This window comes from Arthrobacter sp. NPDC057009, from assembly GCF_042673905.1.
In the GTDB taxonomy this organism is placed as follows: Bacteria; Actinomycetota; Actinomycetes; order Actinomycetales; family Micrococcaceae; genus Arthrobacter.
On the sequence record NZ_JBHUSB010000004.1, the window covers coordinates 113,455 to 170,115 of the forward strand.

Below are 56,661 nucleotides of genomic sequence, written 5' to 3' on the forward strand. Positions count from 1 at the left end.
TCCACCTGCTCACCGACGGTGCCGGTGTATGGGTCACGGACCGCCACTCGACCAACGGCAGCGCCGTCACCACACCCGACGGCATGCGCACGGCGCTGCAGCCGGGTGTGCCCGCATTTGTCAGCCCCGGAACCACAGTTCATTTCGGGGACCGCACCTTCAACGTAGGACACGCATGAATTCACAGCAGGTGGCCGGAACCCCGGGGACCGGCAACGAGCCCGGCCTGAGGCTGAGCTTTGGCTACGGAACGGACCGTGGCCTTCGCCGCGAACTCAATGAGGACTCCTACATCGCTTCGGATCCCGTGTTCGCCGTCGCGGACGGCATGGGCGGCCACGAAGCCGGCGAGGTGGCCAGCGGCATGTGCGTGCGGGCGCTGGCACAGCTGCCGCAGCTGGCGACGGGGGAGCGGACGGCCACCGCGGGAGTGGTGCAGCAGTACCTGGCCAGCGCGGACGAATCCATCCGCGCAGCCACCGGTTCCCGGGCCGGAACCACACTCAGCGGCGTGGTGGTGGTGGAGCAGATGGGCGTTCCCTACTGGCTGGTCATGAACATCGGGGATTCCCGGACCTATCGCCTGAGCCAGGGCCGGCTTTCGCAGGTCAGTGTGGATCACTCCGAGGTCCAGGAGCTTGTGGAGAGCGGCGAGATCACGGCCGAGGAGGCCGCGGTGCACCCCCGCCGGCACGTCGTGACGCGTGCGCTGGGCGCGGGTGAGGAGACCGAAGCCGATTACTGGCTGCTGCCCATCGAAGAAGGCGACCGGGTGATGGTCTGCTCGGACGGCCTCAACGGGGAACTGACGGATAGCGAGATGCACGAAATCCTCAGCACCGTTGAGAACCCGCAGGAAGCAGTGGACACCCTGATCCAGGCGGCACTGCGGCGCGGCGGCCGGGACAACATCACGGTCATCGTGATCGACGCCAGGAACGTCCTCAACGATGCCGGCATGGCGACGACGGCGCCCCGGAGCGCCGCGGACGCGGAAGAGCAGGATACGCTGCCGCGTGCCGGAAGCGAGGACGCTGCCAATGGCCGCAGCTAGCTATGTCCCCGGCGGATGGCTGGGCCTGGTCAGGTCGGGAACTGCGGTGATCCTGGACCCTGCCACTCCGGCCCCGCTGGTCAGCAGCGTGTGGGACTTGCTCGCGGGCGCCCCGGATCCAGCCGACGTGCTGCACGCCGTGACGGGCGGGTTCGGTGCACCGCTGTCAGCCACCCCGTGTTTCGGCATCATCGGATACAGCGACTCGCTGCGGGTCTTCCTGCGCGGCGACATTGACCTGACGGTCCAGCTTCCGTCGGGTCCTGTGACACTCGACGGCCGGAACGTCACCACCTGGGCCGAGCGGTGGCTGGAGGCGCCCGAATGGTTCAGCGTGGCCGTTCCCGGCGCCGCCGCGGTGCACCAGGGTGTGCCTGAACTGCTCCGTGTACCTGAACTGCCGGTGGTTGAAGGGGCCGTGCTCCTGCAGTCGCTGCGCGTCAGCGTCACCCAACCCGGCGCCGCCCTGCAGAAAGTGCCGGAGACGGCTGTGCCGCCGCTGGAGGCGTCGGCCGAGACCCTGGTTGTACCTGGGGAGGAAACCGTGACGGGATTTACTGGGACCGGTGCTGCCACTGCCGGGACGTGGTTGGAGGAAACCCCGCCCGAGGAAGCACTGCCGCCGGAAGCACCGGCACCGGAAGTCCTGCCGCCGGAAGCACCCGTGCAGCAGGACCGGGAGCAGGACGAAGGCCCGGCCACCGAGTTCACCAGCTCCTACGACCACCTGTGGGACAAGACGGTGGTCCGCAGCATCGAGGACGCAGCTATCCGGACCGGGGACGACGACGGTGCTGCCGCAGCCGCCGAGGCACCAGCCCCGGAGGTCCCGGGCCAGGAAACTGAAGGCCGGGAACCTGAAGGCCAGGAATCCCCTGGCCAGGAATCTGCGGCCGAACGGGCAGCTGCGCCGCAACCGCCGGTGCCGGCCCAGACGGGACTGATCGAGTCAGTGCCGTGGGCCACCGGGGGAGACGGCGCCCCGGAACCCCGGATTCCGGCGTCGGTCCCCGGGCTCCAGGTCCCGGCGTCGGTCCCGGGACCCCAGATACCGCCCTCCTTCCCGGCCCCCGGCGGTCCGCCGTCGTTCACCGGACTGCAGGTCCCGCCGTCGTTCATCCCCGCAGCCGGGCCGGGCGCGCCGGCGGAAGGGGACCACGACGGGCAGACCATCTTCAGGAGCGACCTCCCCACCAGCGGAGCGCAGGCGGGGCAGGGGCACGAACCCGGCCAGGGTGCTGGAACACCCGGCGGGGAAAATGTGCCCGGCAACGGCCCTTTGGTCCTGGCCCGGGTATGCCCCGGCGGCCACGCCAACCCACCCACCAGTAGCCAGTGCTTCACCTGCGGGGCTCAGCTGCCTGACGTCGCCGTCCAGGTGCCGCGCCCCCGGCTTGGCCGGCTGCGGCTGTCCACCGGGGAGCTGATCGACCTCGACGACTCGCTGGTGATCGGGCGGCAGCCGTCCGTGTCCCGGGTCCAGGGCGGCACCATGCCGCGGCTGGTCCAGGTGCCGAGCCCCGGCGGCGACATTTCGAGGTCGCACATCGAGGTCCGGCTGGAAGGCTGGCACGTGATGCTGTGCGACCTGAAGGCCACCAACGGCACCGTGCTGGTCCGCGAGGGCCAACCGCCGCGGCGCCTTGCCCAGAATGAAATGGCCATTGTCCTGGACGGCGACATTGCAGAACTCGGCGATGACGTATCCCTGCGCTTTGAGGAGATCCTGTGAGTTCCAAGCGGCCGGCGGCGCCACCGCCCCGCATTCCCGGTTTCAGCTACGTCAGCCTGCTCGGATCGGGCGGCTTCTCCGACGTCTACCTCTACGAGCAGGACCGGCCGCGCCGCAAGGTCGCCGTCAAGGTGCTGCTGTCCGGCCTCAAGACGGAGGGCGCGCGGCGCCGCTTCGAGTCCGAGGCCAACCTCATGGCCCAGCTGTCGTCGCACCCCTTCATCGTCACCATCTTTGAAGCCGAGGTGACCGAGGACGGGCATTCCTACCTGGCCATGGAGTACTGCTCGCGGCCGAGCCTCGATGTCCGGTACCGCCGGCAGCGCTTCAGCGTGGACGAGGTCCTGGCGATCGGCATCCAGGTGACTTCCGCCGTCGAAACGGCGCACCGGGCGGGCATCGCCCATAGGGACATCAAGCCTGCCAACATCCTGGTCACCGACTACAACCGTCCCGCCCTCACCGACTTCGGCATCTCCGGCACCCTGGCCGGCGATGCGGACGAGGACGCCGGGATGTCCATCCCCTGGTCCCCGCCGGAACAGTTCCGCGACGGCAATGTCGACGGCGTGCTGGTGGATGTGTGGGCGCTGGGCGCCACCCTGTACACGCTGCTCGCCGGACGCTCACCCTTCGTCCTGCCGGGTGCCGACAACTCCCAGCGCGAGCTCATCTCACGCATCACCAGCATGCCCGTCCCGCGGCTGGGACGCGCCGACGTGCCGGAATCCCTCGAGCTGGCGCTGGCCACCGCGATGGCCAAGCAACCCGCCTCCCGCTATTCCTCGGCCCACGCCTTCGCCCTGGCACTGCAGCGGATCCAGGCCGAGCTCAACCTGTCCGTCACGCCGTTCGAGGTGCTGGAGGAGCGCCAGGAGGACGTGCACCTGGACGACGGCGTGGAGGAGACGCGCGTCCGCAACGTCGCGTCCATTGATCCGGACCGGACCGGAAGCGCCCCCACCTTCCCGGCGCGGACCAAGCCGCTGCCCCCTGCCGCCGCTGACGTGCCACCTGCGCCCGCCTTCCACGCGGCCGACACCGGCTACACCGCTGCCGCCGACACGACGGTCCACCGCGCGGCGCAGCCGCCGCAGGAAGGGGCCGAGCCCGCGGGTGGCCACGCGCAGGACCGCTCCAAGCGAAACCTGTGGCTCGCCATCTCCGGAGCCACCGTGCTGGCCCTCGCCGCCGCCGTGGGCCTGGTGGTGGCCAACGCCGCCCCCCAGACGCCGAGCGCGCCCGAAACCGCGGAGGTGAAGAAGCCGCCGGCGGACGCCCTGGACAACGGGACGGTGCCGGACGTGGAAGGCCTCGCTGCCGCACCAAAGGCAGAGGACCCAAACATCATTGTCTTCTCCTGGACGAATCCGCAGCCCAAAGAGGGTGACACGTTCAAGTACCGGGCCAAGTCCGTAAAGGAGGACGGCCCCTTTGAAACCACAACGACCAACCAGGCCTTCATTTCCGGTTTTATTGACCCGCCCATATGCCTCCAGGTGATCCTTGTCAGGGCGGACGGCAGCGCCTCGCCGGGCGGCCCGGATTCCATCGCATGCCTGCAGGAGTAGCCGGCCCATGACAACAAGGACACTACCCATCGAGGAGGCACGGAATATGGGAGACCTGGCCATAGATTTCTGCGGCGAGTGGTACGAGCCCAACGATGAGGACATCTTCAGCATCGGCCGCGAGGGCGACCTCGAAGTGGACGACAACCCCTACCTGCACCGGCGCTTCCTGCAGATTGCCAGGTACGACGGGATCTGGTGGCTCAGCAACGTGGGCAGCCGGCTCTCCGCCACGGTGGCCGACGGATCCGGCGGCATGCAGGCGTGGCTGTCGCCCGGCGCCCGGCTGCCGCTCGTCTTCAGCCACACCAGCGTCATCTTCACCGCCGGACCCACCACCTACGAGTTCGCGGTCCACGTGAAGACGCCCTCGTTCCGGCAGGAGACCAGCAGCCACACCAGCGGCGGCGACACCACCATCGGCCCCGTGGTCTTCACGGACTCCCAGAAGGCCCTCATCGTGGCGCTCGCCGAGCCGATGCTGCGGCGTGAGGGCACCGGATTCAGCGCCATTCCCTCCTCTGCGGAGGCGGCCCGGACCCTGGGCTGGGCGCTTACCCGGTTCAACCGGAAGCTGGACAACGTCTGCGACAAGCTGGACCGTGCCGGAGTGGCCGGCCTCAGGGGAGGCGGCGGCAAACTGGCCACCAACCGCCGGGCACGCCTCGTGGAGCACGCTGTCACCTCGCACCTGGTCACCGCCGGCGACCTCCACCTGCTGGAAAAGATGCGCGGGGAGGTCGAAGCATGAGGATCCGACTCACCCTGCGCCGCGACCCCGCCGAAGCCAAGGACCTGGCCGTCACCGTGGACGGCCGCGCCACGGTCGCGGACATCGCCACCGAACTGTGGACCGCCGACCCCGTCCGGCGGCACGAACCCGCTCCGGCCAATCTCTCACTCCGGATTGACGAGGCCTTCGTCGCGGGCGGCATGCGCGGCATCGTCCTCGACCGGGCGGACAACCTGCTGGAGTCCGGGCTGCGGCCCGGCTCGGTCGTGTCGCTGACCCAGGTGAGCGACACGTTCGGCGACCCGAACGGCGCCGGCCCTGCCGCGGACCGCGGCCCGGCTGCGGCCACGCTGCGCATCGTTTCCGGCCCCGACGTCGGACGGGAGTTCTCACTGCCCTCCGGCACCAGCTACATCGGGCGCGGCCGGGACGTCGATGTCCGGCTCACCGACCCCCTGACATCCAAGCGGCACGCCCGCATCACCGTGGGGGAGAGCATCGAGATCGTCGATACGAACTCCGCCAACGGCCTGCAGATGGACGGACTCCCGGTCACCCGGGCCACGCTGAATTCCTCCGACACCGTCACGCTGGGCGACACCGTGCTGACAGTTGTGCCGCTGGCGCGCAGCGGTGCGGCAGTTCCGACGTCGCCCCTTGTGGACTTCAACCGGTCCCCGCGGGTGGTGCCGCGGTTTGCGCCCGGGAAGAGGGTGCCCCCGGCTGGACCGCGGCGGCAGGACCACCACCCATTCCCCTTCATCATGCTGATCGCCCCGCTGATGATGGGCGCGGTGCTGTTCTCGGTGACCCAAAACCTAATGTCCATGGTGTTCATGCTGATGATGCCGCTGTTCATTGTTGGCCATTACGTGGACCAGAAATTCCAGAGCCGGCGTGAGCGCAAGGAGCAGCTGAAGCAGTTCCGGGCGGCCATGGCGGCTTTCCGGCAGGACGCCACCGAGCTGCAGCGCGTGGAGCGGGCCGTCCGGCTCCAGGAAGCGCCGTCGGTCAGCGACACCGTCGACTCCATCTACAAGCTTGGCCCGCTGCTGTGGACGCACCGGCCGGAGCACTCCGGGTTCCTGGCGCTCCGGTTCGGGCTCGGCACCGTGCCCTCGCGGATCCCCTTCGAGGAGCCGAACACCTCCGAAACGGAGACGGAATACCGGCGCGAGATCGAGGACTGCCTGGACCAGTTCCGGCAGATCGAGGGGGTGCCGGTGGTCTCCCAGCTGCGGTCCGCCGGCTCCTTCGGCCTGGCCGGGCCGCGCGGACTCGTCGATGACGTGGCCAGGGGAGTGGTGCTGCAGCTCGTGGGCCTGCACTCCCCGGCGGAGGTGGCCGTGGCCGCCATCACCTCGGCCCGGTCCCGGGAACGGTGGAACTGGCTGCAGTGGCTGCCTCACGTCGGCTCGAGCCACAGCCCGCTCAGCGGCGACCACCTGGCGGCCGGTTCGGCAGGCGGCACCAGCCTGCTGGCCCGGATCGAGGACCTCGTGGAACTCCGCGAGGCCGCCATGCGCCTGCAGGGACCCGTGCAGCGGCCCGGCATCGTCGAGGAAACAGCTGACGTCCCGCCGCCGGTGCTGCCCTCGGTGCTGGTGATCGTCGAGGATGACGCGCCGGTGGACCGCGGACGGCTGACCCGGCTTGTGGAACGCGGCCCGGACGCAGGCGTCCACGTCCTGTGGGTCGCGGCCGGCGTCGAATCCCTTCCGGCCGCCTGCCGTGACTTCATGGCCGTGGACGGCGAACACGGCACCACCACCGGCCAGGTCCGGCTGGGCCGCCACACCTACCCCGTGAGCTGCGAAAGCCTCGACGCCGAACTGGCCGGCCAGCTGGCGCGCATGCTCTCGCCCGTGGTCGACGCCGGCAAACCGCTGGAGGACGACTCCAACCTGCCCCGGGCCGTGTCCTATGCGGCGCTGGTGGGCAAGGACTTCCTGGACAACCCCCAGGCCGTGGCAGAGCGCTGGCAGGAGAACAACTCCGTTGGCTCCACCGCTGTGGCCAACCGCAAGGACAACGGCTCGCTCCGTGCCCTGGTGGGCTCCAAGGGCGTGGAGCCCCTCTACCTGGACCTGAAGAACGAAGGCCCGCACGCGCTCGTGGGCGGAACCACCGGTGCCGGCAAGTCCGAGTTCCTGCAGTCGTGGGTCATGGGCATGGCCACTGCCTACAGCCCGGACCGTGTCAGCTTCCTGTTCGTGGACTACAAGGGCGGCGCCGCGTTTGCCGACTGCGTGAAGCTGCCGCACACCGTAGGCCTGGTCACCGACCTCTCGCCGCACCTGGTGCGGCGCGCCCTCACCTCGCTCCGGGCTGAACTCCACTACCGGGAGCACCTGCTCAACAGGAAAAAGGCCAAGGACCTGCTCGCGCTCCAGCGCGAGGCGGATCCCGAGGCCCCGCCCTACCTGGTGATCGTGGTGGACGAGTTTGCTGCCCTGGCCACCGAAGTGCCCGAGTTCGTGGACGGCGTGGTTGACGTGGCCGCCCGCGGCCGGTCCCTTGGCCTGCACCTGATCCTCGCCACGCAGCGCCCGGCCGGTGTGATCAAGGAAAGCCTGCGCGCCAACACGAACCTGCGGGTGGCGCTGCGGATGGCCGACGAGGATGACGCCACCGACATCCTCGGTGTGCCGGACGCCGCATACTTCGACCCCTCCATCCCGGGCCGCGGTGCTGCCAAGACCGGTCCCGGCCGGATCCAGGGTTTCCAGACGGGCTACGCCGGCGGCTGGACCACCGAACGGCCGCAGCGCCCGCAGGTCGACATCGTGGAGATGGCCTTCGGGTCCGGTCCCGCCTGGGAAGCGCCGGCCCCCGACACCGCCGTGCAGGAAGAACCGGCCGGCCCCAACGACATCGCCAGGATGACCGCCAACGTCATCGACGCCGCTGACCTGCTGGCCATAGAACCGCCGCGGAAGCCGTGGCTGAACGAACTGGCCACCACCTACGACTTCTCGCTGCTGCCCAACCCGCGCACCGACGAACGGCTCCTGCTGGGCGTGGCGGACGACCCCGCCCGCCAGGACCAGCCCACCGTCTTCTACGAACCGGACAACGACGGCAACATGGCCATCTACGGCACCGGTGGCTCAGGCAAGTCCGCGGCCCTGCGCGGCATCGCGATCGCCGCCGCCGTCACGCCCCGCGGCGGGCCGGTCCACGTCTATGGGATTGACTGCGGCTCTGCGGGACTCAGGATGCTCGAAGAGCTCCCGCACGTGGGTGGGATCATCGACGGCGACGACGTGGAGCGCGTGGGCAGGCTCCTGCGCTGGCTCAGCGATCTCGCCGAGGACCGGGCCAAACGCTTCGCCGAGGTCCGTGCCGCCACCGTCGGGGAGTACCGCAGGCTCGCCGGCATGCCGGATGAAAAGCGCATCTTCGTGCTGGTGGATGGCATGTCGGCCTTCCGCGAGGCCTACGAGTACAGCAAGCTCTCCGGCCTGTGGGACCTTTTCCTGCAGCTTGCCACCGACGGCCGTCCCCTGGGCATCCACCTCGTCGTCAGCGCTGACCGGCCCAACTCCGTCCCGGCGTCGTTGCTTGCCTCCATCCAGCGGCGGCTGGTGCTACGGCTGTCCGCCGAGGACGACTACCTGACCATGGACGTGCCCAGGGACGTCCTGGGCAAGGGGTCGCCTCCCGGGCGCGGGCTGCTGGGCGGCCTCGAGGTGCAGCTCTCCGTCCTGGGCGGCAACTCCAACCTCGCCCTGCAGGCGCGCGAGGTGCACAAACTCAGCGAGGCCATGCTGCGCCAGGGCGTGGAGCGGGCTCCGCGGATCGAGCGGCTGCCCGAGCAGATCGACCTGGACATCCTGCCTGCCGGCCTGCCGGACCTGCCCGTGATCGGCGTGGACGACGAGACGCTGCAGCCGGCGACGCTGATGGCGAAGGGCCCGCTGCTGCTCGCGGGCCCGCCAGGCGCCGGACGGACAGTTGCCCTCGTGACCATGGCCTACGCGCTGCGCCGGTCCAATCCGGACACTGAACTGGTTTACCTCGGTGCCCGCAAGTCCGCCGTGGCGTCGCTGCCGGTCTGGGACCGCTCGCTGGTTGGGGCCGACGACGTCGACGAGGCTGTGGAAGCGCTGACGGACCATGCCTCGGCCAATCCCGGCAAAGTGGCCATCTTCATCGAGGGGCTCACGGAGTTCACCAACACCCTGGCCGAATCCGGGATCGAACGGCTCGTCGCCGCGTCCATCAAGGCTGACCAGTGGGTGGTGGGCGAATCTGAAACGTCCACCTGGTCTTCGGCATGGTCTCTGGCGCAGCCGTTCAAGTCGGGCAGGAGGGGACTGCTGATCAATCCGGGCGATATCGACGGCGACAGCCTCCTCAGCACGTCACTCGGACGGGTCGGCACGGACTTCATTCCGGGCCGTGGCTACCTTGTGGGCAGGGGCAAGGTGCGCAAGCTCCAGATAGCGCTACCTCCTGAAAGCCGGAAGTAGCCAACCGGCAGCAGCCAGCCGGCGGCAGCCAATTTGGTGCCCCGCGCGGAACTGTAGGAAAATACCCGGGATAAAACTTGGTGCGGGCGCGTGTCCTGCGTGGATGCAAAGGTACTTCATGATAGGAATCACCCGTCTGCGGGGCGCGCTGCTGCCCGGAATCGCCGCCGCCATGCTGGCTTTCACGGCAGTGTCCGGCGCCGCCGGAGCGGCCCAGGCCGCCTGCCTGCCGGAGCAACAGTGCTCTGAGTCGCCTGTGCCCATCGCCCCGCCGTCGTCCGTTTCCCCTGCCCCGACGACGGCGGCCCCCGCGCCGACTTCCTCCGCCCCGGCGCCGGCGCCGGCGCCGAAGGCTCCGGCGCCTGCCCCCGCTCCTGTGCAGTCCGTGGCGCCGGCTGCTCCGCGCGTTGCGCCGGTACCGGCGCGGCCCGCCCCCACCCGCACACCCTTGGTGGCCCCGACATTCGAAGGCGCCGTCGCGGCCGAAGCGGTCCAGGTGGCAACACCCCCTGCCGTCCCGGCAGCCTCTGCCTCCTCCAGCCCCGGTCCGTCGTCGTCCACGACCATGGCCGAGTCCAGTTGGACCAAACCGATCGCCACAGCGGCGGCCAGCCGGGCCGCCGTCGTATCCGTGGAAAAGACCTCCGGCATCGGAATCTTTGGGCTGTTCGCCATCATGGGGGTTGTCCTCCTGGTGGGTCTGGGCGGCCTGGCCTTCGCGCTGTGGAGCCGGAACCGCCTGTCCGGTCACTGGTAGGAGCCTGCCTCCCGGAAAAATGTCGGGGCTGTAAGGCAAGATAGGTCTGTGAGCACACCATCAGGCCCCACAGACAACGCAGCCACGGGAACCGGCGCAGCCACAGACGAGCTTGAGCCGGAAGCCGTTCCCTCTGAGTCCGTACGGGATGAGTACGAGAACCTGGCGGACCTTGTCCGGAAGTACCGGTTCGCGTACTACCAGGAGGACGAGCCCCTCGTCTCCGACGCCGAGTTCGACGCCCTCTTTCGCCGGCTGGAGGAACTCGAGGCGCTGCATCCGGAGCTCGTGTCCAACGATTCGCCCACCCAGGAGGTTGGCGGGGAAGTGTCCGCGGCGTTTGCCGCCGTCGAACACCTCCAGCGGATGTACAGCCTGGAGGACGTCTTCTCCATCGAGGAACTGCAGGCCTGGATCGCTAAGGCGGAGGCCGGGGTTGCCAAGTCCGGAAATCCGCAGGCTGCCTGGCTAACCGAGCTGAAAATTGACGGCCTCGCCGTGAACCTGCTGTACCGGGACGGAAAGCTGGTCCGGGCCGCCACGCGCGGTGACGGCACCACCGGCGAGGACATCACACACAATGTGCTCACCATCAAGGAGATCCCGCAGCAGCTCAGCGGCAGCGGCTTCCCCGCTGAGATGGAAATCCGCGGCGAGGTGTTTATCCCGTCCAAGGCATTCGCCGAATTCAACGAGGCGTTGATTGAGGCAGGCAAGGCGCCGCTGGCCAACCCCCGGAACGCCGCCGCCGGCTCGATCCGCCAGAAGGACCCGGCCGAAACCGCCAAGCGCCCGCTGCAGATGTTCGTTCACGGCATCGGCGCCCGCGAAGGCCTGCAGGCCGCCAGCCAGTCCGAGACCTACCGGCTCCTGGCCGAGTGGGGGCTGCCCGTCAGCCCCTACTTCGAAGTGCTCGGCAGCCCGGCCGAGGTGCTGAAATTCATCGAAAAGTACGGGGACAAGCGGCACAGCCTGCTCCACGAGATCGACGGCATCGTGGTGAAGATCGACGACTTCGCCACCCAGCGTGCCCTGGGCTACACCACGCGTGTGCCGCGCTGGGCCGTCGCCTACAAGTACCCGCCCGAGGAAGTGCACACCAAGCTCCTGGACATCGCCGTGAACGTCGGGCGCACCGGCAGGGTCACGCCGTTCGGGATCATGGAGCCCGTCAAGGTCGCGGGCTCCACCGTGGGAATGGCCACTCTGCACAACCAGGACGTGGTCAAGGCCAAGGGCGTCAAGATCGGCGACATCGTGGTGCTGCGCAAGGCCGGGGACGTCATCCCCGAGATCGTTGGCCCGGTGCTGGCGCTCCGGGACCAGCAGGACCCGCCCGTGCGGGATTTCGTGATGCCCACGGAATGCCCGTCCTGCGGAACTCCGCTTGCTCCCGGGAAGGAAGGGGACGTGGACATCCGCTGTCCCAACGCCAAGTCCTGCCCGTCGCAGCTGCGTGAGCGGGTGTTCCACGTTGCCAGCCGCGGAGCGTTCGACATTGAGGCCCTCGGCTGGGAGGCCGCGATCGCGCTGACCCAGCCGACGGAACCCGAGGTCCCGCCTCTGGTCAGTGAGGCGGCCCTGTTCGACCTGACGCCGGAGGACCTTGAACCGGTGAAGATCCGGCGCGAGAAGCGGTCCAAGGGTGTGCCCACCGGCGAGTTCGAGCTGGTGCCCTACTTCTACAGCAAGGGCACGGCCAAGACGCCGTCCAAGCCGACGGCCACCACCGGGAAGCTGTTCAACGAGCTCGAAAAAGCCAAAACGCAGCCGCTGTGGCGCGTGCTGGTGGCGCTGTCCATCCGGCACGTCGGCCCCCGCGCATCACGCGCCCTGGCCAACCACTTCGGCAGCATGGACGCCATCCGGCAGGCGTCCGAGGAGGAACTGGCGGGCGTGGACGGGGTGGGCCCCACCATCGCCGCGGCGCTCAAGGAGTGGTTCGCCGAAGACTGGCACGTGGAGATCATCGACCGCTGGGCCGCCGCGGGGGTCCGGATGAAGGATGAACGGGACGAGTCCACGCCGCGCACCCTGGAAGGGCTGACCGTGGTGGTCACGGGAACCCTGGAGGGCTTCAGCCGGGACGAGGCCAAGGAAGCGATCCTGGTCCGGGGCGGCAAGGCAGCAGGCTCAGTGTCAAAGAAAACCGACTACCTCGTGGCCGGCGACAACGCCGGCACCAAGCTGGACAAAGCCGAGCAGCTCGGTGTTCCTGTCCTGGACGAGGACGGATTCCGCGAGCTGCTGGCCAACGGGCCGGCACCCGCCGCTGAAGATGAACCTGACGATCCCGAGGCAACCCCCACTCCGCAAGACCAGGAGGACTCCGAATGACGCAAGCAGTAACCGACGCCGTGGACCTCAACCAGCTTCTCGATGTGGCCAAGGCCGCGGCGGCAGCCGGTGCCAATGTTCTCGCCGAACGCAGCCACGGTGCCCTGGACACCGGGACGGTCACCAACAAGGGCGAAGCCGGCGACTGGGTCACCGCCTTCGACGTGGCCGCAGAGGAAGCCGTGCGCACGGCCATCCACAGCGCACGCCCTGGCGACGCGATCACAGGCGAGGAACACGGAACCACCCGTCCGGAAAAGCCCACCGGGCTGCGCTGGTCCATTGACCCGCTCGACGGCACCACCAACTTCATCCGCAACATCGTCTACTACGCCACCTCGGTGGCTGTTGCCGATTCCGACGGCGTCTGGCTGGCCGGCGTCGTGCACGCCCCCGCGCTGGGCCGCGTGTACTACGCCTCAAGGGGCCAGGGCGCCTGGCTGGAACAGGACGGAAAGCGGGTCCGGCTCAACGGTCCGGTTCCCGGCCGCACCGGACAGATCCTCTCCACCGGATTCAGCTACGACCCCGGGGTGCGCGCGGAGCAGTTCGCGGCGCTAGGCAGTTTTGTGGACGGCTTCGCCGATGTGCGGCGGCTCGGCTCGGCCGCCCTGGATCTCTGCATGGTCGCCGACGGAACAGTCGATGCCTTCGGCGAGCGGGGCCTGAACGAGCACGACTTCGCCGCAGGTGCCCTGGTGGCCGAGGAAGCCGGATGCTGGGTCCGCCGTCCGCGGCTCACCAGCCCGCTCGACGGCGGTCCCTCCGCCGAGGAACGGCTGTCCGCCTGGACCTGCGCGGGTGCGCTGGAGATGTCCGGCAAGTTCCCGCTTTAGGCTCTTGCTCCGCCAGGGGCTCTTGCTCTGCCGGCGTTCCCGGGCCAGCCCACGCAGGGCCCGGCCCGGCGGGGCGTTACATCCGCGGGGGCGTCAGGTTGTAGCGCGCAATGATGTCCGGCAGCCAGGGCGCCTCAGCAAAGCGCAGGCCGAAGTGCGCCGCGAGTTTCTGGACCGTCTCGGGGTCCGGGAGCCCGGCCTCGAGCTGGTTGGCCATGCCCCAGAAGAAGTGTTCAAAGCCCGCCGGGCTGATCACCTCGATCATGCGGGCCGGCACCTTGCCCGCGTTCCACATGGTGTGGAGTTCGTTCCGCGGCTTGGTGATGTATCCGCCTGCACCAAGACCGCCTCCCGGTCACCGGACCGGAACCCTATTTCGCCTTCGAGGACGATCGAGTACTCGTCTTCACGGGTGTGGATGTGCGGAGGCACCAGCGCGCCGACGGGGAACGGGTGCTCCACGATGGAAAGCTGCTGGTGGGTGTCCTCGCCGAAAAGCTTGAACACCACGCCGATGCCGCCAAGTGATGCCTCCCTGCCCTGTCCGGGCTGCACGACCGTTAGCCGCGGAGCCCCTTCCTCATTCATGGCCCTCTCCTTCATTCCGATGTGCACCGCATTTCCTTACGACTGGCGCAGGAAATGCGGTGCAGGAATTATCGTCCCGGCAGCCGGGCGCGTCCACAACCAAAACACAGGAAGGGCAACCCACGGACCGTGATAGATCAGTCACGGAAACAGCTGTTGCGCGCAGCGCACCCGAGCGCCGGCACTACCATTGACAGGTGCAGCCGCAGATCACCGTCCGTCCCGCCGTTCCCGCCGACTATCCGGCCATTGCCCGCATTACCCGGGACGCCTATCTGGCGGCCGGCTACTTCGATGACGCTGAGCATCCGTACATGCGGCAGATCCAGGACGTGGCCACCCGCGCGGACCGGGCCACCATCTGGGTCGCGGAGCGCGCGGGCAGGATCATCGGCTCGGTGACCCTGGCGCTCGCGGGTGAGCCGTATGCCGATATCGCCCTGCAGGACGAACTCGAGTTCCGCATGCTCGTGGTGGATCCGGCGGTGCAGCGCAGCGGCGCCGGCAAAGCGATGGTGGAGGCGATCATTGCCCATGCCAGGTCACTGGACGGCATCCGTGCGGTGGCGCTCACCACAGGCGGGGACTGGGAGAGTGCCCACGGGCTGTACCGGAAGACGGGGTTCCGCCGGGTTCCCGAGCGCGACTGGTACGTGCCCGGCACCGACATAAAGCTGCTGGTTTTCAGGCTGGACGTCCGCCCCGCCTAGAGTGGAGCCGACTTAAATCCCTTTAGCGAAAGGCGCAGCATGCGCAAGACATTCGGCACCGGCTCGGTCTGGGAACAGAAGCTCGGCTACTCCCGAGCGGTCCAGGTGGACAACACGCTCTACATTTCCGCCACCTCCGCCAGCGGCGAGAACGGCATCGTCGGCAGCGACTTCTACGAGCAGACCCGGTTCATCCTGCAGAAGCTGGAGACCGTCCTGGCCGACGCAGGATTCGCACTGGCGGACGTCGTGCAGTCGAAGCTGTACCTGACGGACATCAGCAAGTGGGAGGACGCCGGCCGTGCGCACGGCGAGGTCTTCGGCGAGATCCGCCCGACGCTGTCGCTGGTTCACGTGCTGCCGTTCCTCGACCCGGAAATGCTGGTAGAGATCGAGCTCGTCGCCCAAAAGAGCGCCAGCTAGCACCTCCCGAAACTACACAGCGCGAACGTACAGTTGTGGCCCCAGAACCCGCCGGTTTTGGGGCCACAACTGTACGTTCGCGCGTGGCGGTGGGGCCACAACTGTACGTTCGCGCTTGTCCTGGGGCTATTGTGCCGGGAGGCCGTAGCGGTGTTCGGGGCGGCCGGTGGTGCCGTAGCGGAGCTGGATCTCGACGGCGCCGTCGTCCGCGAGCGAGGACAGGTACCGCTGGGCCGTGGCCCGGGATACGCCCACCCGCCCGGCGACGTCGGCCGCCGAGTACTGCTCGCCGGGAACCAGCGACTCGAGCACCGCAGCCTCCGTCGCAGACCTGGGCTTGGCCGACGTCGAGACGTCACCGGGAATGAGTGCCCGCTTCGCCCGCTCCACCGTTTCCTGGTCCAGGGCACCGGGCTGGCCGAGGATCCGCCGGTACCGGGCATAGGAGCGCAGCTGCTGCGACAATGACTCGGCCGTGAACGGCTTGAGCAGGTACCCGAGCGCGCCGCGCCGGAAGGCCGTCCGCAGCGATGCCGCATCCGACGCCGCACTGAGAATCATGGTGTCCACGTCCAGCTGGTGCAGCAGGTCCAGGCCCGAGGCGTCGGGCAGGTACACATCCAGCAGCACCAGGTCCGGGCGCAGGCTGTGGATGGACTGCAGCGCCAGCGACGCCGACCCTGCCGGCGGCAGCGCCAGGAACCCCGCCACCGAATCCACGTACGTCGCGTGGAGCTTGGCGACGTGGAAGTCGTCATCCACGATCAGCACCCTGAAATCCTCAGACATCCTCGTCCTTCCGTCCGGTCTTCATCAGCTTTCCGCGATTCATCAGTGTTTGCAGGCCATCAGTCTTTGCGCGCCGTGGTGGTCCCCGGCAGGGTGGCCATGAATACGGCGCCGGGGCCACCGCTGTTCCCCGGTTCCAGGACCGTGACGTCGCCGCCGCGCCGCCGTGCCAGCTGCCGGGCCAGGGCGAGGCCCAGGCCCTGGCCGCCTCCGGCCCGCACCTGCCCGCGGACACCGTTGCCGTTCGCCGTCGTAAATCCCTCGGCGAACACAGCCTCCGGATCGGCGCCGGCCGGCAGGCCATCGCCGGAATCTGCGACGACGACGTGCAGGGTGCCGCCGCCGTGGCCCTCCTCATCGAGCAGTTCGAGCTCCACCCAGCGCTCGGCGGCCGTGCCGGCCACTGCCGCGTTCACGGCGTTGTCGATGAGGTTGCCGAGTACCGTGGTGACGTCTTGCGGCTCCGTCACCTGGCCGCGCACCAGTGTTTCCGGCCCGATCCGCAACGATACCCCGCGTTCGTCGGCTTCCACGCCCTTCGCCCCGATGAATGCCTGCAGGTACGGGTCCTGGAGCAGTTCCGCCTGGTCCACGGGGAACTTCAGCGGACCTGTGGCGGCAAGCCGCTCAAGGTAATCCCGTGCCTGCTGGTGCTGTCCGATGCTCATGAAGCCGGCGATCGTGTGCAGCTGGTTGGCGAACTCGTGCCGCTGCGCGCGCAGTGCGGTGGACATGGTTCCGACGGCGTCCAGCTGCCGGGTCAGGTGCTGGAGTTCGGTGCGGTCGCGGAGCATGACCACCCAGCCGAGGTCTTCGCGGCGGTGCAGCGCCTTCCGGGCACTCGCCACGAGGACCTGCTCCCCGGCGACCAGTTCCACGGCCTCGCCTTCCCGGGCATCGGGCAGGGTGAGGGCCTTGAGCCGGGCGGGTACGGGAGCGTCCTGCCAGAGCCGCCCGGACAGGTCGGGCTGGCCGAGGAGACGCTGGGCGGCGGCGTTGAACACGCTGATGCGGCCGTCGGCGGAGATGCCCACGACCCCCTCGTCCACGCCTTCCAGCACCGCCACCTGGTCGTGCACCAGCGCGCCGATTTCCTCCGGTTCAAGACCGAGCGTGAGGCGCTGCAGCCGCCGCCGGAGCAGGAAGGAGGCCAGGGCGCCGGCGGCCAGGGAGCCGGCAGCGGTCAGCACGATCGGCACGATGTCCCGGGCCAGGCTCTGCCCAATGGATTCGGTGGAATAGCCGACGCTCACCTCGCCCACCACCGTCCGCTCCCCGGAGCCCGCACCGGCGCCGCCCGTTCCTGAAGCCGTGTCGGGTGCGAACACGGGAACCTTGGCCCCGGCGGACGGCCCCAGCGTGCCGGTGTTGCGGGTGGTCACCTCGCGGCCCGCCAGTGCCTCGGACGGATCGGTGCTGACCCGCTCGCCCAGCCGGTCGGCGTCGGGATGGGCCAGGCGAAGGCCTGTTTCGTCCGTGATCACAACGAACAGGGCGCCGGTGCGGGCACGGGCGCCCTCGGCCGCCGCCATGAGCGGGCCGTCCTTCAGCACCGCGGGCGGGGGAGTGCCGGTCCGCCGGCTGATCGCCTGCACATTGGCCCGGACCGAAGGGTCCGAAGCCACCGTGCGGGCCAGTGTGAGTGCCTGGTTTTCCGCCTCGCGGCCCAGCCGCTCGAAGGTCAGCCACGCGTGCACCGCGCCGCTGAGCAGCACCACGAGGAGCACCACGCCCAGTTGCAGCAGCAGCGTCTGGGTGGAGAACCTGAGCGGAAGCCTGCCGGCGGGGCTCATCATGGCACTCCTTTGGGGTTGGGACGGGCGGGCGGCTGTTGAGCAGAATGCGCAAAATGCTCCCAATAAGCAGTATGCCAATCAATTGAGCCAAAGGCACTGCCGTGATCCGGGCCACCCTAACCTCTGTAGTACGCATCACACCGGGGTGGTGCCGTTCACTAAGAAGGAGCCGGCTGTGCTGGTATTACTTGGATTCGCCATGATCGCGGTTTTCATGGTGCTGATCATGACGAAGAAGTTGACGCCAGTGCTGGCGCTGATCATCGTCCCCACCGTTTTCGGTCTGTTCGCTGGCGCCGGTCTCGGCATCGGCGACATGGTCATGGACTCGATGAAGTCCATGACCTCCACCGCCGCGCTGCTGATGTTCGCCATCATCTACTTTGGCCTGATGATCGACGTCGGGCTGTTCGATCCGCTGGTCCGGTTTATCCTGCGCAAGCTCGGCAATGACCCCGCCAAGGTGGTCCTGGGCACTGCGCTCCTGGCTGCCGCGGTGTCCCTCGACGGCGACGGCTCCACCACCTTCATCCTCACCACCGCGGCCATGCTGCCGATCTACCTCCGCCTGAAGATGAGCCCGGTGGTCCTCACCTGCGTGGCAGGGCTGGCCAACGGCACCATGAACATCGTGCCGTGGGGCGGCCCCACTGCCCGCGCCGCCACCGCCCTGAAGATCGACGTCAACGAGGTCTTCGTTCCCATGCTCCCGTCGCTGATCGCCGGCCTTGCCGTCGTCCTGGTCTTCGCCTGGATCCTCGGCCTGCAGGAACGCAACCGCCTCCGCGCCACCCAGCCGGAAATCTGGGGAGTGCCGGAAACTGCTGAAGCGTTCGACGGCGGAGCTGCCGCCGGCGGCGCCGGCTCCACCGGCCGCAACGGTTCCGCACCTGTTCCCGCAACGGGAGGCCCCACCGTCGGCGGTTCCCCCGAAGGTTCCCCGGTGGCTGTCCTGGAGCGCACCGAACTTCTGGTCGACGACGCCGACACCGCCATGGCAGACACCGCCCTGGACCCCAACCGGAAGACCCTGCGCCCCAAGCTGCAGTGGTTCAACCTGGGCCTCACCGTCGCAGTCATGGGCATGCTCATCGCCGACCTCGTGCCCCTGCCGTACGTCTTCATGGTGGGTTCCGCGATCGCCCTGCTGGTGAACTTCCCGAACGTCAAGGACCAGGGCGCACAGCTAGTGGCCCACGCGCCGTCGATCGTTGCCGTCGTGAGCATGGTCATGGCCGCCGCCGTCCTCACCGGCGTGCTGACCGGCACCGGCATGGTTGAGGCAATGTCCGCGTGGCTGGTGCAGATCATCCCGTCCAGCATGGGTCCGCTCCTGGCAGTCATCACCGGTGTCCTCAGCATCCCGATGACGTTCTTCATGAGCAATGACGCCTTCTACTTCGGTGTGCTGCCCGTCCTGAGCGAAACCGCAGCACACTACGGCATCAGTGCCGCCGAGATGGCCCGCGCCTCCATCACCGGCCAGCCGTTCCACATGCAGAGCCCGCTGGTTCCGGCCATTCTGCTCCTGGTCTCCCTGGCCAAGGTGGACCTGGGCGACCACCACAAGAAGGTCCTGTGGCGCAGCGCCGTCGTCTCCCTGGTCATGCTGGCAGTAGGAATGCTGACCGGAGCCATCGGCATCCACTGAGGATTCGCCACCCGAAGGCCCGGACTAAACAAAAGGAAAGCAGAGTGCGGAATGATCCCCGCACTCTGCTTTTTGTTTGTCGGGGGAGACACAAGGTGAGATAGGCACACCGGCAACGGGACGGACATCCGGAAGCGTGCGTCTAAGCGAGTGCCCGCCGTCAGGGTTTCCTGCCCGAGCTTGCGAGGGAAGGGGGACGGCGGGTGTGCGAGCGAGCACGCGGAGGATCGTCCGGCCCGGGGCCGGAAGACGACTACAAGTGCGGAGGGGCAGGGCAACGTGACAGTAGACTAGTTCGGAAACCCATTCCGAACTTGCAGGGAGATCCATGGCTGCGATCAACCGTGACGACGTCGCGCACCTAGCGCGGCTCGCGCACATTGAGATGAGTGCTGAAGAGCTGGACAGGATGGCCGGCGAACTTGCCGTCATCGTAGACGCGGTAAAGTCCGTGAGCGAGGCCGCAGGGGACGGCGTTCCGGCCACTTCGCACCCGATTCCGTTGAGCAACGTGTTCCGCGAGGACGTGGTGGGGCATGTCTTCACCGCAGAGCAGGCACTCTCCGGCGCTCCGGACTCGGATGCAGACCGCTTCAAGGTCCCGGCAATCCTGGATGAGGACTAGAACATGACTGAAACCAACAGCACAGAACTCATCCGGCTCTCCGCAGCCCAACTGGCCGCCAAGCTCGCCGCCGGCGAAGTGACCGCCGTCGAGGTCACCCAGGCGCACCTGGACCGCATCGCCGCCGTTGATGGAGGGGAGCGCGGCGTCAACGCGTTTCTGCACGTCAACGCCGAGGAAGCACTCGCCGTCGCCGCCGAGGTGGACGCCATCCGCGCCGCCGGCGGGAAGGAAGCCGAGGAGCTGCACGAACTGGCCGGCGTTCCGATCGCCGTCAAGGACCTCATCGTCACCATCGGCCAGCCCACCACCGCCGGTTCCAAAATCCTCGAAGGCTGGCACAGCCCCTACGACGCCACCGTCGTCAAGAAGCTGCGCGCCGCGAAGATGCCGATCCTGGGCAAGACCAACCTGGACGAGTTCGCCATGGGCTCCTCCACCGAGCACTCGGCGTTCGGACCCACCCGCAATCCGTGGGACCTGGACCGCATCCCCGGCGGTTCGGGCGGCGGATCGGCAGCCGCCGTGGCCGCCTTCGAAGCCCCGCTGGCCCTGGGCACGGACACCGGCGGATCCATCCGCCAGCCCGGCGCCGTCACCGGCACCGTCGGCGTCAAGCCCACCTACGGCGGCGTGTCCCGTTACGGTGCCATCGCCATGGCGTCCTCACTGGACCAGATCGGCCCGGTTTCCCGGACCGTCCTGGACTCGGCCCTGCTGCAGCAGGTCATCGGCGGCCACGACCCTCTCGACTCCACCTCCCTGCCCGACTCCCTCGGGGACCTGGTGGCCGCGGCCCGGACCGGCAACGTGGACGGCATGAAGATCGGCATCATCAAGGAGCTCCACGGCGAGGGCTACCAGGCCGGCGTCGAGAACCGCTTCAACGAATCCCTCGAGCTGCTCAAGGAAGCGGGCGCGGAAATCGTTGAGGTGTCCTGCCCCAACTTCCAGTACGCCCTGGGCGCCTACTACCTGATCATGCCCTCGGAGGCCTCCTCCAACCTGGCCAAGTTCGACGGCGTCCGGTACGGCCTGCGCGTCCTGCCCGAAGAGCCGCCAATGACCATCGAACGCGTCATGGGCGCCACCCGCGCCGCAGGGTTCGGCGACGAGGTCAAGCGCCGCATCATCCTGGGCACGTACGCGCTGTCGGCCGGCTACTACGACGCCTACTACGGCTCCGCGCAGAAGGTGCGCACGCTCATCCAGCGTGACTTCGACGCCGCCTTCGCCAAGGCCGACGTCCTGATTTCCCCCACGGCGCCCACCACGGCGTTCAAGCTCGGCGAGAAGCTCGACGACCCGCTGGCCATGTACCTGAACGACGTCGCGACCATTCCCGCCAACATGGCCGGCGTCCCCGGGCTGTCCCTGCCCGGCGGCCTGGCCGACGAGGACGGCCTGCCGGTCGGCATCCAGCTGCTGGCACCCGCCCGCGAGGACGCCCGGCTGTACCGGGTGGGCGCTGTCCTGGAATCCCTGCTGGAGGCGAAGTGGGGCGGTCCGCTGCTGGACAAGGCACCCGACCTCGCCGCAACTGTTGGCGCCGTCCCGAGCCACGGAGGTTCACACTGATGTCTGACGCGATTCTGAGCTTCGAAGAAGCCATGGAGAAGTACGACCCCGTCCTGGGGTTCGAGGTCCACGTTGAACTCAACACGAAGACCAAGATGTTCTCCTCCGCGCCCAACGTGTTCGGCGACGAGCCCAACACCAACGTCAACGAGGTGGACCTGGGCATGCCCGGCGTCCTGCCGGTCGTGAACAAGACCGCGGTGGAATCCTCCATCAAGATCGGCCTGGCGCTGAACTGCAAGATCGCCGAGTCCTGCCGCTTCGCCCGGAAGAACTACTTCTACCCGGACACCCCCAAGAACTTCCAGACGTCCCAGTACGACGAGCCGATCGCCTATGACGGCTACCTGGACATCGAACTCGAGGACGGCACGGTGTTCCGCGTCGAGATTGAGCGCGCGCACATGGAGGAGGACGCCGGCAAGCTGACCCACCTGGGCGGTTCCGCCGGACGCATCCAGGGTGCGGAGTACTCGCTCGTGGACTACAACCGCGCCGGCGTTCCGCTCGTGGAGATCGTCACCAAGCCGATCGAGGGTGCCGGTTCCCGCGCCCCCGAGCTCGCCAAGGCCTACGTCGCCGCGGTGCGGGAAATCGTCAAGAACCTCGGCGTCTCGGACGCGCGGATGGAGCGCGGCAACGTCCGCTGCGACGCCAACGTCTCGCTGCGCCCGCACGGCCGCGAACGCTTCGGCATCCGGTCCGAGACCAAGAACGTGAACTCGCTGCGCGCCGTCGAACACGCCGTCCGCTACGAGATCCAGCGCCACGCCGCCGTTCTGGACTCCGGTGAGCCGGTCATCCAGGAAACCCGGCACTGGCACGAGGACACGCGCACGACGACGTCGGGCCGGGAAAAGTCCGACGCCGATGATTACCGCTACTTCCCGGAGCCGGACCTGGTTCCCGTTGTTCCCTCCCGGGAATGGGTGGAGGAGCTCCGCGCCACGCTGCCCGAGCCGCCGGCCGAGCGCCGCAAGCGTCTGAAGCAGGACTGGGGCTACTCGGACCTGGAGTTCCGCGACGTCGTCAACGCCGGTGTGCTGGACGAAATCGAGGAAACCATCGCGGCCGGTGCCACCGCTTCCGTGGCCCGCAAGTGGTGGATGGGCGAGATCGTGGGCCGCGCCAAGAATGCCGACGTCGATCCCGGCCAGCTGGGCATCGAGCCCGCCACCATCGTTGAGTTGAGCAAGATGGTGGAGGCCGGCAAGATCAACAACAAGATGGCCTCCGCGGTGCTGGACGGCGTGCTCGCCGGCGAAGGCACCCCGGCCGAGGTCGTCGAGAAGCGCGGCCTGGCCGTGGTGTCCGACGACGGGCCGCTCCTGGAAGCCATCGACGCAGCCCTGGCCGCGCAGCCCGACGTCGCGGACAAGATCCGCGGCGGCAAGGTTCAGGCTATCGGCGCCATCGTCGGCGGCGTCATGAAGGCCACCCGCGGCCAGGCCGACGCCGGCCGCGTGCGCGAGCTGATCCTGGAGAAGCTCGGCGTCACCGTTTAGCCTCGTAGCCCAACTGGGTCGCAGTTGTTGTCGTTTTGAGGGTTCATAACGGCAACAACTGCGACCCAGTTGAATTTAACTGTGGCTGAGGCGCGCCATGATGTCCTGCAGCGCCTCGCACACCACCCGGACCGACGCGCGCTTCAGGTTTTCCGGACGGGCCAGGATATCGATCCGGCGCCGGGTGCTGATGCCCTGCAGCGGCCGCAGCACGATGTCCGCATTGAGCACCGGTCGCGCCGTGTGCCGCGGCAGCAGGCCGATCACGCTGCCCGAGGCCACCAAAGCCGCCACCGTTGAGTAGTCGTTGATCCGGTGCACGATGTTCAGCTCCCGGCTGGACACCGCGGCGACGGCGGACAGCACGTCCGCGGGGGAGTAGCCGGCGCGGCTGGTCACCCACGGTTCGCCAACGACGTCGGACGCCGTCAGGGCCGCCTGGGCGGCCAGGCGGTGCCCCGCCGGCAGCGCAACATCCAGCGGCTCATGGGCCAGCGGTATCACCGCCACCCTTTCCTCCGGCCACTTGGGGCTGTGGTCCATCCTGTGCGCCAGGACGAGGTCGTACCGCGCCGTCAGCGCGGGGAAATCCTGCTGCGCCACGTCCTCGTCCGAGAGCAGCACCTTCGGTTTGTCCGGGCCGTCCAGCAGCCGGGCCAGCGGCGCAAACAGCGCCTGCCCCGCACTGTGGAATCCGCTCACCGTCACCGGCGCCACCGTGGAACCGTGGTACGCCCCGATCGCCATCCGCGCGTCGGCCATGGCACTGACGACGGCGGCACCCGCGTCCGCGAGCACCTGTCCGGCCTCGGTGAGCACCAGGTTCCGGCCCTCCTTGCGCGTCAGCGGCACCTCAACGCTTTTCTGCAGCTGGGCCAGCTGCTGGGACACCGCCGAGGGAGTGACGAGCAGGGTGTCAGCCACGGCCTTGACGCTTCCGAGCGCGCCAAGCTCCCGCAGCATTTCAAGCTGGTGGATCTCCATGCCGCCCATCTTATTCCTTAGCGATTCCTTAATCGTCGATTGAGAAAAATCCGCTTGTGCTAACGGGTCAATGGTGGCTCTAATGAAGGAAGATTCACCGCATGCCACCGCATGCCGAACGTAAGGATGCCAATGAAGGCGCTCTACAAGGCCGGCGCACACGCCGGATTCGAACTGACAGACCGCCCGGAACCCGAGGCGGGCCCGGGCGAGGTCAAGATCCGCGTGCTCACTACGGGCATCTGCGGCACCGACCTGCACATCCAGTCCTGGGATGCCTGGGCGCAGGGGATCATCGAGGCCCCGCTGATCGCCGGGCACGAGTTCTACGGCGAAGTCGTCGCCACCGGCGAGGACGTGCGCTACGTCAAGATCGGCGACCGGATCTCCGGCGAAGGGCACATCGTCTGCGGCATCTGCCGCAACTGCCGCGCCGGCCGGCGGCAGATGTGCATCCACACCGTCAGCGTCGGCGTACAGCGGGACGGCGCGTTCGCCGAATACGTGGTCATTCCGGAAACAAACGTCTGGGTGCACAAGGACCCGTCCGTCACGCCCGAACTCGGTGCCATCTTCGACCCCTTCGGCAACGCCGTGCACACAGCACTGAGCTTCCCGCTCGTGGGCGAGGACGTGCTGATCACCGGGGCCGGGCCCATCGGCCTCATGGCCATAGCCGTGGCGCGCCACGCCGGTGCCCGCAAGATCGCCATCACCGACGTCTCGGCGCCCCGGCTGGAGCTTGCCCGGCAGCTCGGCGTCGACCTCGCCATCGACGTCTCCAGGACCCGGGTCAGGGAAGCGCAGCGGGAGCTGGGCATGCGCGAGGGTTTCGACATCGGACTGGAGATGTCCGGCCATCCGACGGCGCTGCCGGAGATGATCGACAACATGAACCACGGCGGGCGCATCGCCATGCTGGGCCTGCCCAGCCAGTCCATCGACATCGACTGGGGCAAGGTGGTCACACACATGCTGACCCTGAAGGGCATCTACGGCCGCGAGATGTACGAGACCTGGTACGCCATGAGCGCCATGCTGTCCTCCAACCCTGCGCTGCACGCCAGCATCTCCGCCGTGGTCACGGACGTGCTGCCGGCCTCCCAGTGGGAGAAGGGCTTTGAAATCGCGAAGGCTGGCGTCGGCGGCAAAGTGGTGCTCGACTGGTCGGAAATCTGACCCGCAATCCCGGCCGGAATTCCGGCCCCATCCCTTAGTTAGTTTCCGACAGTTTCCCAGCCGAGGAGAACCCGCCATGTACTCAGCCATCAAGAACCAGCTCCGCGCCGAGCTGGACGACATCCGCACCGCAGGCCTCTACAAGACCGAGCGGCACATCGACTCCGCCCAGGCCAGCCACATCACTGCCGGGCAGATCGGCGAGGCCGGTTCGCCGGTCCTGAACTTCTGCGCCAACAACTACCTCGGCCTGGCCGACCACCCGGAGATCATCGCGGCGGCCAAGGCCGCCATGGACGAGCGCGGCTTCGGCATGGCCAGCGTCCGGTTCATCTGCGGCACCCAGGACCTCCACCTCGAACTCGAAGCGAGGGTCTCGAAGTTCCTGGGCACCGAGGACACCATCCTGTTCTCGAGCTGCTTCGACGCCAACGGCGGGGTTTTCGAATCGCTCTTCGGCCCGGAGGACGCCGTCATCTCCGACGCCCTCAACCACGCCTCAATCATCGACGGCATCCGGCTCTGCAAGGCGCAGCGGTTCCGGTACGCGAACCAGGACATGGCCGACCTGGAAGCCAAGCTCGTCGAGGCGAAGGACGCCCGGCGGAAGATCATCGTCACGGACGGCGTCTTCTCCATGGACGGCTACCTCGCTCCGCTGGAGGCCATCTGCGACCTCGCCGAGAAGCACGACGCCCTGGTGATGGTGGACGATTCGCACGCCGTCGGCTTCATGGGCCCCACCGGAGCCGGAACGCCCGAGCACGCCGGCGTCTCCGACCGCGTGGACATCTACACCGGCACTTTCGGCAAGGCCCTGGGTGGCGCGTCCGGCGGGTACGTTTCCGGCCGTGGTGAGGTGGTGGCGATGCTCAGGCAGAAGGCGCGTCCCTACCTCTTCTCCAACTCGCTCGCGCCGGCCATCGTGGCGGCCACCATCAAGGCACTGGAGCTCGTGCAGACCTCCGGGGAGCTGCGGGCCACCCTGTTCCGGAACGCCGAGCTGTTCCGGCGCCGGATGACCGAGGAAGGCTTCGAGCTGCTCGACGGCGAACACGCCATCGTGCCGGTCATGTTCGGCGACGCCGTCCTTGCAGCCAAGGTGGCGGACCAGATGCTCCAGCACGGGGTCTACGTGACGGCCTTCAGCTTCCCCGTGGTCCCGCGCGGGGCCGCCCGCATCCGCGTCCAGCTGTCCGCCGCGCACAGTGCCGACGACGTCGAAACCTGCGTCCAAGCCTTCGTGAAGAGCCGGGACGCGGTGACTGCCTAGCGCCCGCCCGTCCGTAAAGTTCCGGGCATCTGTAAAGATTGAGCCCATGGCATCAACCTATGACGTAGTCATCGTGGGCGGCGGGATCGCCGGGCTGTCCCTCGCCTCCGCGCTCGCCGGCACATGCACCGTGGCCCTCGTGGAGGCGGAACAGCAGCTCGCCTACCACACGTCCTCGCGCTCCGCCCGGCAGCTCATCCCCAGCTACGGTCCGCCGGTGGTCCAGGAACTCACCGTCCGCACCCTTGAGCTGATCGCCGCGGACGACGCCGGCGAGTCCCGGCCCGTGCTTTCCCCGCGGAGCTTTCTGCTCATCGGGGACGAAGAGACGGTGCGGGCCGAGGCCAGCGGCGCGATGCGCCTGATCAGCCACGCGGAAGCGCTCGGCTTGTGCCCGGCCCTGAAGCCGGAGGCCTTCTCCGCCGCCGGCCTGGACACCGGGTCCTTCGGCTGCGATGCGCCGGTGCTGCTGGAACGGCACCGGGCGCGCGCCGAGGCTGCCGGTGTGGACATCATCACAGGCGCCCGCGTCCACTCCGCCCAGCGGCTGGGGTCGGGCTGGGAGATCGGTGCCGGACAGGAAGGCTTCTCCGCCGGCGTGCTGGTTAACGCGGCGGGTGCATGGGCCGACGAGCTGGCGGTGCTGAGCGGCGTCGAGAAGATCGGCCTGCAGCCGTACCGCCGCACGGCGGCGGTGGCCGCCGTCGACCATCCGCTGCCGGAAGGCAGCCCCATGGTGGCCGCCGCAGACGACTCCTTCTACTTCCGCCGGGAAGGCAGCGACGTGCTGGTCTCCCCGTCGGAGCACGTGGCCAGCGCCGCGGAGGACGCACGTCCCCGTCCCGGGGACGTGGAGCGGCTCATCGCCCGGCTCAATACGCTGACGACGCTGGGGATCGGCGCCGTCCGCACCGCCTGGACCGGGCTGCGCACCGAAGCGGCCGACGGCGTCCCGGTGGTGGGGTTCGACGCCGAGGCGCGCGGGTTCTTCTGGCTTGCCGGCCAGGGCGGCTACGGGTTCCAGACGTCGTCCGGCATCGCGGAACTGGCCGCGGCCCTGATCCTTGCAGGACCCGAGGCGGGACCCGAGGCCGGTGGCAGTCCGGTATCCCGGACGGCGGATGCCCTGGCCGCGACACGCTGGTCCATCCGGCGCTGAAGAATGGATCCATGAGCACCCTGATCACCAACATTGCCGAACTGATGACCCAGGACGCAGAGCACCGTGTCCTCAAGGACGCGGCAGTGGTGATCGAAGGGGAACGCATCTCCTGGATCGGCCCGGCAGCCTCAGCTCCCGCGGCCGACGATGCCGTGGACGCCGGCGGCCGTGCCGTGCTGCCCGGCTGGGTGGACTCCCACACGCACCTGATTTTTGCCGGGGACCGGACGGCGGAATTCGAGGCGCGGATGGCGGGGGAGGAGTACAGCGCGGGCGGCATCGCCGTCACGACGAACGCCACCCGGAACACCAGCGACTATGACCTCACAAGGCTGGCGCAGGGCCGCGTCGCCGAAGCCGTGTCCCAGGGCACCACGTACCTGGAGACGAAAACCGGGTACGGCCTGGATGTGGAGCAGGAGGCCAGGAGCGCCCGTATCGCCTCCACGGTGGCGGACGAGGTCACGTACCTGGGCGCCCACCTCGTGCCGGCCGGCATTGACGCGGACGAATACACCAGGCTCGCCTGCGGCCCCATGCTGGAGGCCGCCCGCCCATATGTCCGCTGGGCCGACGTGTTCTGCGAACGGGGCGCCTTTTCCGAGGAGCAGTCCCGCGCCGTGCTGCAGGCCAGCCGCGACGCCGGGCTGGGGCTGCGGGTGCACGGCAACCAGCTGGGGCACGGCCCTGGTGTCAGCCTCGCGGTGGAGTTCGGCGCAGCCAGCGTTGACCACGTGAACTATCTCTCGGAGCAGGACATCGCCAACCTCGCCGCCGGCTGGTCCGGCTGGGATGCCGCTGGAACGGGCAGCCGAGGAACAGACAGCCGCGGAACAGACAGCCGCGGAACAGTGGCCACCTGCCTGCCGGCCTGCGACCTCTCCACGCGGCAGCCCTTGGCCCCCGGACGGCAGCTGCTGGATGCTGGCGTGCCCATCGCACTGGCATCCAACTGCAATCCCGGCACCTCCTACACGAGTTCCATGTCCTTTTGCGTCACCACCGCAGTCCTACAAATGGGCCTGAGCGTGCATGAGGCCGTGCGGGCGGCGACGTACGGCGGTGCCTTGGCGCTGCGGCGCGAGTCCGGAAACGACGCCGACGGCGAACGCGCGGTGGGCTCGATCGCCGTCGGACACCGCGCGGACCTGCACGTCCTCAACGCCCCCTCCGCCACGCACCTCGCCTACCGGCCCGGCATGCCGCTCACCCACGCCGTTTGGCGCGCGGGGGTGCGGGCACGGTAGTGTCGGGCGGGGCCGTTTACAGCAGCCACCCTCCGCACCGTAGTGACGGAAGCTGATCATAAGAGGTCTGCTACAATCAAAAAACGTCATTTCTTGTGACGGTTTTGATTTTGAAAGGCCACGCATGACCCGCACCGACCGACTGACGGCCATCCTTGATCTCCTTGCCGAAGCCGGCCAAGTGGAAGTTGAGGAGATTGTCACGCGGCTCGGCGTCTCGCCCGCTACGGCCCGGCGCGACCTGGACAGCCTGGCCAAGCGGCGGCTGCTGACGCGGACCCGCGGCGGCGCCACCACGGGCGCTCTGGCCTATGACCTTCCCGGCAGGTACAACCGGGACGACCACGCCGTGGCCAAGCAGGAGATCGCCCTCGCTGCCTCGGCCCTCATCGCCCCGGGCATGGTCATCGGGCTGTGTGGCGGCACCACGAGCACCGCCCTCGCGCAGATCCTGGCCACCCGCGAAGATCTTAACTCGCCGTCGAACCAGCCCACGCTCACGGTGGTGACCAACGCCATCAACATCGCCTCGCAGCTTGCCGTCCGGCCCAACATCAAAGTGATGGTCACCGGGGGCATCCTCAACACCCGGTCGTATGAACTCGTGGGCCCGTACACGGACATCATCATGCAGAAGGTGGTGCTGGACATCGCCTTCATCGGGGTCAACGGCGTCGATGCCGAGGTGGGGCCCACCAACACGGGCGAGGCCGAGGCCACGGTGAACGCCCTGCTCGCCAGCCGGGCCAGTGTCTCCTACGTGATCGCGGACTCCTCGAAAGTGGGCCGCCGGGCGTTCGCCACCATGGACGGCTACGATTTCACCCGGCTCATCACCGACGCCGGCATCTCCGCGGCGGACAAGGCTGCGTTCGAGGCGCGCGGCACCGAAGTGATCGTCGCCGGCGCCTAAACCGGCGGCCGCCGGAAACCGGTGCCTAATCGGGCGCCCGGAATAGAAGGCGTCAGAAGATCACAGGAGGCGCGTCCAGCACCGTCTCGTCCACTCTCCGGTCCACCCACTGCGTGAACGGCGTATCGAGTTCATACTTGCCCTCGCCGTTGCGCACCAGCATGCGGATCTCGGCGTTATCCGGGTTGTTCAGCGACTCGAAGTACTCCACGGACCAGTGGAACCAGCGCATGCAGAACAGCCGCATCGTCAACCCGTGCGTGACCAGCAGGCTGTTGGGGGAGTAGTCCGGCTTGGACCAGTGCCGGTACAGGGTTTCCATGAAGGAGGAGATCCGGTCGTAGACGTCCGAACCGGATTCGCCTTCCCGGAAGCGGTAAAAGAAGTGGCCGTAGGCGTTGCGGAGCTCCTTCTGGTCCTCGATGTCGCCGGAGATCTGGAAGTTGGCCCAGTCCTGTTCGCGCAGCCGCGGTTCCTCGATCACCCGTTCCGTCAGGGAGCCCAGGTCCAGTGCCTCCAGGGTCTGGTACGCGCGCAGGTACGGTGAAACGTAGACGCTCACCTTCCGGCCGTCGAGCTCGCGCCGGACGCGCTCCCCGGCGGCCTTCGCCTGCTCCAGCCCAAGTTCCGTCAGCGGTATCCGGTAGTCGGGCACCCTGTTGTAGATGGAGGTGTCCGCGTTGGCGGCCGACTGGCCGTGCCGGATCATGATGATTTTCCCGGGAGCGCTCATAGCTCCCCAGCATAGGGTCACTGTGCAGGGTTACAGCGCAGCTGGACCGGCACCGACGGGCTGGACGGGAATGCACGACGGCGGCAGGAACAGGCAGGCTGACAGGAAAGTACCAGCGGGTGCAGGCAAGATAGGAACATGTTGGTTCCTTCCCGCCGCCGGCTGCGGTTTGAAGTCTGGATTGTCCTTGGGCTGTCGCTGGGGCAATCAGCCGTCTATTCCGTGGTGCAGCTGCTGGACAAGATGACCCGGGCGCCGCTGGCGCAGGGGACGTCCACGCTCAACAGGTCACAGAGCACCCGCGAATACTTCGACCTGACCTATCAGCTCCTGGACATCATCTTCGCCCTGGTGCCGGTCCTGCTGGTCATCTACTTCCTGACCGACCAGCGCCAGTCCAACTCCGGACTAGGACAGGACGGCGGCTCCGCCTTCCGGAAACTGGGCTTCAACTTTGCCAGGCCCGGCAAGGACCTGCTGCAGGGTCTCGGGCTGGCCGCCCTGATCGGCCTCCCGTCGCTGGGGCTTTATGCCGCCGGCCGCGCCCTCGGCATCACGACGGCGATCATCCCGAGCGGCCTGGACGCTTACTGGTGGACGGTGCCCGTGCTGATTCTGTCTGCCCTGCGCCACGCGGTCGTGGAGGAAGTCATTGTGGTGGGCTACCTGCTGGACCGGTTCGGCAAGTTCGGCTGGTCCGTACCCCTTGCGATCTTCGTTTCGTCGATGCTGCGCGGCACCTACCACCTGTACCAGGGGTTCGGGCCCTTCATCGGAAACGCCGTTATGGGCGTGGTGTTCGCGTGGGTCTACACGAAGACCCGCCGGGTGATGCCGCTTGTCATCGCGCACGCGCTGCTGGACATTGTCGCCTTCGTCGGGTTCAGCCTGTTCGGCAAGGCCGCCGGACTGGGCTAGGCCGGGCTGTTTTAATAGCCGGGCTGTATTAAAAAGTGATTCGGCCGCCATCGGCGGGTGACGTCGTTGGCACCCGCTGATGGCGGCCGAAGTGAAGGGCAGGAATCGCGTCAGATGGTGACGGCGCCCGCTGCGGTTTCGAACGTGACGGAGAGGATTCCCGGTGTACCGTGCGGGGCCACCCAGTTCACGGCGACGTCTTCCAGCGGCCGTTCCACGGGCTCGCCTAGCCACTCGGTCACGCGCTCGGCGGAGCCCGCGATCGTGAGGGTGGACATCTTCACATTGCTGTCATAGGCGTTGGACGGGTGCAGTTCCGGATCGCCTTCCCACTTCAGCATGTACGGAACCTGGGGGTCCGCGATGAGCCCCAGGATGCCGATCTGCTTCCAGATAAGTTCCCGGCCGTCAGGAAACTTGCGGTTGCCGTTGACGGCGGAGCGGCCGAGGCGCTCCTCGAACGGGGCGAGGTCGTCAACTTCGACGCACCAGCCCATCCAGCCGCCGCCCGCTGCGGACCGGGCCCGGACGGCCTGGCCGAACGGTGCCTTGTCCGACGCCGGGTGGTCCAGGACCTCAACGACCTCAAGGTACTTGTGGCCGGCCAGCGGGATGATCATGTTCCGGGTTCCAAACCGGGGGTGCACCCCGCCCTTAACGGCTTCGACGCCGAGGGCGGAGGAGATACGTTCGGTGGTGGCCGCGAGGCCATCGTGTTCACAGGCGTAAGAGACGTGATCCATGCGCATGCCCTCATCTTGGCACTTTGTGACGGGGCTCTCAGCTTAGGGTGCCCTAACATTGCGAAATGTCCAGCTTTTGACGAAATTCTTCACAAAGCTGTGCGCGAGGAAGGGCTGTTCCTACACTGATCGCAGGTCATGAGCGCCAGCGAAAAAAGCCCCGGCTCGCTGGCCGGCAACCCTCCACCGCGGCGGGGTGCCCCGGGTGAAGACCTGGCCGCGCGGCGCCCGCCGGGCGGCAAGCGCGGGCCTGTGCCGGGACCAGCACACGCCCCTTCAGCGTCAGGAGCCTGCATGTCCAACGCATGGTCATTTGAAACGCGCCAGATCCACGCCGGCCAGGTGCCCGACGGCGCCACCGGCGCACGCTCCCTGCCCATTTACCAGACGACGTCGTTCGTCTTCCCCAGCGCCGACAGCGCAGCAGACCGTTTCGCGCTCGCCGAGATCGCCCCCATCTACACCCGGATCGGCAATCCGACCCAGGACGCCGTCGAGCAGCGGATCGCCAGCCTGGAGGGAGGGCTTGCGGCGCTGCTCCTGAGCTCCGGCCAGGCCGCCGAAACGTACGCCATCCTCAATATCGCCGAAGCCGGGGACCACGTGGTGGCCAGTCCCAGCCTTTATGGCGGCACCTACAACCTGCTGGCCCACACGCTGAAGAAGTTCGGCGTCTCCGTTACCTTCGTGGCGGACCCGGACGACCTGCAGCAGTGGCGCGATGCAGTCCAGCCGAACACCAAGCTCTTTTTCGCCGAAGTGGTGTCCAACCCGCGGCAGGACGTCCTCGACATCGAGGGCGTCTCCCGGGCAGCACACGAAGCCGGCGTGCCGCTCATCGTGGACAACACCCTGTCCACCCCCTACCTCATCAGGCCGCTTGAATGGGGCGCGGACATCGTGGTGCACTCGGCCACCAAGTACCTGGGCGGACATGGGGCCGCCATTGCCGGTGTCATCGTGGATTCAGGAAACTTCGACTTCGGTAAGGACCCGGAACGATTCCCCGGCTTCAACACGCCGGACCCCACCTACAACGGCCTCGTCTACGCCCGCGACCTCGGCGCAGGCGGCGCCCTGGGCGCCAATCTGTCCTACATCCTGAAGGCGCGGGTCCAGCTGCTCCGCGATCTGGGCTCGGCGGTGTCGCCGTTCAATGCCTTCCTTATCGCGCAGGGCCTGGAAACACTGAGCCTGCGCGTGGAGCGCCACGTGGCCAATGCCGTGGCCGTGGCTGGCTGGCTTGAGGCCCGGGACGATGTGGAATCCGTCGCCTACGCCGGACTGCCGTCCAGCCCCTGGTATGAGCGCGGCCTGAAGTACGGGCCCAAAGGCACCGGCGCGGTGGTGGCCTTTACCGTGGCGGGCGGTGCCGAAGCCGGCAAGCGCTTCGTGGATGCCCTGGAACTGCACTCCCATGTGGCGAACATTGGCGACGTCCGCTCCCTCGTCATCCACCCGGCGTCGACGACGCACAGCCAGCTGACTCCGGAGCAGCAAAGCGTTGCCGGGGTTGCCCCCGGACTGGTCCGGCTGTCCGTCGGCCTGGAGCACATCGACGACATCCTTGCCGACCTCGATGCCGGATTCAGGGCCGCGAAAGGCGCCTGACGTCTCCGCCTGACCCTGTGGCTCCCGTCCCGTTTTCCGGCCGGGAGTCACACAGCCGTCACATTCTTCGCGCAGGCGTCCGCCTGTTTCGTACACTTGGCAACAGGTCATGAGTGCCAGCGACAGCCCCGGCTTGCTGGCCGGCAACCCTCCTTCCGCGGTGGGGTGCCCCGGGTGAAGACCTGGCCTGCCGGTCTGCTGACGGCGGGCAAGCGCGTAAGAAGAGGTAGTTACCTATGACGATTTCTGTCAGCCACACCGACGCTCCGGCCGGGAAGACGCCCGCAGGCGCTGTTCTGGATGGCCCCGTTCCGGACGGCACTGTCCAGTACCGCAGCATCGGCAGCCTGGAACTCGAAGCCGGAGGATTCCTGCCGGACGTGACCCTGGCCTACGAAACGTGGGGAACGCTCAACGAGGACGGTTCCAACGCCATCCTCGTTGAACACGCCCTGACGGGCAGTACCCATGTGACGCGCGGTGCCGGGGACGAGGAGGGCTGGTGGGAGCAGCTCGCCGGGCCGGGCGCGCCAGCGGATACTGACAGGTTCTTCCTCATTTCCATCAACATCCTGGGCGGCTGTTACGGGTCCACCGGGCCGTCGTCGCCTGCCCCGGACGGCAAGCCCTGGGGTTCACGCTTTCCGCTGGTGACCCTCCGGGACTCCACCGTCGCCGAGGCCAGGCTCGCCGACCTGCTCGGCATCAGCAGCTGGCACGCCGTCGTGGGCGGATCCATGGGCGGGGCGCGGGCCCTCGAATGGGCAGTCACCTTCCCGGAGCGGGTGCGCCGCTGCGGTGTCATTTCCGTCGGGGCCAGGAGCACGGCCGAACAGATCGCCTTCGCCCAGGCGCAGACCCTGGCCATCCGGCAGGACCGCCACTTCAACGGCGGCGACTACTACGGCGGCCCGGAACCCGCTGAGGGCCTGGCGCTCGCGCGGCGGATTGCCCACATTACCTACCGGTCCGCCTACGAACTCGATTTCCGGTTCGGCAGGAACGCCCAGGCGGCTGAGGAGCCGCTGCAGGCGGATGCCCTGGCAGGCCGCGGCCGCTACCAGGTGGAGAGCTACCTGGACCACCAGGGCAACAAGCTGGTCCGGCGCTTCGACGCCAACAGCTATATCGCCCTGACGGAGGCTCTCATGAGCCATGACGTCACGCGCGGGAGGGGGACGCTGAAGGAGGCCCTGGCCCGGGCCACCGCCGACTTCTTCATTGCCGCCGTGGACACCGACCGGCTGTACTTTCCCGCGCAGTCGCTCGAACTCGCCGAGGCGCTGCCGGGGAACGTTGACGTGCACATGATCGAGGCGCCGATCGGCCATGACGGCTTCCTCACGGAGATCGGCCAGCTGAACGGGCAGTTGCGCGCGCATCTGCTGGGCTGAGGCGTACTGACAAGTAGCCCACGCGCTGCTTTGTGCATTTATGCAGATGCGTTCTGCACTTTTTGTCGTTGAGCTTGCAGGCAATGGCAGACCATACTCGTGTGAACCGGCGTTTCGTGGTGTACCTCACACACGTTCGCCAAAGACGGTCCCAGTGGTGTCGATGAAGACGCCGAAGGAGTTTACATATGAGTACGGATCACTCCGCCGCAAGGCGTGCAGAGGAAACCGACGTTAAGGCCTCGGGCCTGAGAAAAGTTGTCACGGCCTCAATGGCCGGCACGGTGGTCGAATGGTATGAGTTTTTCCTCTATGCCTCGGCAGCAACTTTGGTGTTCGGCAAGATGTTCTTCCCCAATTCGGGGACGGAACTGGACGGCATCATCGCCGCCTTTGTGACCTATGCGGTCGGGTTCGTTGCCCGCCCCATTGGCGGCATCGTCTTCGGCCACTTCGGCGACAAGTTCGGCCGCAAGCAGCTGCTGCAGCTGAGCATCATCCTGGTGGGTGTCTCCACCTTCCTTATGGGCTGCCTGCCTACCTTCGCGCAGATCGGCTACTGGGCCCCGGCTCTGCTGGTGTTCCTGCGCTTCGTCCAGGGCTTCGCCGTGGGCGGTGAGTGGGGCGGCGCCGTGCTGCTCGTTGCCGAGCACAGCCCCAACAAGTCCCGCGGATTCTGGTCCAGCTGGCCGCAGTCCGCCGTTCCCATGGGCAACCTCCTGGCCACCGGCGTGCTGTTCACCCTTTCCTCCACCCTCTCGCAGGAAGCGTTCCTTGGCTGGGGTTGGCGCGTCGCCTTCTGGCTGTCTGCCGTGATCGTCATCATTGGCTACTACATCCGCACCAAGGTCCAGGACGCACCGATCTTCATCGAGGCCCGCAAGGAAGTCACGGTCGAGCACAAGGGCTACGGCGTCGCTGAAGTTTTCCGCCGCTACCCGCGCGGTGTCTTCACCGCCATGGGCCTGCGCTTTGCCGAGAACATCCTGTACTACCTGGTGGTGACCTTCTCCATCACGTACCTGAAGGTCGTAGTCCAGACGGACACCTCACGGATCCTCCTGCTGCTGCTGGTGGCGCACTTCATCCACTTCTGCGCCGTCCCGCTTGTTGGCAAGCTCTCCGACAGCTTCGGCCGGCGTCCGGTCTACATGGTGGGCGCCGTCCTCGGCGGAACCTGGGGCTTCTTCGCCTTCCCCATGATGGACACCGCCAACGACATCGTTATTCTGGCTGCCATCACCATCGGCCTGCTGTTCCACGCACTCATGTACGCGGGGCAGCCGTCGATCATGGCGGAGATGTTCCCCACCCGCATGCGCTACTCCGGCGTTTCCCTGGGCTACCAGGTGACCTCCATTGTTGCCGGTTCCATGGCGCCGATCATCGCCACATCGCTTCTGAGCAGCTTCAACTCCTCAACTCCGGTGGCCCTGTACCTGCTCGGCGCCTGCATCGTGACCGCAGTAGCCGTGTTCTTCCTCAAGGAAACACGGGGCATCTCGCTCCGCGACGTGGACGCCGCAGACGCCAAGGGCACTGCCGACCTTCTGGCGGCCGCCAAGAAGTAGCCGCCAGGCAAGCCGAACCGGAAGGGGCGCCACAACCCAGGCGCCGGCACCTTCCGTGGCACAACCGCCGACCCAGCTGCCCGGGCCCGCCACCATGCAGGCCCGGGCAGTTGGGCGTTAGCCATCAGATGAAGTCAGGATTTCCCATGAAAGCAGCCGTTCTTTATTCCACCGTTCCTTCCGGAACCGGCTACGCCGAAGCTCAGGCGCTCCGGATCGAGGAGTTGGACCGGCCGGAACCCCGCGCCGGAGAGCTGGGCATCGCCATCACCTACTCCAGCCTGTGCCACTCGGATCTCTCAGTGGTGGACGGTTCCCGTGTCAGGCCCCTTCCCATGGCGCTTGGGCACGAGGCCGTCGGGCGGGTTGAGGCTGTTGGGGAGGGCGTCGAAGGCGTCGCTGTCGGCGACCACGTCGTCCTGGTCTTCGTCCCCAGCTGCGGGGACTGCCGGGCATGCAAAGCCGGGCGGCCGGCCCTCTGCCACCGGGCAGCGGAAGTCAACGGTTCAGGAGACCTGCTGCACGGCGAGGCGCTGCTGCGGACACCGGCGGGGGAGCGGATCAACCACCACCTGGGCGTCTCGGCCTTCGCTGACTACGCTGTGGTAGCGCGGGAGTCTGTGGTGGTGATTGACGACGACGTCCCGGACACCGTCGCGGCGATGTTCGGTTGCGCCGTGCTCACCGGCATGGGCGCCGTGCTGAACACGGCCGCCGTCACGGCCGGGCAGTCGGTGGCCGTCTTTGGGCTCGGTGCCGTTGGGCTGTCCGCAGTCATGGCGGCGGCACTCGCCGGCGCCTCATCCGTGATTGCCATCGACCCCAATACGGGTAAGCACGGACTCGCGCTGAAATGCGGCGCCACCGCCGTTGGCACGCCCGAGGACGCTGCCCGCCTGATCGCGGAGGCAACGGGCGACGGCGTGGACACGGCCGTTGAGGCGGTGGGGTCAGCGAGGGTGATTGCCTCCTGCCTTGAACACGTGACGCGCGGAGGGGCAGTAGTCTCGGTCGGCCTGCCCCACCCGTCCGCCGAGCTGACGGTGCCCGCCCTGCAATTCGCAGGTGCCGGCAAGCGCCTGCTCGGGTCCTACATGGGCGATGCCGTCCCCGGGCGGGACATCCCGCTCTATCTCGGCTACTGGCGGGAGGGCAAGCTGCCGGTGGAACTGCTGCACACCGACTCGCGGCCGCTGGCTGAGATCAACGAGGGCCTCGATGCCTTGGCCGCCGGGCACGTCGTGCGGCGGCTCTTCCAGGCCTGAGGGCCAGAGCCGGGCTTCGGCGGAATTCAGGCCGCAAGCAGATCCTGGTGCTGCTTCACTTCGTCCTTGAGCCCTGCGATGACGGCCTGAACAGGGCCGGATCGCAGGGCTTCGGGGCGTGCCACCGCCCAGATGGGAACCTGGCGCTGGAAGTCCCCGGCCAGCACCGGTACGAAGTCCGCCTGCCCCGCCACCATAAAGTTCGGCAGCAGTCCGATGCCTGCGCCCTGCCGGACTGCCTCCACCTGGGCGAACACGCTGGTGGCCTGGAAGCTTGATTTGGGCATGGGCAGCTGCGAGGACCAGCGGTGCCCCAGCTCTTCCACCTGGAGCGCGGACTCAACGTAAGAGACAAAGCCGTGCTGCCCGACGTCGTCGAGCTTTTCCGGCAGACCATGCTCAGCGGCATAGCCGCGGCTGACGTATAAGCGCAGGTAGTAGTTGCTGAGGAAGATCGTCTGCGCGTTGCTGACGTCGGTCCTGCCCACCACAATTTCCAGGTCAACGCCGGATCTGTTCTGGCTGACCTTGCGTGTGGCGCTCAGCATCTCGATGTTCAGCTGCGGGTTCTGTTGCTGCAGCCGGACCAGGGCAGGGGTGACGAACACCGCTCCCACGCCGTCCGTCGTCGCTACCCGCACCAGGCCGGACAGGGCGCTCTGGTCCTGGCTGATCAGGCCGGAGAGCGATCCAAGGGTATTCTCGATAGCTTCAGCCGCCTCCACGGCAGAGGCTCCCAGCTGCGTCAGCTCCCAGCCCTGCGGGCTGCGTTCCAGGGTGCGCCCGCCAAGCTGCTTGTCTAGTGCCAGGATGCGGCGGGAGATGGTGGTGTGGGTTGTGCCGAGCGCTTCCGCCACAGCGTTGAACCGTCCCAGGCGTGCGACTGTGAGCAGAATCAGCAGGTCGTCCGGACTCGGAAGCCGCCTCGTGTCCACGGGTAAGCCTTTCACTTGATGTGCATTGATGCACATGCCGTCTGTAATTTTTCCCCTTGATTGCACTCTAGCAGGGTGTGATCGTAGACACAGACCTCCCGGCGTGACGGCCGGATTTGAAGCAAAGGAGCTTATGACATGGCAGTAATCGGTTGGATCGGCCTCGGAAACATGGGCGGTTCCATGTCCGCGAACCTGGCAAAGGCCGGGCACGACGTCCGCGGTTTTGACCTCAACCCCGCCGCGCTTGCCGCGGCCGAGGAAGCCGGCGTCAAGCCTGTTGCCAGCATCGCCGAGGCCGTGGACGGCGCAGACGCCGTCTTCACCATGCTGCCCAAGGGCGAACACGCCCGCGCGGTGTACCTCGGTGAGGACGGTGTCCTCGCACATGCGGACACTGCAACCCTCCTCGTGGATTCCTCCACCATCGATATCGCCACCGCCAGGGAACTGCACGACGCCGCTGCTGCCGCCGGCTTCCGCTTTGTCGACGCCCCGGTCTCGGGCGGCATGAGCGGCGCCAAGGCCGGAACCCTGACGTTCATGGTCGGCGGGGAAGCGGGCGCCGTGGCGGACGCCAGCCGCTACATCGAGCCGATGGCCTCCAACGTCATTCCCACCGGCGGCGCTACTACCGGCCAGGCAGCCAAAATCTGCAACAATCTGATGCTCCTGATCAACCTCGCCTCCACCGCCGAGGGTGCCGTCCTGGCAGACCGCCTGGGCCTGGACAAGCAGGTCTTCTGGGACATCGCCTCGGTGTCCTCCGGGGACTCGTGGGCGCTGCGGACCTGGTACCCCGTGCCCGGCGTCGTTCCCACGGCGGCCTCGAACAACGACTTTGCCCCTACCTTCACCACGGAACTCGCCAACAAGGACATCGGACTGGCCATCAGCGCCGCCGAGGACACCGGCACGCCGCTGGAGATCGGCAAGCATGTCCAGCAGCTCTTCCAGCAGCTCATCGACGCCGGTGAGTCGGGCAAGGACTGCTCCATGATCATCAAACTCGTCGACGGTTCGCTGGACAGCTCCAAGTAGCCCGCCGCCCTCCCTGTCTTCCCACACCGAGCACGAAAAGAGACTTCCCTTGCAGACCATTCCGCACTTCATCAACGGCAGCCGCGTTAGCGACGCCGAGCGCTTCGGCCCCGTCTTCAACCCCGCCACCGGCGAACAGGAGAAGCAGGTGGTGCTTGCCTCGGCAGCCCGGACCGAGGAAGCCATCGCGGCCGCCCGTGCTGCACTGCCCGCGTGGCGCGCCACCAGCCTGGCCAAGCGCACCAACATCTTCTTCCGCGTCCGCGAAATCCTGAACCAGCGCAAGCCTGAGCTCGCGGCGATTCTCACCAGCGAGCACGGCAAGGTCCTGTCCGATGCCGAGGGTGAAATCTCCCGCGGCCTGGAGAACATCGACTTCGCCACCGGCCTGTCCCACATGCTCAAAGGTGAACGCTCCGAGCAGGTCTCCAGCGGCATCGACGTGCACTCCGTGCGCCAGCCGGTGGGGGTCGTCGCCTGCATCACCCCGTTCAACTTCCCGGCCATGGTGCCGCTGTGGATGGTGGGCAGCGCCCTCGCCTGCGGCAACACCGTGCTGCTGAAGCCCAGCGAGAAGGACCCGTCGGCCGCCATCTTCATTGCCGAGGCCTTTGCCGAAGCGGGCCTGCCCGCCGGCGTGCTGAACGTGGTCCAGGGGGACAAGGAAGCGGTTGACGTCCTGCTCGAGCACCCTGACGTCAAAGCGGTGAGCTTCGTCGGCTCCACGCCGATCGCGCAGTCCATCTACAAGCGGGCCGCCGACCACGGCAAGCGGGTCCAGGCCCTGGGCGGCGCCAAGAACCACATGGTGGTGCTGCCCGACGCCGACCTGGACATGGCTGCCGACGCTGCGGTTTCCGCCGCCTACGGTTCGGCGGGCGAGCGCTGCATGGCCGTCAGCGTCCTCGTGGCGGTGGGCAACATTGCGGACGACCTGGTCAAGGCAATTTCCAGCCGCATGGCCGGCCTTAAGATCGGTCCGGGAACGGACCCAACCTCCCAGATGGGCCCGCTGATCACCGCGGAGCACCGGGACCGCGTGGCCTCCTACGTGGCGGGAGCGGAAAACGAAGGTGCCACGGTGGTCGTCGACGGGCGCTCGCAGCAGTTCGATTCCAACGGCTTCTTCATCGGCGTCAGCCTGGTGGACCACGTGAAGCCCGGGATGAAGGTGTACGACGACGAGATCTTTGGCCCGGTCCTGTCGGTAGTGCGCGTCGATACGTACAGCGACGCCGTCCGGCTGGTCAACGAGAACGAGTTCGGCAACGGCACAGCCATCTTCACCCGCGACGGCGGGGCGGCACGGCAGTTCGAGTTCGACGTCGAGGCTGGCATGGTGGGCGTCAACGTCCCCATCCCCGTTCCAGTTGGCACGTTCTCGTTTGGCGGCTGGAAGAACTCGCTGTTCGGCGACACCCACATGTACGGCCCGGACAGCATCAAGTTCTACACCCGCGGCAAGGTGGTCACCACTCGGTGGCCGGACCCGTCCACCTCGGTGATCGACCTCGGCTTCCCGCAGATCGACTAAACTCGAAACTCGGTTTACACCAAAACTCGAGTTTGGGCCCGGTCACGGCCGGCCTGCGCCTCAGCCCGCGTCCCGCAGCCACAAGCTGCGGGCCGCGGGCTGTTCCTTTTTAGCGCGAACGTACATTTGTGGCCCCAACCGCCGGCGCGAACGTACATTTGTGGCCCCGCCCGCCGGCGCGAACGTACATTTGTGGCCCCGCCCGCCGGCGCGAACGTACATTTGTGGCCCCGCCCTGCCACGCAACCTGCACATCCAACCGCAACTCCAACTCCGACCGGGGCCAACGAGCTCGGATTCCCGCCAGGTGGTGGTCCCAGGGAACACCAGATCTCGGTCGAGAGAGTCAGCGCTGACGCGTGGAGGTTTGGCTTCCTTCTGGAGGCTCCGGGTCAGTCACGGTTCGGGCTCTCGACCCTGCCTGCGGGATTCTCACGGAGCAAAAAGTGCCGCTGGTGTGGCAACAGGTCGGCCCGACCACAGGATGCGGCGGCCCGCGACGGCGGCACCCGTCACCCTGGCCGTCAAGTCCTGACGACCGTGGAAGCGTATCCGGCCCCGCAGTCCCGCTGGCGGGCAGAGTACGCCGGGAGGGCTAACCGTTCATGATGTCGTTGCGGCGGGCCATGTACTCCTCCATGGAGATCTGGCCGTCGCTGTACTGCTGGTCCAGCTCAGCGAGTTTCCGTGCGCGGTAGCCCTGCGGGGCCGACGGCGGCGGGGGAGCCGAGGGCGCGGGGCCAGGAGAGGCCGGGTTCTGCTGCGGCTGGGGCGCGTTGGCCCGGTATTCGGCGCTGTCCTCATAGGGGACCTGCCCCTGCTGCCAGGATGATGCACCGGTGCCGCCGGGGTAGGGCTGGCCCGGGTAGGGCGGGTTCTGGTGCTGCTGACCCGGGTACGGCGGGTTCGGATACTGCTGATTCGGGTGCTGCTGACCCGGGCACTGCGGGTTCGGATATTCCTGGTTCGGGTAGGGCTGATCCAGGGGCGGAAGCTCATCGCGGCCACCGCGCTGGGGGAACCCGAATCCGCCACTGAAGTAGTCCTGCTGTGTGTAGCCGTCCCGTGGCCGGTTGTCCGGGCGGCCCTGGAAGGGGCCTCCGAACGGACTGCCCGGCTGGTTGCCGAACTGGTCCGGTCCCTGATTCGGGAACTGGCCCGGATACTGCCCCGGCAGGCCGGGCCCCTGGTTCCGCTGCTGCATTGACCTCCGGTACATCCGCATGCCCATGGGAACAAGGACGGCCAGAATGATGATCCAGAAAAACAAGTCGAACACGGTGGGGCCCTCTCAGTGAGTCTCCATTCCAGCTTAGTCCTGCGGGAGAACGGGCCCGGGATCCTTATGCCCAGAGCGCACACTGCCGTCCGGCAATGCTGCCCTCCCTGAGATATTGCCTTTCCGGACATGCTGCGGATGTCAGGCACCCGCCGGGACCCGGACCGCCGGCACGCCCAGAAACGCCCCGTACCTGGCCACGGCTGCCTCCACCGCCTGCCCGTCGCCATGTCCGTTCGGCTGGGACAGACGGATGTCCAGCTCGCAGCGCTCCACCTGCGGCCCCCGGCGGACCAGCGAATGCCGCCAGGCACCAGCCAGCACCCCGTCGGACAGGACGACATGCATGGGGTTGTCGCCAAAGGGATAGGCCGGTGCGGTTCCGCCGAAATAATGCCGGGAGACCGAATAGCCCATGATGTATTCGTCGTAGCACTGGACCAGGTCGATCTGCGGTGGCCCGTCCACGCCCTGCCGGGATGTCCGGCCCGGTGTCTCCCCGCCGGACTCAGGCCGGAGGTAGAAGTCGGCGCCGTCACAGCTGGCAACAACAATGGCGCCCGGAGCGATCTCCTCTGCCAAGGCCAACCCCGTGCGCACGTCCTTCATGGTGAGTCCGGACCAGTCGGCGCAGTCCCGGACGGTCGCAGGCCCGCGGCTCCCGAAATACCTCAATGCCAGGGCCGCCAACGATTCTTCCCGGGAGAGTGCGGCAGCCGGGACGGCGCCGGCCACCCGCTCGTCGAACGAGGCATACGTCTGCCGCAGGGCGCCGCCGGGGCTGCGGATGGGCACGCCGCTCACCAGCACCCCGCTGATCTCGGCATGCATGATCAGGTACGCGAGGGCAAGTCCCGTGGCGTGGAATCCGGCATCCTGCAGCCTGGCCGCCAACTGCTCCCGCGTCAGATGCACTCCGCCGGCCAGCGCTGCTGCCAGGACATGGGCGCTCCTCGACGCTGTCTCATTGTCGATCCCTGTCCTGCGGTAGGTGCCGCCGTTCGCCTGGTGCAGCCGGGGTGCGGACAGGGCCCGCAGCCACGGCAGGTCATCCCGGTGCACAAAATGCCAGGTGGGCCGCAGGATGTGGGTGCGGAGAATCCGTCCTTCCGCGACTGCCTGCTCCACATCTGCGGCCGTCGCTGCAGCCGTCCGCTGGGCGAGGGACCAGCGCGCATAGGGAAACTCCTGTGCTTGGACTGCCAGCAGGTTTTTCAGGGCTTCGTCCGCTGTGGCTGCCTGCGGCTCCCTTAGCTGCTGGCCGGCCAGCCTGGTCCACAGCAGCTCACGGGTTTTCATGCCCGACGTCGCTCCTCACCTTGGGCGGTTCAGTCGCCGCCGGGGATAGCAGCTTCACCCTTACATCCTGTACCGCCGCCGCGTGGCTGCGCCACCGTCAGTTGTTACCAGTAGGTAACTGTAAGAATGGAGCCATGACTTCTGCCGACTCCTTTCCTGCCCCCGTTGTTCTGTGGTCCAAGCCTGAGGAAGCCAGGACCGGCAAGCCACTGCTCGTCCTGCTGCACGGCTACGGCGCCAACGAGCAGGACCTCCTCAGCCTGGCCGACATGCTCCCGGACGACTTCGCGGTGGCCTCGGTCCGTGCACCCATCGCCATGGGTCCGGGCTTCTCCTGGTTCCCGCTGACCGGCTCCATCGAGTATTCAGTCGACGCCGTCAAGGCAGCGTCCGCCTACGTGCTCGACTGGCTGGACACGGTGAAGGCCAACCACCCGTCCGTTACGCTCCTCGGATTCTCGATGGGCATGGCCATGGCCACCACGCTGCTAAGGCAGCGACCCGCTGACTTTGCCGCCGTCGTCGGACTTTCAGGCTTCGTGGTCAATGCTGATTCCGACGGCGAGTTCCGTGACGCCGAGCTGGACGGAACAGTGCCGCTGTTCTGGGGCCGGGACCAGCAGGATCCGGTCATCACGCCGGACAAGATCGACTACACCATGGGCTGGGTGCGCAAGCACGTGAAGCTGACCAAGGTCCTCTACACCGGGATGTGGCACGGCATCAACGCCCAGGAGATCGGCCACGTGTCCGAGTTCCTCACCCACGAGGTGCTGAACAAGTAAGCCTTCCTGCAAAAACGGGCTTTACGCCCCGGGAGCGCTGACCCGGACGGTCTGGCCGTTCACCGTCACCGTGTCCCCGTCGTGAAGCTGCCGGCCGCGCCGGTCGTCGATCTCACCGTTGACCTTGACCAGTCCGTTCTTGATCAGCTCCGTTGCCTCCACGCCGTCCTCCACGAGGTTGGCGAGCTTCAGGAGCTGGCCCAGGCGGATCATGCTGTCGCGGATGGGGATCTCTTCGATTTCCGGGTTGCTCATAACAGTAATCATGCCTGACGTAAGGTGAAACAAATGACCCATGCACCCCGGCTGCCCCTTGCCGTGGGCCTTCCGATGGCTGTGGCCTCCGGGCTTGCCATTCCCGTCCAGGGGCGGATCAACGGGGCCCTTGGTGCCCGGCTCGGCGACGGCGTCGCCGCCGCCGTCGTCAGTTTCAGCACCGGGTTGATCGTGATGGTCATCGTGTCCCTCGTGGCCCCGCGCGGGCGGGCCGGCCTCGCCCGGATTCTGCCGGCGCTGCGTGAACGCCGCTTCCCGCCGTACTATGCGCTCGCCGGCGGCATCGGCGCCTTTTTCGTCTTCGCGCAGTCCTTCACTGTTGGGCTGCTTGGCATCGCCCTCTTCACCGTGGCCACCGTCACCGGGCAGACCCTCAGCGGACTGCTGGTGGACCGGCTGGGCATCGGTCCGGCAGGCAAGAAGTCCGTCACAGGCATCCGGGTCATCGGGTGCATCCTCACCATCGCCGCCGTTTCCTGGGCGGTGTCGCCGCGCTTTGCTTCAGCCGGTGCCGGCACCGGCAATGCGGCGGGTGTCGCGCCAGCCGACCCGGCAGCGCTGCTGCTGCCGGTCATCCTGCCGGTGCTCGCGGGTTTCCTCATGAGCTTCCAGCAGGCCATGAACGGCACCGCCACCGTGCACTACGGGACACCGATCGCGGCCACGCTGGTGAACTTCATCGCCGGCACCTGCGTGCTGTGGGTTGCGTGGTCCATCAAGGTGGCCGTCGCCGGGCCGGCCAACCCGCTGCCGGGGGAATGGTGGTACTACCTCGGCGGGCCCATGGGCTGCGTGTTCATCGGCCTGGGCGCGCTGCTGGTGCGCAGCCTGGGTGTGCTGGTGACCGGCCTTGGCATGATCGCAGGCCAGCTCCTGGGCTCGCTTGGGCTGGACCTGCTGGTGCCCACGCCCGGGACCGTGGTGGAGGCCGCAACGGTGCTGGGAACCCTGCTGACCCTCGCCTCCATTGTCGTGGCCACCCTGCCCTGGCCCCGGGGCGCCCTCCGCAGATGAGGGGTGCCCCTCCACCGGTAAGAGGCGCCCTCCCGAGGCTGCTGCCGGTAGGCTAGGACTCGCAGCTTCCTGCACAGTTTTCCCTTGCACACGCCCCCGCCCGGCATCCAGCCGCGGTCCAGGGGCCAGAGACACCGCGGACCGCACCCAGCGGCCCTGTAGAAATTGGAGTTCCCATGGCAGCAAAATCCGTCCTCGACCAGGTCATTTCCCTTTCCAAGCGGAGAGGTTTCGTTTTCCAGGCCGGCGAGATCTACGGAGGCTCGCGTTCCGCTTGGGACTACGGACCCCTCGGTGCCGAGCTGAAGGAAAACATCAAGCGCCAGTGGTGGCAGTCCGTGGTGCGCGGCCGCGAGGACGTGGTGGGCCTGGACTCCTCCGTGATCCTGCCCCGCCAGGTATGGGAAGCTTCCGGCCACGTCGAGGTCTTCTCCGACCCCCTCGTCGAGTGCCTCTCCTGCCACAAGCGCTACCGCGCCGACCACCTCGAAGAGGAATACGAGGAGAAGAAGGGCCGCCCGGCCGAGAACGGCCTCAAGGACATCGCCTGCGCCAACTGCGGAACCCGCGGCGAATGGACCGAGCCGCAGGAATTCTCCGGGCTCCTGAAGACTTTCCTTGGCCCCGTGGCCAGCGACGAGGGCCTGCACTACCTGCGCCCGGAGACCGCACAGGGCATCTTCGTAAACTTCAACAACGTGCTCACCACGTCCCGGAAGAAGCCGCCGTTCGGCATCGGCCAGATCGGCAAGTCCTTCCGCAACGAGATCACGCCCGGCAACTTCATCTTCCGCACCCGCGAGTTCGAGCAGATGGAGATGGAATTCTTCGTGGAGCCGGGCACGGACGAAGAGTGGCACGAGTACTGGATGAAGGAGCGCATGGCCTGGTACACCGGCCTGGGCATCCGCGAAGAGAACCTGCGGTTCTTCGAGCACCCGCAGGACAAGCTCAGCCACTACTCCAAGGGCACCACGGACATCGAGTACCGCTTCGGCTTCCAGGGATCCGAGTGGGGCGAGCTGGAGGGCATCGCCAACCGCACGGACTTCGACCTCTCCACGCACGCCAAGGCATCGGGTACGGACCTCAGCTACTTCAACCAGGCCACCAACGAGCGCTACACCCCGTACGTGATTGAGCCCGCCGCCGGCCTGACCCGCTCCTTCATGGCCTTCCTCATCGATGCCTACACCGAGGACGAGGCCCCCAACGCCAAGGGCGGCGTGGATGTCCGCACCGTGCTCAAGCTTGACCCGCGGCTCGCCCCGGTCAAGGCTGCCGTGCTGCCGCTGAGCCGCAACGAGGCCCTCTCCCCGAAGGCCAAGGACCTCGGCACACAGCTGCGCAAGAACTGGAACATCGACTTCGACGACGCCGGCGCCATTGGCCGCCGCTACCGCCGCCAGGACGAGATCGGCACCCCGTTCTGCATCACCGTGGACTTCGACACGCTTGAGGACCAGGCGGTCACCATCCGTGAACGCGACACCATGAGCCAGGAACGCGTGTCCCTGGACAAGGTGGAGGGCTACCTGGCCGCACGGCTGATCGGCGCCTAGCCGTGGCGATCCAGTACCGCGAATGGCGTGAGGGCGATGACCTCGCGCTGCTGGAAATGTGGGGCGACCCGGAAACCGACCAGGCGGGGCAGTTCCGCGGCACCCTTGCTCCTTCCGGCAACGCGCCGTGGCGGCGCTGCATCGTGGCCGAGGACGTCGTCGACGGCGTGGCCATCCCGGTTGCCGCTGGCGTGGTCCACGAGGCCAGCCTGCACCCGGAGCGGCTGTGGGCCTATGTCGAGGTTGCCCGGGACCATCGCCGGGCCGGCATCGGCTCCACGCTGCTCATGATGCTGCGCCGCGAGGCGGAAGGGTCGCCGTCGGGCGTTACCCGGCTCCGCTGCAAGGTGGAGCCGGGAACCTCCGGCGCCGCCTTCGCGGAGGCGGCGGGGCTCACTCCGATCCAGCAAACCCGGCTCGTCGTCGTGGAACCGTCCGCCCTGAAGCTGCCGGTCTTCGGCGACGGTTCCGAGGAAGCGGCGTCGGAGCGCATCGAGGACCTGGCCACCGGTTCGGTGGAGCTCTCCGACGTGGTGGGCCGGTACTACTCGTCCGTCCACAGCTGGGACAGCCCGGGGGAGTTGGGCATCGGCACAGTGCAGCGGCTCTTCCTGGACGAGCTCAGCGGCGCTCACGGCGCGATTGTGCTGCGTTCGCCGAAGGAGAGTGCCTTCGGGTCCGGCGTGCCCGCCAGCCGCAAGGGCAAGATCCAGGCCTTCGCGGTCAGCTACGCCCAGGGAAATCCCGACCATCCTTCCGACGTGTTCCTCGGCCACGAGCCGGAGCTTGGCGCCGACGAGGCCCAGGCTGCGGTCCGTGACCTGCTGGCCCTGATTGCGTACCAATACCCGGTGCTCATGGAAGTGGACGATTCGATGGCAGCGCTGCGCGCCGTCGTCGACCCCCTGATGGAAGCGGGCAAGGCCCGCCGGCAGGGCGCCGAGACGTTCGTCGTCTCGGACTGACGCTGCCGGAAACCCAACTAAATAGCAGCACAGTTTTTTACCAGCACAGGGCGTTCCCAGCATTGGGAACGCCCTGTGCTGTTAGAAGGCTGTGCTGCTACACGGTTGGGTGGGAAGTACGACGGCGGTCCCTCGCCAGATCGGCGGCATCGAGCCTTTGGCGTTCCGTCTCGGAGATGGCGCCGCCGCCGAGGTCCGCCGGCATCCACCAGTCGCCCCGCCGCGCCGCGACGGGGAAACTGGCGATCGCGGCGTCGATTCCGGCCTGGAGCGTTGTGCGGAGCCGCGCCGCTTCCTTCTCCGGATCGATGCCGACGGCCAGTTGCACCGGCTCGCCGATGTGCACCCTGACCGGTGCGCGCCGGATGCGGTGCAGCGGAAGGCCGTTGCCGCGGGTCAGGATCCGGTGGGCGCCCCAGACGGAAACCGGAATCAGCGGCACCCGCGCCTCTGCCGCCATCCTCACCGCCCCGGTCTTGCATTCGCGGACCTTGAAGCTGCGGCTGACGCCGGCCTCGGGCATGACCGCCAGATACTCGCCGGCGCGCAGCCGGGCCACGGCGGCGTCATAGGCGGCCGTGCGCGAACCGTAGCCCACCACCACCTGGCCCGCTGCGCTGATGAAGGGACCGGCGAGCCAGTGGTCGGCAGCCCCCTGATGGATCAGGAACCGCAACTGCCCGCGGTTGTGTGCCCAGAACACCAGTTCCGCGGCAGCGAAATCCAGGTAGCCGAAGTGGGTAATGGCAACGACCGCACCGCTGCCCGGACTGACCGTTCTCGCTGTCCTGTTGCCGGCTGACCCGTCAGGCAGGTTGTCCTGCCCGGTCACCAGCAGGCGGATCCCGAACAGCCACCGCAGGAACAGTACCGTCCGGACGAGGAGGCGGTAGAAGCGGTCGCTGGCGGCCGGTGTCCAGGGCATCAGGGCCCCTCACAAAACAAAACGTCCCTCACAAACAATGCGTACCTCGCAAAACAGTCCCTCACAAAACAACGGGCAGGGACTCGTCGGAGGGCGGCAGCACCTTATCCAGGGCTGCAGCGGAGGCCAGGGCTGCAGCGGAGGCTGCTGAAGACCCTGCCCCGGGCACCACCTCTCCGGAAGTCCGGGTGCGTTCCGCGAAGGCTTTCATCAGGAACCCGGTGGCCAGCCTGTGCCACAGCCAGACCCGCCGCACCATGAAGTGCCCCGCTCCGCGGAGGGAGACGTACCGCAGTTCCGCCGCTTGGGGTGCCGCGCGCCGTGCAAACCGCAGCGATGCCGTGGGGCTCGTCCACCGGTCCTCGTCCCCGTGCACGATGAGGACCCTCCGTCCGGCCAGCTGGGCTGCGGGAGTGCTGTCATCGAGCCACGGGGCCAGCGCCACCACGGCATCGACGCCGGGTTCGTCCGCTGCGCAGATCGCGGTCAGGCCGCCCATGGAATGTCCCAGCAGGTAGATGGGCACTCCGGGATGCGCGGACCTGATCCTGGCCAGCGCCCGGCGTGCATCCTTCAGCGGGCTCATGTCCTCGCCGTTCCAGCCGCGCACGCTGTTGCGCAGCATCCAGACTGCCAGCCCGTGCTTCCGTCCGGCGGCGTGCAGGTGCCGGGCGAACGGCACCATCCGCGCCGGGCTGAGGTGCCTGGCCTGAACGGGGTCGAAACTGTGCGACCTGCCGCCATGGAGCACCAGGGCCACACCGCGGGTGGGACCGGAAGCGGCCAGAACCGTCAGCACCGCTTCATGGTCTGTCCGGCGTTGGCTCACTGCTGCCATAGACACATCGTCGTCCATTTATCAACCCTATGGCCGGCGCCGTAGAGTTCAAGTATGAGGTCGAGTAGCTGATGGGTGCAGGACACTCCCACGGTCACACAGGGCACGCGGAGCCGACGGCGCAAGCGGTGGCGGCCCGCAGGAAAGCAAACCGGATCCTGGCCGCTGTGCTGGTCCCGCTGACTCTGCTGACACTCGCGGCCATGGCATCGCTGTGGCCTTCCGGGAACAAGGATGGCCTGACCCTGGCCAACCCGTATGCCGCTGCCCCGGGCGTCACCTTCGACACCGGGCGGATCCAGCGCGTTGTGACGGAGAGCTGCACCCCCGGCACAGCCGGAGAGAACGCAGCCGGAGAGAACAACACCACCCCGGGAACGTCGGACAGCGGAGCCTCGCAGTGCACCTTCGCCTTCACCGAGCCGGACAAGGGTGGCAACCCGGTCAAGGTGGTGATCAACCCGGACGTCGCCAGGTCGCACGGCGTGGAGGTGGGTGACAACATCCGCTACCTGAACCTGACCAATGCCCAGGCGGCCGCCACAGGTGCCGATGCCCCCGCGGCGCAGGGCTCGCCGTCGTACATCTTCGTGGACTTTGTCCGCACCATGCCGATCGTCCTTCTGGCCATCCTCTACGCCGTCGTGGTGGTGGCCGTGGCGCGCTGGCGCGGGCTGCGCGCCCTGATCGGCCTCGTCGGTGCCTACTTCGTGCTGGTCAGCTTCATGCTCCCGGGCCTGGTGGAGGGCAAGCCGCCCCTCCTGCTGGCCCTCGTCGGGTCAACGGTGATCATGATCGGGGTGCTGTACTTCGCGCACGGCTTCTCGGCGCGGACCTCGACGGCGCTGCTGGGCACGATCTTCGGGCTCGGCATCACCGCGCTGCTGGCCGCCTGGGCCACGGGTGCGGCCAACCTTGCCGGCGTGGGAAGCCATGACGCCGCAACACTGGTGAATATCTCGGACAAGATCTCCATCTCCGGCATCGTCCTCTGCGGCCTCATCATCTCGGGCCTCGGCGTGCTGAACGACGTGACCATCACCCAGTCCTCCGCGGTGTGGGAACTGTATGAACTCGCGCCCAACACGAGCGCCCGCAAGCTGTTTTCCTCGGCGATGCGGATCGGGCGCGACCACATTGCCTCCACCGTCTACACCATCGCCTTCGCCTACGCCGGCGCGGCCCTGCCCATCCTCATCATCGTGATGCTCTATGACCGGCCGCTGGGGGAGGCGCTGACCAGCGCCGAACTGTCCGAGGAAGTCATCCGCACGCTGGTCGGCTCCATCGGCCTGGTCCTGGCGATTCCGGTCACCACGCTGATCGCGGTGCTGGTGGTCAAGGCCACCGGAATCCGGTCGACTGATGGCGCTGGTCATGCGCCGGCGGCGACGGCCGCCATCACAGCCGACGACGTCGATGACACCGCTTCGCTCGCGGCCGCCGCGGCGGTCGCCAGTGGGGAGAACACTGAAGGCGACGCCCCGCCGGCTACCAGGCGCGGAAGGCGTGCCGCGGAGCGGGACTGAGCGGGCCGCCGTCGGGATTCTGCCCGATTTGCCCGGCTTTGAGACAATGGACGGGTGACTGTTGTAGCAACGCCTCCCACCCCCAGGCTGGAACTTCCGCCACTGAAACTCGGCCCCATCACCGTGGACACCCCGGTGGTGCTCGCACCCATGGCCGGAATCACCAACACCGCCTTCCGCAGGCTCTGCCGTGAATACGGCGGCGGCCTGTACGTGGCGGAGATGGTCACCTCCCGTGCGCTGGTGGAGCGCACCCCGGAATCGCTGCGCATCATCTCCCACGACGACGACGAGAAAGTCCGCTCCGTCCAGCTCTACGGCGTGGACCCCGGCACTGTGGGTGCCGCCGTGCGGATGCTCGTCGAGGAAGACCGTGCCGATCACATCGACCTCAACTTTGGCTGCCCCGTGCCGAAGGTCACCCGCCGCGGAGGCGGTTCGGCCCTGCCCTGGAAGATCGACCTCTTCACCTCGATCGTCCAGACAGCCGTCCGCGAGGCGTCCAAGGGCGGCATCCCGCTGACCATCAAGATGCGCAAGGGCATCGACGATGACCACCTGACGTACCTCGACGCCGGCCGGATCGCCCGCGATTCCGGTGTTGCCGCCGTCGCCCTTCACGGCCGCACGGCGGCACAGTTCTACTCCGGCCAGGCGGACTGGTCCGCCATCGCCCGCCTGCGGGAGGCGCTCCCGGACATCCCGGTGCTGGGCAACGGCGACATCTGGTCCGCCGAGGACGCCGTCCGCATGGTCCGCGAAACCGGCATCGACGGCGTCGTGGTGGGCCGCGGCTGCCAGGGCCGGCCCTGGCTGTTCGGCGACCTGCAGGCAGCCTTCGAAGGCAGCGACAAGCGGTACCGGCCAGGCCTGCGCGAAGTGGCCGAGGCCGTCTACCGGCACGCCGAGCTCATGGTCGAAACGTTCGGCAACGACGAGTACAAGGCGCTGCGCGAGATCCGCAAGCACATGGCCTGGTATTTCAAGGGCTACGTCGTGGGCGGGGAGCTGCGGGCCAAGCTGGCCACCGTGCCCACCCTTGAGGTGCTGCGCGAACTGCTGGACCAGCTGGACATGGACCTGCCGTATCCCGGCGTCGACTCCGAAGGGCCCCGCGGGCGCGCCGGTTCACCGAAGAAGCCGGCGCTGCCGAAGGACTGGCTGTTGAGCCGCCAGCTGAACGAGGACCAGTCGCGCGATATCGCCGCGGCGGAACTGGATGTGTCCGGTGGCTGAAAGCCGGTTGGCGGAGGCCCGCGCCGTGCCCCAGGCCCTGCCAGGCTACGAGGCCAACGATTCCGCCCGCTGGGTGGAAGAGCCGCCCAAAAGCACGTACCGCTCCGACTTCGAGCGGGACCGCGCCCGCGTCCTGCACTCCTCGGCCCTGCGCCGGCTCGGTGCCAAGACGCAGGTGGTCGCTCCGGACACCGACGACTTTGTCCGCACCCGGCTCACCCACAGCCTCGAGGTGGCACAGGTCGGCCGGGAACTGGGCCGCGCACTCGGCTGCGACCCCGACGTGGTGGACACCGCCTGCCTCAGCCATGACCTCGGCCACCCGCCGTTCGGGCACAACGGCGAATCGGCGCTCAATGAGATGGCCCACGCCATCGGCGGATTCGAAGGCAACGCCCAGACGCTCCGGCTGCTCACCCGCCTGGAGCCCAAGGTCATTGACCGGGAGGGAAGGCCGGCCGGACTGAACCTCACCCGGGCAAGCCTGGACGCGGCATCGAAATACCCGTGGTCCGCCCTGGACGCACCCGTGATCCACGGCCAGCGGACCAGCAAGTTCGGCGCCTACGAGGATGACCTGCCCATCTTCAACTGGATCCGGGAAGGTGCCCCCGAGCGGCGGTCCTGCCTCGAGGCGCAGGTCATGGACCTCGCGGACGACATCTCGTACTCCGTGCACGACGTCGAGGACGCCATCGTGGCCGGCCACTTCCAGCTGCGGTGGATGGACAACCCGGACCACCGGGCCCGCGTGGTGGGCTACGCCAAGCAGTGGTACCTGCCGCACAACGAGCCCGCGGCCATCGACGCCGCCCTCGCCCGGCTGGAAGCCACCGACGTCTGGGTGCGCGAGGCGGACGGCAGCCGCAAGTCCATGGCGGCGCTGAAGGACATGACCAGCCAGCTCATTGGCCGGTTCTGCCAGAGCGCGCTGGAAACCACCCGCGCCGTATACGGCCCGGCGAACCTCACCCGCTACAACGCCGAACTCATGGTGCCGGAAGAGACGGTCCTGGAGATCGCGGTGATGAAGGGCCTGGCCACCACCTTCGTGATGACCACGGACCACCGGCAGCCCATCTACGAACGCCAGCGCGAGGTGCTCCACGCCCTGGTGACCGCGCTGAACGCCACCGGAGACCGCCATCTCGAACCCATGTTCGCCGCCGACTGGCGCGAAGCAGCCGACGACGCCGCCCGGCTGCGGGTGGTCATCGACCAGGTGGCTTCGCTGACGGACGGCTCTGCGCTGGCTATGTACGAACGGCTCGTGGGCAGCCTGCCGTCCCTGTGGTGATGTTGGACTCACCGGTCCACATACGGCCGACGGCGGGGCGCCCGGCCCTGCGCACCGGATTTAGGATTGCTTCGTGGCTGGGCTGATTAAACGCGAAGACATTGACGAGGTCCGCCAGCGAACGGACATCAAGGAAGTCGTCGACGGCTACGTCACGCTCAAGAGCGCCGGCCTCGGTTCCTACAAGGGCCTGTGCCCGTTCCACGACGAGCGCTCGCCCTCGTTCACCGTCCGGCCGCAGGTGGGCCGCTACCACTGCTTCGGCTGCGGCGAGGACGGCGACGTCATCTCCTTCGTGCAGAAGCTGGACCACACCTCCTTCCACGAGGCGGTGGAGAAGCTGGCCGCGCGGATCGGCTACGAACTCCGCTACGAGGACGGCGGCAAGGGCCCCAGCCGCGAGGAAGTCGGCAAGCGCCAGCGGCTCCTCGACGCCCACAAGATCGCCGACGAGTTCTTCCGCGCCCAGCTGCTGACCGCCGGCGCCACGGAGGGCCGGAAGTTCCTGCAGCAGCGCGGCTTTGACCGCGCGGCCGCAGACCATTTCGGCGTCGGCTATGCACCCCAGGGCTGGGACGCCCTGCTCAAGCACCTGCGCGGCAGGGGATTCACGGACGCCGAACTGAAGCTCACGGGGATGTTCTCCGAAGGCAACCGCGGGATCTACGACCGCTTCCGGGGACGCCTGATCTGGCCCATCCGGGACATCGCTGGGGACACGATCGGCTTCGGCGCCCGCAAGCTCTACGAGGACGACCAGGGCCCCAAGTACCTCAACACCCCGGAGACCGCGCTCTACAAGAAGTCCCAGGTGCTGTACGGCATCGACCTCGCCAAGCGGAACATCGCCAAGGACCGCCAGCTGGTGGTGGTAGAAGGATACACGGACGTCATGGCCTGCCACCTCGCGGGAATTCCGACGGCGGTGGCCACCTGCGGCACGGCGTTCGCCGCCGACCACATCAAGATTGCCCGCCGCCTGCTCTCCGACGACGGCAGCGGGGGAGAGGTCATCTTCACCTTCGACGGCGACGCCGCCGGCCAGAAGGCGGCCCTGCGGGCCTTTGAAGAGGACCAGCGCTTCGTGGCCCAGACCTACGTGGCGGTCGAGCCCACCGGAGCCGACCCCTGCGACCTGCGCCAGACGAGGGGCGACACCGCCGTCCGGGACCTGATCGCGTCCCGGCGCCCGCTCTTCGAATTCGCCATCCGTGCCGCCCTGAGGAAACACAACCTGGACACCGTGGAGGGACGTGTCGCGGCGCTCCGAGAGTCCGCGCCTGTGGTGGCCCAGATCCGCGACGCCGGGCTCCGGCCCGGCTACGCCAGGGAACTGGCGGGGTGGCTGGGGATGCCCATCGAGGACGTCACACGGGCCGTCGCGGCCGCCGCCAAGCGCGGTGCTCCCGGGGCACAGGGTTCGGCGGGCCCCGGTTCGCAGGCACACGTTACCCAGGCGCCCGGTCCCCAGGGACACGGTGGGCAGGCACACGGCTCCCAGGCATCCAGCGCGCAGGCACCGGGCGTACCGCCCGGCCGGAACGTGCCCGGCGTAGGGGCGCTCCCGCCGTCGGGCGTTCTTCCGTCCTTCCACCGGCCGGATCCACGGGATCCCGTGGCGTCCATGGAGCGGCAGGCCCTCGAGGTGGCGCTGCAGGAACCGGCCATGCTGGGCGGCGCGGCCTGGGAGCGGTTCGCGACCGCCCGCTTCGCCACGCCCGCCTACCAGGCCATCCACGATGCCATCCGCGCCACGGCTCCCGGCTTCTCCGGGGACGCCGTGCAGTGGGTGGAAGCGGTGCGGCAGGAGGTTCCCGAGCCGCTGCAGCCGCTGGTTTCGGAGCTCGCTGTGGTTCCGCTGCCGGCCCACACCGCCGAGGCGGTGCAGAAGTACTGCCGGGACATCCTCGCCCGGCTGTTCGAGCTGCAGATCACCCGGGTGAAGGCGGACAAGCTGGGACAGCTGCAGCGGCTGGATGCCGCTGCCCATCCC

At 67.8% G+C, this 56,661-nt stretch carries 48 protein-coding genes and 2 riboswitches (2 of these 50 cut by a window edge); of the genes, 35 read left to right on the forward strand and 13 right to left on the reverse strand.

Annotated elements, in window-relative coordinates; translation table 11 throughout:
• From ACFTR6_RS06140 to ACFTR6_RS06180, 9 genes are all read left to right on the forward strand, one after another.
• Positions 1-179 carry the end of an RDD family protein gene (locus ACFTR6_RS06140; protein WP_377957255.1) on the forward strand. Its footprint begins 1,222 nt before the window's first position, so 179 of the gene's 1,401 nt are visible here — the last part of the coding sequence; the start codon falls outside the window, past its left edge; it ends in the stop codon at positions 177-179.
• Positions 176-1,054, forward strand: coding sequence for a PP2C family protein-serine/threonine phosphatase (locus ACFTR6_RS06145; protein ID WP_377957256.1), 879 nt, complete (start codon positions 176-178; stop codon positions 1,052-1,054). The genes ACFTR6_RS06140 and ACFTR6_RS06145 overlap by 4 nt, the downstream gene beginning before the upstream one ends.
• Positions 1,041-2,786, forward strand: coding sequence for a hypothetical protein (locus tag ACFTR6_RS06150; RefSeq protein WP_377957257.1), 1,746 nt, complete (start codon positions 1,041-1,043; stop codon positions 2,784-2,786). Before ACFTR6_RS06145 ends, ACFTR6_RS06150 begins: the two co-directional genes overlap by 14 nt.
• Positions 2,783-4,357: a serine/threonine-protein kinase gene (locus ACFTR6_RS06155; protein WP_377957258.1), complete on the forward strand. Its 1,575-nt coding sequence runs from the start codon at positions 2,783-2,785 to the stop codon at positions 4,355-4,357. Before ACFTR6_RS06150 ends, ACFTR6_RS06155 begins: the two co-directional genes overlap by 4 nt.
• Before the next feature lie 46 nt (positions 4,358-4,403).
• Positions 4,404-5,108 carry a hypothetical protein gene (locus ACFTR6_RS06160; protein WP_377957331.1) on the forward strand — a complete coding sequence of 235 codons (705 nt, stop codon included), beginning with the start codon at positions 4,404-4,406 and terminating at the stop codon, positions 5,106-5,108.
• Positions 5,105-9,565, forward strand: coding sequence for an FtsK/SpoIIIE domain-containing protein (locus tag ACFTR6_RS06165; RefSeq protein ID WP_377957259.1), 4,461 nt, complete (start codon positions 5,105-5,107; stop codon positions 9,563-9,565). The genes ACFTR6_RS06160 and ACFTR6_RS06165 overlap by 4 nt, the downstream gene beginning before the upstream one ends.
• Before the next feature lie 118 nt (positions 9,566-9,683).
• Positions 9,684-10,322, forward strand: a complete 639-nt coding sequence (locus ACFTR6_RS06170) for a hypothetical protein (RefSeq protein WP_377957260.1) — start codon at positions 9,684-9,686, stop codon at positions 10,320-10,322.
• Between the two features lie 48 nt (positions 10,323-10,370).
• Positions 10,371-12,659, forward strand: coding sequence for an NAD-dependent DNA ligase LigA (gene ligA / locus ACFTR6_RS06175; RefSeq protein ID WP_377957261.1), 2,289 nt, complete (start codon positions 10,371-10,373; stop codon positions 12,657-12,659).
• Positions 12,656-13,495, forward strand: coding sequence for an inositol monophosphatase family protein (locus tag ACFTR6_RS06180; RefSeq protein ID WP_377957262.1), 840 nt, complete (start codon positions 12,656-12,658; stop codon positions 13,493-13,495). The genes ligA and ACFTR6_RS06180 overlap by 4 nt, the downstream gene beginning before the upstream one ends.
• Before the next feature lie 76 nt (positions 13,496-13,571).
• Here the strand turns inward: ACFTR6_RS06180 and ACFTR6_RS06185 are convergent, their stop codons facing one another.
• Positions 13,572-13,760: a hypothetical protein gene (locus ACFTR6_RS06185; protein ID WP_377957263.1), complete on the reverse strand. Its 189-nt coding sequence runs from the start codon at positions 13,758-13,760 to the stop codon at positions 13,572-13,574.
• Positions 13,757-14,083, reverse strand: a complete 327-nt coding sequence (locus tag ACFTR6_RS06190; RefSeq protein WP_377957264.1) for a hypothetical protein — start codon at positions 14,081-14,083, stop codon at positions 13,757-13,759. The genes ACFTR6_RS06185 and ACFTR6_RS06190 overlap by 4 nt, the downstream gene beginning before the upstream one ends.
• 197 nt (positions 14,084-14,280) lie before the next feature.
• Between ACFTR6_RS06190 and ACFTR6_RS06195 the strand changes: the two genes are divergently transcribed.
• Both ACFTR6_RS06195 and ACFTR6_RS06200 read left to right on the forward strand, forming a co-directional pair.
• A complete protein-coding gene (locus ACFTR6_RS06195) occupies positions 14,281-14,793 on the forward strand; it encodes a GNAT family N-acetyltransferase (RefSeq protein WP_076798287.1) in 513 nt (170 codons plus the stop codon).
• A 39-nt stretch (positions 14,794-14,832) separates the two neighbouring features.
• Positions 14,833-15,216 carry a RidA family protein gene (locus tag ACFTR6_RS06200; RefSeq protein WP_003802026.1) on the forward strand — a complete coding sequence of 128 codons (384 nt, stop codon included), beginning with the start codon at positions 14,833-14,835 and terminating at the stop codon, positions 15,214-15,216.
• Positions 15,217-15,342: 126 nt separating this feature from the next.
• On the opposite strand, the gene ACFTR6_RS06205 is transcribed toward ACFTR6_RS06200, so the two are convergent.
• Together ACFTR6_RS06205 and ACFTR6_RS06210 are read right to left on the reverse strand one after the other, a co-directional pair.
• The gene (locus tag ACFTR6_RS06205) at positions 15,343-16,005 is read right to left on the reverse strand and encodes a response regulator (protein WP_076798283.1); all 663 of its coding nucleotides are present in this window, start codon (positions 16,003-16,005) and stop codon (positions 15,343-15,345) included.
• A gap of 59 nt (positions 16,006-16,064) precedes the next feature.
• The gene (locus ACFTR6_RS06210) at positions 16,065-17,801 is read right to left on the reverse strand and encodes an ATP-binding protein (protein WP_377957265.1); all 1,737 of its coding nucleotides are present in this window, start codon (positions 17,799-17,801) and stop codon (positions 16,065-16,067) included.
• Between the two features lie 175 nt (positions 17,802-17,976).
• Between ACFTR6_RS06210 and ACFTR6_RS06215 the strand changes: the two genes are divergently transcribed.
• The 4 genes from ACFTR6_RS06215 (at position 17,977) to gatB (ending at position 23,160) form a co-directional block, all read left to right on the forward strand.
• Positions 17,977-19,452, forward strand: a complete 1,476-nt coding sequence (locus ACFTR6_RS06215) for a CitMHS family transporter (protein WP_377957266.1) — start codon at positions 17,977-17,979, stop codon at positions 19,450-19,452.
• Positions 19,453-19,780: 328 nt separating this feature from the next.
• Positions 19,781-20,077, forward strand: a complete 297-nt coding sequence (gatC, locus tag ACFTR6_RS06220; protein WP_087873601.1) for an Asp-tRNA(Asn)/Glu-tRNA(Gln) amidotransferase subunit GatC — start codon at positions 19,781-19,783, stop codon at positions 20,075-20,077.
• A gap of 3 nt (positions 20,078-20,080) precedes the next feature.
• Positions 20,081-21,655, forward strand: coding sequence for an Asp-tRNA(Asn)/Glu-tRNA(Gln) amidotransferase subunit GatA (gene gatA / locus ACFTR6_RS06225; RefSeq protein ID WP_377957267.1), 1,575 nt, complete (start codon positions 20,081-20,083; stop codon positions 21,653-21,655).
• Complete coding sequence (gatB, locus tag ACFTR6_RS06230; protein ID WP_377957268.1) at positions 21,655-23,160, forward strand: Asp-tRNA(Asn)/Glu-tRNA(Gln) amidotransferase subunit GatB; 1,506 nt, start codon at positions 21,655-21,657, stop codon at positions 23,158-23,160. Before gatA ends, gatB begins: the two co-directional genes overlap by 1 nt.
• Before the next feature lie 75 nt (positions 23,161-23,235).
• Here the strand turns inward: gatB and ACFTR6_RS06235 are convergent, their stop codons facing one another.
• The gene (locus ACFTR6_RS06235; protein WP_076803479.1) at positions 23,236-24,144 is read right to left on the reverse strand and encodes a LysR family transcriptional regulator; all 909 of its coding nucleotides are present in this window, start codon (positions 24,142-24,144) and stop codon (positions 23,236-23,238) included.
• 132 nt (positions 24,145-24,276) lie between these two features.
• On the opposite strand from ACFTR6_RS06235, the gene tdh reads away from it, so the two are divergent.
• From tdh to ACFTR6_RS06260, 5 genes are all read left to right on the forward strand, one after another.
• Positions 24,277-25,323, forward strand: a complete 1,047-nt coding sequence (gene tdh / locus ACFTR6_RS06240; RefSeq protein WP_076798272.1) for an L-threonine 3-dehydrogenase — start codon at positions 24,277-24,279, stop codon at positions 25,321-25,323.
• 76 nt (positions 25,324-25,399) lie between these two features.
• Positions 25,400-26,596: a glycine C-acetyltransferase gene (locus tag ACFTR6_RS06245; RefSeq protein ID WP_087873600.1), complete on the forward strand. Its 1,197-nt coding sequence runs from the start codon at positions 25,400-25,402 to the stop codon at positions 26,594-26,596.
• 46 nt (positions 26,597-26,642) lie between these two features.
• Positions 26,643-27,755, forward strand: coding sequence for an NAD(P)/FAD-dependent oxidoreductase (locus tag ACFTR6_RS06250; protein WP_377957269.1), 1,113 nt, complete (start codon positions 26,643-26,645; stop codon positions 27,753-27,755).
• A gap of 11 nt (positions 27,756-27,766) precedes the next feature.
• Positions 27,767-29,005 carry an amidohydrolase family protein gene (locus tag ACFTR6_RS06255; RefSeq protein WP_377957270.1) on the forward strand — a complete coding sequence of 413 codons (1,239 nt, stop codon included), beginning with the start codon at positions 27,767-27,769 and terminating at the stop codon, positions 29,003-29,005.
• Positions 29,006-29,129: 124 nt separating this feature from the next.
• Positions 29,130-29,918 carry a DeoR/GlpR family DNA-binding transcription regulator gene (locus tag ACFTR6_RS06260; protein WP_076798263.1) on the forward strand — a complete coding sequence of 263 codons (789 nt, stop codon included), beginning with the start codon at positions 29,130-29,132 and terminating at the stop codon, positions 29,916-29,918.
• A gap of 52 nt (positions 29,919-29,970) precedes the next feature.
• Here ACFTR6_RS06260 and ACFTR6_RS06265 read toward each other — a convergent pair whose 3' ends face one another.
• On the reverse strand, positions 29,971-30,651 hold the full coding sequence (locus ACFTR6_RS06265; RefSeq protein ID WP_377957271.1) for a histidine phosphatase family protein: 681 nt from the start codon (positions 30,649-30,651) through the stop codon (positions 29,971-29,973).
• A 138-nt stretch (positions 30,652-30,789) separates the two neighbouring features.
• On the opposite strand from ACFTR6_RS06265, the gene ACFTR6_RS06270 reads away from it, so the two are divergent.
• Entirely contained in the window at positions 30,790-31,569 is a 780-nt protein-coding gene (locus tag ACFTR6_RS06270; protein ID WP_076798260.1) for a CPBP family intramembrane glutamic endopeptidase, read from the forward strand.
• 110 nt (positions 31,570-31,679) lie between these two features.
• Here ACFTR6_RS06270 and ACFTR6_RS06275 read toward each other — a convergent pair whose 3' ends face one another.
• Complete coding sequence (locus tag ACFTR6_RS06275; RefSeq protein WP_076798258.1) at positions 31,680-32,318, reverse strand: VOC family protein; 639 nt, start codon at positions 32,316-32,318, stop codon at positions 31,680-31,682.
• A gap of 128 nt (positions 32,319-32,446) precedes the next feature.
• A riboswitch (SAM riboswitch) is annotated at positions 32,447-32,563 on the forward strand.
• Between the two features lie 43 nt (positions 32,564-32,606).
• Here ACFTR6_RS06275 and ACFTR6_RS06280 point away from each other — a divergent pair.
• From ACFTR6_RS06280 to ACFTR6_RS06295, 4 genes are all read left to right on the forward strand, one after another.
• On the forward strand, positions 32,607-33,923 hold the full coding sequence (locus tag ACFTR6_RS06280; RefSeq protein ID WP_377957272.1) for a bifunctional o-acetylhomoserine/o-acetylserine sulfhydrylase: 1,317 nt from the start codon (positions 32,607-32,609) through the stop codon (positions 33,921-33,923).
• Between the two features lie 105 nt (positions 33,924-34,028).
• A riboswitch (SAM riboswitch) is annotated at positions 34,029-34,144 on the forward strand.
• A 15-nt stretch (positions 34,145-34,159) separates the two neighbouring features.
• Positions 34,160-35,317, forward strand: a complete 1,158-nt coding sequence (locus tag ACFTR6_RS06285) for a homoserine O-acetyltransferase (protein ID WP_377957273.1) — start codon at positions 34,160-34,162, stop codon at positions 35,315-35,317.
• Positions 35,318-35,505: 188 nt separating this feature from the next.
• Positions 35,506-36,888, forward strand: coding sequence for an MFS transporter (locus tag ACFTR6_RS06290; RefSeq protein ID WP_076798254.1), 1,383 nt, complete (start codon positions 35,506-35,508; stop codon positions 36,886-36,888).
• 146 nt (positions 36,889-37,034) lie between these two features.
• Entirely contained in the window at positions 37,035-38,153 is a 1,119-nt protein-coding gene (locus ACFTR6_RS06295) for an alcohol dehydrogenase catalytic domain-containing protein (protein WP_377957274.1), read from the forward strand.
• Between the two features lie 26 nt (positions 38,154-38,179).
• On the opposite strand, the gene ACFTR6_RS06300 is transcribed toward ACFTR6_RS06295, so the two are convergent.
• Complete coding sequence (locus ACFTR6_RS06300) at positions 38,180-39,088, reverse strand: LysR family transcriptional regulator (RefSeq protein ID WP_377957275.1); 909 nt, start codon at positions 39,086-39,088, stop codon at positions 38,180-38,182.
• Positions 39,089-39,226: 138 nt separating this feature from the next.
• On the opposite strand from ACFTR6_RS06300, the gene mmsB reads away from it, so the two are divergent.
• Positions 39,227-40,129: a 3-hydroxyisobutyrate dehydrogenase gene (gene mmsB / locus ACFTR6_RS06305; protein ID WP_377957276.1), complete on the forward strand. Its 903-nt coding sequence runs from the start codon at positions 39,227-39,229 to the stop codon at positions 40,127-40,129.
• Between the two features lie 49 nt (positions 40,130-40,178).
• Entirely contained in the window at positions 40,179-41,663 is a 1,485-nt protein-coding gene (locus tag ACFTR6_RS06310; RefSeq protein WP_377957277.1) for a CoA-acylating methylmalonate-semialdehyde dehydrogenase, read from the forward strand.
• A 595-nt stretch (positions 41,664-42,258) separates the two neighbouring features.
• Here ACFTR6_RS06310 and ACFTR6_RS06315 read toward each other — a convergent pair.
• Positions 42,259-42,942: a hypothetical protein gene (locus ACFTR6_RS06315; protein ID WP_377957278.1), complete on the reverse strand. Its 684-nt coding sequence runs from the start codon at positions 42,940-42,942 to the stop codon at positions 42,259-42,261.
• Between the two features lie 141 nt (positions 42,943-43,083).
• Entirely contained in the window at positions 43,084-44,241 is a 1,158-nt protein-coding gene (locus tag ACFTR6_RS06320; protein WP_377957279.1) for a winged helix DNA-binding domain-containing protein, read from the reverse strand.
• 134 nt (positions 44,242-44,375) lie between these two features.
• Here ACFTR6_RS06320 and ACFTR6_RS06325 point away from each other — a divergent pair, with 134 nt between their 5' ends.
• Positions 44,376-45,026 carry an alpha/beta hydrolase gene (locus tag ACFTR6_RS06325; protein WP_377957280.1) on the forward strand — a complete coding sequence of 217 codons (651 nt, stop codon included), beginning with the start codon at positions 44,376-44,378 and terminating at the stop codon, positions 45,024-45,026.
• A gap of 21 nt (positions 45,027-45,047) precedes the next feature.
• Here ACFTR6_RS06325 and ACFTR6_RS06330 read toward each other — a convergent pair whose 3' ends face one another.
• Positions 45,048-45,281 (reverse strand): RNA-binding S4 domain-containing protein, encoded by a 234-nt coding sequence (locus ACFTR6_RS06330; protein ID WP_076798239.1) that lies wholly within the window; start codon positions 45,279-45,281, stop codon positions 45,048-45,050.
• 33 nt (positions 45,282-45,314) lie between these two features.
• Between ACFTR6_RS06330 and ACFTR6_RS06335 the strand changes: the two genes are divergently transcribed.
• From ACFTR6_RS06335 to ACFTR6_RS06345, 3 genes are all read left to right on the forward strand, one after another.
• The gene (locus ACFTR6_RS06335) at positions 45,315-46,316 is read left to right on the forward strand and encodes a DMT family transporter (protein ID WP_377957281.1); all 1,002 of its coding nucleotides are present in this window, start codon (positions 45,315-45,317) and stop codon (positions 46,314-46,316) included.
• A gap of 176 nt (positions 46,317-46,492) precedes the next feature.
• Positions 46,493-47,878 (forward strand): glycine--tRNA ligase, encoded by a 1,386-nt coding sequence (locus ACFTR6_RS06340; RefSeq protein WP_377957282.1) that lies wholly within the window; start codon positions 46,493-46,495, stop codon positions 47,876-47,878.
• 2 nt (positions 47,879-47,880) lie between these two features.
• Positions 47,881-48,843 (forward strand): GNAT family N-acetyltransferase, encoded by a 963-nt coding sequence (locus ACFTR6_RS06345; RefSeq protein WP_377957283.1) that lies wholly within the window; start codon positions 47,881-47,883, stop codon positions 48,841-48,843.
• Positions 48,844-48,940: 97 nt separating this feature from the next.
• On the opposite strand, the gene ACFTR6_RS06350 is transcribed toward ACFTR6_RS06345, so the two are convergent.
• Positions 48,941-49,768 (reverse strand): lysophospholipid acyltransferase family protein, encoded by an 828-nt coding sequence (locus tag ACFTR6_RS06350; protein ID WP_377957284.1) that lies wholly within the window; start codon positions 49,766-49,768, stop codon positions 48,941-48,943.
• Positions 49,769-49,829: 61 nt separating this feature from the next.
• Entirely contained in the window at positions 49,830-50,606 is a 777-nt protein-coding gene (locus ACFTR6_RS06355; RefSeq protein WP_377957285.1) for an alpha/beta hydrolase, read from the reverse strand.
• 71 nt (positions 50,607-50,677) lie between these two features.
• On the opposite strand from ACFTR6_RS06355, the gene ACFTR6_RS06360 reads away from it, so the two are divergent.
• The 4 genes from ACFTR6_RS06360 to dnaG form a co-directional block, all read left to right on the forward strand.
• Positions 50,678-52,135: a YibE/F family protein gene (locus ACFTR6_RS06360; protein ID WP_377957286.1), complete on the forward strand. Its 1,458-nt coding sequence runs from the start codon at positions 50,678-50,680 to the stop codon at positions 52,133-52,135.
• Positions 52,136-52,189: 54 nt separating this feature from the next.
• Positions 52,190-53,371, forward strand: coding sequence for a tRNA dihydrouridine synthase DusB (dusB, locus tag ACFTR6_RS06365; protein ID WP_087873584.1), 1,182 nt, complete (start codon positions 52,190-52,192; stop codon positions 53,369-53,371).
• Positions 53,355-54,668 (forward strand): deoxyguanosinetriphosphate triphosphohydrolase, encoded by a 1,314-nt coding sequence (locus ACFTR6_RS06370; RefSeq protein WP_087873583.1) that lies wholly within the window; start codon positions 53,355-53,357, stop codon positions 54,666-54,668. The genes dusB and ACFTR6_RS06370 overlap by 17 nt, the downstream gene beginning before the upstream one ends.
• Before the next feature lie 73 nt (positions 54,669-54,741).
• A protein-coding gene (gene dnaG, locus ACFTR6_RS06375; protein ID WP_377957287.1) for a DNA primase crosses the window boundary here: on the forward strand, positions 54,742-56,661 show its 5' portion. 75 nt of this gene lie beyond the right edge of the window; 1,920 of the gene's 1,995 nt are visible here — the first part of the coding sequence; its start codon is at positions 54,742-54,744; its stop codon lies off the right edge, out of view.

What these genes read in the sequence shown, in the direction of transcription:
- ACFTR6_RS06255 (WP_377957270.1), top strand. Translation starts at nt 27,767, where the DNA reads ATGAGCACCCTGATCACCAACATTGCCGAACTGATGACCCAGGACGCA.
- mmsB (WP_377957276.1), top strand. Translation starts at nt 39,227, where the DNA reads ATGGCAGTAATCGGTTGGATCGGCCTCGGAAACATGGGCGGTTCCATG.
- ACFTR6_RS06170 (WP_377957260.1), top strand. Translation starts at nt 9,684, where the DNA reads ATGATAGGAATCACCCGTCTGCGGGGCGCGCTGCTGCCCGGAATCGCC.
- ACFTR6_RS06165 (WP_377957259.1), top strand. Translation starts at nt 5,105, where the DNA reads ATGAGGATCCGACTCACCCTGCGCCGCGACCCCGCCGAAGCCAAGGAC.
- ACFTR6_RS06245 (WP_087873600.1), top strand. Translation starts at nt 25,400, where the DNA reads ATGTACTCAGCCATCAAGAACCAGCTCCGCGCCGAGCTGGACGACATC.
- tdh (WP_076798272.1), top strand. Translation starts at nt 24,277, where the DNA reads ATGAAGGCGCTCTACAAGGCCGGCGCACACGCCGGATTCGAACTGACA.
- ACFTR6_RS06360 (WP_377957286.1), top strand. Translation starts at nt 50,678, where the DNA reads ATGGGTGCAGGACACTCCCACGGTCACACAGGGCACGCGGAGCCGACG.
- ACFTR6_RS06190 (WP_377957264.1), bottom strand. Translation starts at nt 14,083, where the DNA reads ATGAATGAGGAAGGGGCTCCGCGGCTAACGGTCGTGCAGCCCGGACAG.
- ACFTR6_RS06270 (WP_076798260.1), top strand. Translation starts at nt 30,790, where the DNA reads ATGTTGGTTCCTTCCCGCCGCCGGCTGCGGTTTGAAGTCTGGATTGTC.
- ACFTR6_RS06235 (WP_076803479.1), bottom strand. Translation starts at nt 24,144, where the DNA reads ATGGAGATCCACCAGCTTGAAATGCTGCGGGAGCTTGGCGCGCTCGGA.
- ACFTR6_RS06260 (WP_076798263.1), top strand. Translation starts at nt 29,130, where the DNA reads ATGACCCGCACCGACCGACTGACGGCCATCCTTGATCTCCTTGCCGAA.
- ACFTR6_RS06290 (WP_076798254.1), top strand. Translation starts at nt 35,506, where the DNA reads ATGAGTACGGATCACTCCGCCGCAAGGCGTGCAGAGGAAACCGACGTT.
- ACFTR6_RS06210 (WP_377957265.1), bottom strand. Translation starts at nt 17,801, where the DNA reads ATGATGAGCCCCGCCGGCAGGCTTCCGCTCAGGTTCTCCACCCAGACG.
- ACFTR6_RS06185 (WP_377957263.1), bottom strand. Translation starts at nt 13,760, where the DNA reads ATGATCGAGGTGATCAGCCCGGCGGGCTTTGAACACTTCTTCTGGGGC.
- gatA (WP_377957267.1), top strand. Translation starts at nt 20,081, where the DNA reads ATGACTGAAACCAACAGCACAGAACTCATCCGGCTCTCCGCAGCCCAA.
- ACFTR6_RS06250 (WP_377957269.1), top strand. Translation starts at nt 26,643, where the DNA reads ATGGCATCAACCTATGACGTAGTCATCGTGGGCGGCGGGATCGCCGGG.
- ACFTR6_RS06200 (WP_003802026.1), top strand. Translation starts at nt 14,833, where the DNA reads ATGCGCAAGACATTCGGCACCGGCTCGGTCTGGGAACAGAAGCTCGGC.
- ACFTR6_RS06355 (WP_377957285.1), bottom strand. Translation starts at nt 50,606, where the DNA reads ATGGCAGCAGTGAGCCAACGCCGGACAGACCATGAAGCGGTGCTGACG.
- ACFTR6_RS06340 (WP_377957282.1), top strand. Translation starts at nt 46,493, where the DNA reads ATGGCAGCAAAATCCGTCCTCGACCAGGTCATTTCCCTTTCCAAGCGG.
- ACFTR6_RS06205 (WP_076798283.1), bottom strand. Translation starts at nt 16,005, where the DNA reads ATGTCTGAGGATTTCAGGGTGCTGATCGTGGATGACGACTTCCACGTC.
- ACFTR6_RS06320 (WP_377957279.1), bottom strand. Translation starts at nt 44,241, where the DNA reads ATGAAAACCCGTGAGCTGCTGTGGACCAGGCTGGCCGGCCAGCAGCTA.
- ACFTR6_RS06160 (WP_377957331.1), top strand. Translation starts at nt 4,404, where the DNA reads ATGGGAGACCTGGCCATAGATTTCTGCGGCGAGTGGTACGAGCCCAAC.
- ACFTR6_RS06325 (WP_377957280.1), top strand. Translation starts at nt 44,376, where the DNA reads ATGACTTCTGCCGACTCCTTTCCTGCCCCCGTTGTTCTGTGGTCCAAG.
- ACFTR6_RS06265 (WP_377957271.1), bottom strand. Translation starts at nt 30,651, where the DNA reads ATGAGCGCTCCCGGGAAAATCATCATGATCCGGCACGGCCAGTCGGCC.
- ACFTR6_RS06350 (WP_377957284.1), bottom strand. Translation starts at nt 49,768, where the DNA reads ATGCCCTGGACACCGGCCGCCAGCGACCGCTTCTACCGCCTCCTCGTC.
- ACFTR6_RS06145 (WP_377957256.1), top strand. Translation starts at nt 176, where the DNA reads ATGAATTCACAGCAGGTGGCCGGAACCCCGGGGACCGGCAACGAGCCC.
- ACFTR6_RS06180 (WP_377957262.1), top strand. Translation starts at nt 12,656, where the DNA reads ATGACGCAAGCAGTAACCGACGCCGTGGACCTCAACCAGCTTCTCGAT.
- gatB (WP_377957268.1), top strand. Translation starts at nt 21,655, where the DNA reads ATGTCTGACGCGATTCTGAGCTTCGAAGAAGCCATGGAGAAGTACGAC.
- ACFTR6_RS06335 (WP_377957281.1), top strand. Translation starts at nt 45,315, where the DNA reads ATGACCCATGCACCCCGGCTGCCCCTTGCCGTGGGCCTTCCGATGGCT.
- ACFTR6_RS06285 (WP_377957273.1), top strand. Translation starts at nt 34,160, where the DNA reads ATGACGATTTCTGTCAGCCACACCGACGCTCCGGCCGGGAAGACGCCC.
- gatC (WP_087873601.1), top strand. Translation starts at nt 19,781, where the DNA reads ATGGCTGCGATCAACCGTGACGACGTCGCGCACCTAGCGCGGCTCGCG.
- ACFTR6_RS06330 (WP_076798239.1), bottom strand. Translation starts at nt 45,281, where the DNA reads ATGAGCAACCCGGAAATCGAAGAGATCCCCATCCGCGACAGCATGATC.
- ACFTR6_RS06280 (WP_377957272.1), top strand. Translation starts at nt 32,607, where the DNA reads ATGTCCAACGCATGGTCATTTGAAACGCGCCAGATCCACGCCGGCCAG.
- ACFTR6_RS06150 (WP_377957257.1), top strand. Translation starts at nt 1,041, where the DNA reads ATGGCCGCAGCTAGCTATGTCCCCGGCGGATGGCTGGGCCTGGTCAGG.
- ACFTR6_RS06275 (WP_076798258.1), bottom strand. Translation starts at nt 32,318, where the DNA reads ATGCGCATGGATCACGTCTCTTACGCCTGTGAACACGATGGCCTCGCG.
- ACFTR6_RS06295 (WP_377957274.1), top strand. Translation starts at nt 37,035, where the DNA reads ATGAAAGCAGCCGTTCTTTATTCCACCGTTCCTTCCGGAACCGGCTAC.
- ACFTR6_RS06370 (WP_087873583.1), top strand. Translation starts at nt 53,355, where the DNA reads ATGTGTCCGGTGGCTGAAAGCCGGTTGGCGGAGGCCCGCGCCGTGCCC.